At 51.2% G+C, this 57671-nt stretch carries 54 protein-coding genes and 1 tRNA gene (1 of these 55 running past the window's edge); 19 read left to right on the forward strand and 36 right to left on the reverse strand.

Features of this window, described 5'->3' with window-relative positions:
- From AC3WQT_RS27610 to AC3WQT_RS27625, 4 genes are all read right to left on the reverse strand, one after another.
- The coding region (locus AC3WQT_RS27610) for a DUF4347 domain-containing protein (RefSeq protein WP_492709037.1) at window positions 1-8321 on the reverse strand (8321 nt) is incomplete at its 3' end.
- Window positions 8322-8463: 142 nt separating this feature from the next.
- On the reverse strand, window positions 8464-9318 hold the full coding sequence (locus tag AC3WQT_RS27615; protein WP_492709039.1) for a sulfotransferase: 855 nt from the start codon (window positions 9316-9318) through the stop codon (window positions 8464-8466).
- On the reverse strand, window positions 9315-9887 hold the full coding sequence (cysC, locus tag AC3WQT_RS27620; protein WP_492709041.1) for an adenylyl-sulfate kinase: 573 nt from the start codon (window positions 9885-9887) through the stop codon (window positions 9315-9317). The genes AC3WQT_RS27615 and cysC overlap by 4 nt, the downstream gene beginning before the upstream one ends.
- 272 nt (window positions 9888-10159) lie before the next feature.
- On the reverse strand, window positions 10160-10489 hold the full coding sequence (locus tag AC3WQT_RS27625; RefSeq protein WP_492709043.1) for a DUF6916 family protein: 330 nt from the start codon (window positions 10487-10489) through the stop codon (window positions 10160-10162).
- A 91-nt stretch (window positions 10490-10580) separates the two neighbouring features.
- Between AC3WQT_RS27625 and AC3WQT_RS27630 the strand changes: the two genes are divergently transcribed.
- The 4 genes from AC3WQT_RS27630 to AC3WQT_RS27645 all read left to right on the forward strand — a co-directional run bounded on the left by AC3WQT_RS27630 (window position 10581) and on the right by AC3WQT_RS27645 (window position 13763).
- Window positions 10581-11099 carry a GNAT family N-acetyltransferase gene (locus AC3WQT_RS27630; RefSeq protein ID WP_492709045.1) on the forward strand — a complete coding sequence of 173 codons (519 nt, stop codon included), beginning with the start codon at window positions 10581-10583 and terminating at the stop codon, window positions 11097-11099.
- The gene (locus tag AC3WQT_RS27635) at window positions 11089-11799 is read left to right on the forward strand and encodes an aspartyl/asparaginyl beta-hydroxylase domain-containing protein (protein ID WP_492709047.1); all 711 of its coding nucleotides are present in this window, start codon (window positions 11089-11091) and stop codon (window positions 11797-11799) included. Before AC3WQT_RS27630 ends, AC3WQT_RS27635 begins: the two co-directional genes overlap by 11 nt.
- 58 nt (window positions 11800-11857) lie before the next feature.
- Window positions 11858-12889: a sulfotransferase gene (locus tag AC3WQT_RS27640; RefSeq protein WP_492709048.1), complete on the forward strand. Its 1032-nt coding sequence runs from the start codon at window positions 11858-11860 to the stop codon at window positions 12887-12889.
- 196 nt (window positions 12890-13085) lie between these two features.
- Window positions 13086-13763 carry a phage tail protein gene (locus AC3WQT_RS27645; RefSeq protein WP_492709050.1) on the forward strand — a complete coding sequence of 226 codons (678 nt, stop codon included), beginning with the start codon at window positions 13086-13088 and terminating at the stop codon, window positions 13761-13763.
- A 51-nt stretch (window positions 13764-13814) separates the two neighbouring features.
- Here AC3WQT_RS27645 and prmC read toward each other — a convergent pair whose 3' ends face one another.
- The 19 genes from prmC to AC3WQT_RS27740 all read right to left on the reverse strand — a co-directional run bounded on the left by prmC (window position 13815) and on the right by AC3WQT_RS27740 (window position 34281).
- Window positions 13815-14651, reverse strand: coding sequence for a peptide chain release factor N(5)-glutamine methyltransferase (prmC, locus tag AC3WQT_RS27650; RefSeq protein WP_492709052.1), 837 nt, complete (start codon window positions 14649-14651; stop codon window positions 13815-13817).
- Window positions 14651-15157 (reverse strand): disulfide bond formation protein B, encoded by a 507-nt coding sequence (locus tag AC3WQT_RS27655; protein WP_492709054.1) that lies wholly within the window; start codon window positions 15155-15157, stop codon window positions 14651-14653. The genes prmC and AC3WQT_RS27655 overlap by 1 nt, the downstream gene beginning before the upstream one ends.
- A 220-nt stretch (window positions 15158-15377) precedes the next feature.
- Window positions 15378-16457: a peptide chain release factor 1 gene (gene prfA, locus AC3WQT_RS27660; RefSeq protein WP_422979847.1), complete on the reverse strand. Its 1080-nt coding sequence runs from the start codon at window positions 16455-16457 to the stop codon at window positions 15378-15380.
- A 131-nt stretch (window positions 16458-16588) separates the two neighbouring features.
- Window positions 16589-17869 carry a glutamyl-tRNA reductase gene (gene hemA / locus AC3WQT_RS27665; RefSeq protein WP_492709056.1) on the reverse strand — a complete coding sequence of 427 codons (1281 nt, stop codon included), beginning with the start codon at window positions 17867-17869 and terminating at the stop codon, window positions 16589-16591.
- A gap of 184 nt (window positions 17870-18053) precedes the next feature.
- The gene (locus tag AC3WQT_RS27670) at window positions 18054-20459 is read right to left on the reverse strand and encodes a CHASE2 domain-containing protein (protein WP_492709058.1); all 2406 of its coding nucleotides are present in this window, start codon (window positions 20457-20459) and stop codon (window positions 18054-18056) included.
- A gap of 55 nt (window positions 20460-20514) precedes the next feature.
- Window positions 20515-22242 carry a FecR family protein gene (locus tag AC3WQT_RS27675; RefSeq protein ID WP_492709060.1) on the reverse strand — a complete coding sequence of 576 codons (1728 nt, stop codon included), beginning with the start codon at window positions 22240-22242 and terminating at the stop codon, window positions 20515-20517.
- A 57-nt stretch (window positions 22243-22299) separates the two neighbouring features.
- The gene (locus tag AC3WQT_RS27680) at window positions 22300-22992 is read right to left on the reverse strand and encodes a response regulator transcription factor (RefSeq protein WP_162043428.1); all 693 of its coding nucleotides are present in this window, start codon (window positions 22990-22992) and stop codon (window positions 22300-22302) included.
- Between the two features lie 240 nt (window positions 22993-23232).
- Window positions 23233-23496: a cell division topological specificity factor MinE gene (minE, locus tag AC3WQT_RS27685; RefSeq protein WP_186955666.1), complete on the reverse strand. Its 264-nt coding sequence runs from the start codon at window positions 23494-23496 to the stop codon at window positions 23233-23235.
- A 1-nt stretch (window position 23497) separates the two neighbouring features.
- The gene (gene minD / locus AC3WQT_RS27690) at window positions 23498-24313 is read right to left on the reverse strand and encodes a septum site-determining protein MinD (RefSeq protein WP_492709062.1); all 816 of its coding nucleotides are present in this window, start codon (window positions 24311-24313) and stop codon (window positions 23498-23500) included.
- Window positions 24314-24382: 69 nt separating this feature from the next.
- Window positions 24383-25174 carry a septum site-determining protein MinC gene (minC, locus tag AC3WQT_RS27695; protein WP_492709064.1) on the reverse strand — a complete coding sequence of 264 codons (792 nt, stop codon included), beginning with the start codon at window positions 25172-25174 and terminating at the stop codon, window positions 24383-24385.
- A 379-nt stretch (window positions 25175-25553) separates the two neighbouring features.
- Window positions 25554-26324: an ABC transporter ATP-binding protein gene (locus tag AC3WQT_RS27700; RefSeq protein WP_492709066.1), complete on the reverse strand. Its 771-nt coding sequence runs from the start codon at window positions 26322-26324 to the stop codon at window positions 25554-25556.
- Window position 26325: 1 nt separating this feature from the next.
- Complete coding sequence (locus tag AC3WQT_RS27705; RefSeq protein WP_492709068.1) at window positions 26326-27165, reverse strand: ABC transporter permease; 840 nt, start codon at window positions 27163-27165, stop codon at window positions 26326-26328.
- Between the two features lie 22 nt (window positions 27166-27187).
- A complete protein-coding gene (locus AC3WQT_RS27710; protein ID WP_492709070.1) occupies window positions 27188-28174 on the reverse strand; it encodes an aliphatic sulfonate ABC transporter substrate-binding protein in 987 nt (328 codons plus the stop codon).
- Between the two features lie 11 nt (window positions 28175-28185).
- Complete coding sequence (locus tag AC3WQT_RS27715; protein ID WP_492709072.1) at window positions 28186-29574, reverse strand: LLM class flavin-dependent oxidoreductase; 1389 nt, start codon at window positions 29572-29574, stop codon at window positions 28186-28188.
- 10 nt (window positions 29575-29584) lie between these two features.
- Window positions 29585-30415 (reverse strand): MetQ/NlpA family ABC transporter substrate-binding protein, encoded by an 831-nt coding sequence (locus tag AC3WQT_RS27720; protein ID WP_492709074.1) that lies wholly within the window; start codon window positions 30413-30415, stop codon window positions 29585-29587.
- Between the two features lie 27 nt (window positions 30416-30442).
- Window positions 30443-31105, reverse strand: coding sequence for a methionine ABC transporter permease (locus AC3WQT_RS27725; protein ID WP_492709076.1), 663 nt, complete (start codon window positions 31103-31105; stop codon window positions 30443-30445).
- Window positions 31098-31880, reverse strand: coding sequence for a methionine ABC transporter ATP-binding protein (locus AC3WQT_RS27730; protein WP_492709139.1), 783 nt, complete (start codon window positions 31878-31880; stop codon window positions 31098-31100). Before AC3WQT_RS27730 ends, AC3WQT_RS27725 begins: the two co-directional genes overlap by 8 nt.
- 27 nt (window positions 31881-31907) lie before the next feature.
- Window positions 31908-33119, reverse strand: a complete 1212-nt coding sequence (locus AC3WQT_RS27735) for an acyl-CoA dehydrogenase family protein (protein ID WP_492709078.1) — start codon at window positions 33117-33119, stop codon at window positions 31908-31910.
- A 259-nt stretch (window positions 33120-33378) separates the two neighbouring features.
- Window positions 33379-34281 carry a LysR family transcriptional regulator gene (locus tag AC3WQT_RS27740; RefSeq protein ID WP_492709080.1) on the reverse strand — a complete coding sequence of 301 codons (903 nt, stop codon included), beginning with the start codon at window positions 34279-34281 and terminating at the stop codon, window positions 33379-33381.
- Window positions 34282-34400: 119 nt separating this feature from the next.
- Between AC3WQT_RS27740 and AC3WQT_RS27745 the strand changes: the two genes are divergently transcribed.
- From AC3WQT_RS27745 to AC3WQT_RS27755, 3 genes are all read left to right on the forward strand, one after another.
- Entirely contained in the window at window positions 34401-35333 is a 933-nt protein-coding gene (locus AC3WQT_RS27745) for a DMT family transporter (protein WP_492709082.1), read from the forward strand.
- 151 nt (window positions 35334-35484) lie between these two features.
- Window positions 35485-35967: a cyclic nucleotide-binding domain-containing protein gene (locus tag AC3WQT_RS27750; RefSeq protein WP_492709084.1), complete on the forward strand. Its 483-nt coding sequence runs from the start codon at window positions 35485-35487 to the stop codon at window positions 35965-35967.
- On the forward strand, window positions 35964-37079 hold the full coding sequence (locus tag AC3WQT_RS27755; protein WP_492709086.1) for an AI-2E family transporter: 1116 nt from the start codon (window positions 35964-35966) through the stop codon (window positions 37077-37079). The genes AC3WQT_RS27750 and AC3WQT_RS27755 overlap by 4 nt, the downstream gene beginning before the upstream one ends.
- A gap of 42 nt (window positions 37080-37121) precedes the next feature.
- On the opposite strand, the gene AC3WQT_RS27760 is transcribed toward AC3WQT_RS27755, so the two are convergent.
- Window positions 37122-39533, reverse strand: coding sequence for a penicillin acylase family protein (locus AC3WQT_RS27760; RefSeq protein ID WP_492709088.1), 2412 nt, complete (start codon window positions 39531-39533; stop codon window positions 37122-37124).
- 181 nt (window positions 39534-39714) lie between these two features.
- Here AC3WQT_RS27760 and AC3WQT_RS27765 point away from each other — a divergent pair, with 181 nt between their 5' ends.
- Window positions 39715-40203, forward strand: a complete 489-nt coding sequence (locus AC3WQT_RS27765) for a MerR family transcriptional regulator (protein WP_492709090.1) — start codon at window positions 39715-39717, stop codon at window positions 40201-40203.
- Here AC3WQT_RS27765 and prfH read toward each other — a convergent pair.
- The 3 genes from prfH to AC3WQT_RS27780 form a co-directional block, all read right to left on the reverse strand.
- Window positions 40200-40832, reverse strand: a complete 633-nt coding sequence (prfH, locus tag AC3WQT_RS27770) for a peptide chain release factor H (protein ID WP_492709091.1) — start codon at window positions 40830-40832, stop codon at window positions 40200-40202. The genes AC3WQT_RS27765 and prfH overlap by 4 nt on opposite strands.
- A complete protein-coding gene (locus tag AC3WQT_RS27775) occupies window positions 40832-42025 on the reverse strand; it encodes an RNA ligase RtcB family protein (RefSeq protein WP_492709093.1) in 1194 nt (397 codons plus the stop codon). Before AC3WQT_RS27775 ends, prfH begins: the two co-directional genes overlap by 1 nt.
- 399 nt (window positions 42026-42424) lie before the next feature.
- Window positions 42425-42586 (reverse strand): hypothetical protein, encoded by a 162-nt coding sequence (locus tag AC3WQT_RS27780; protein ID WP_492709095.1) that lies wholly within the window; start codon window positions 42584-42586, stop codon window positions 42425-42427.
- Window positions 42587-42801: 215 nt separating this feature from the next.
- Between AC3WQT_RS27780 and AC3WQT_RS27785 the strand changes: the two genes are divergently transcribed.
- Window positions 42802-44001 carry a serine aminopeptidase domain-containing protein gene (locus AC3WQT_RS27785; RefSeq protein ID WP_492709097.1) on the forward strand — a complete coding sequence of 400 codons (1200 nt, stop codon included), beginning with the start codon at window positions 42802-42804 and terminating at the stop codon, window positions 43999-44001.
- 65 nt (window positions 44002-44066) lie between these two features.
- On the opposite strand, the gene AC3WQT_RS27790 is transcribed toward AC3WQT_RS27785, so the two are convergent.
- Window positions 44067-45260, reverse strand: coding sequence for a glycerophosphodiester phosphodiesterase (locus AC3WQT_RS27790; RefSeq protein WP_492709098.1), 1194 nt, complete (start codon window positions 45258-45260; stop codon window positions 44067-44069).
- A 185-nt stretch (window positions 45261-45445) separates the two neighbouring features.
- On the opposite strand from AC3WQT_RS27790, the gene AC3WQT_RS27795 reads away from it, so the two are divergent.
- On the forward strand, window positions 45446-46429 hold the full coding sequence (locus AC3WQT_RS27795; protein WP_492709100.1) for an endonuclease/exonuclease/phosphatase family protein: 984 nt from the start codon (window positions 45446-45448) through the stop codon (window positions 46427-46429).
- Window positions 46430-46448: 19 nt separating this feature from the next.
- Here the strand turns inward: AC3WQT_RS27795 and AC3WQT_RS27800 are convergent, their stop codons facing one another.
- Window positions 46449-46997 (reverse strand): hypothetical protein, encoded by a 549-nt coding sequence (locus AC3WQT_RS27800; protein ID WP_492709102.1) that lies wholly within the window; start codon window positions 46995-46997, stop codon window positions 46449-46451.
- 318 nt (window positions 46998-47315) lie between these two features.
- On the opposite strand from AC3WQT_RS27800, the gene AC3WQT_RS27805 reads away from it, so the two are divergent.
- The 3 genes from AC3WQT_RS27805 to gst all read left to right on the forward strand — a co-directional run bounded on the left by AC3WQT_RS27805 (window position 47316) and on the right by gst (window position 49587).
- A complete protein-coding gene (locus tag AC3WQT_RS27805; protein WP_492709141.1) occupies window positions 47316-47795 on the forward strand; it encodes a DUF3455 domain-containing protein in 480 nt (159 codons plus the stop codon).
- Window positions 47796-48031: 236 nt separating this feature from the next.
- The gene (locus AC3WQT_RS27810; RefSeq protein ID WP_492709104.1) at window positions 48032-48766 is read left to right on the forward strand and encodes a DNA-formamidopyrimidine glycosylase family protein; all 735 of its coding nucleotides are present in this window, start codon (window positions 48032-48034) and stop codon (window positions 48764-48766) included.
- 104 nt (window positions 48767-48870) lie between these two features.
- Window positions 48871-49587, forward strand: a complete 717-nt coding sequence (gene gst / locus AC3WQT_RS27815; protein WP_492709105.1) for a glutathione transferase, Atu5508 family — start codon at window positions 48871-48873, stop codon at window positions 49585-49587.
- Between the two features lie 171 nt (window positions 49588-49758).
- Here gst and AC3WQT_RS27820 read toward each other — a convergent pair whose 3' ends face one another.
- The 3 genes from AC3WQT_RS27820 to AC3WQT_RS27830 are packed head-to-tail and all read right to left on the reverse strand — an operon-like array spanning window position 49759 to window position 50884.
- The gene (locus tag AC3WQT_RS27820) at window positions 49759-49980 is read right to left on the reverse strand and encodes a hypothetical protein (protein ID WP_492709107.1); all 222 of its coding nucleotides are present in this window, start codon (window positions 49978-49980) and stop codon (window positions 49759-49761) included.
- On the reverse strand, window positions 49977-50408 hold the full coding sequence (locus tag AC3WQT_RS27825) for a VOC family protein (protein WP_492709109.1): 432 nt from the start codon (window positions 50406-50408) through the stop codon (window positions 49977-49979). The genes AC3WQT_RS27820 and AC3WQT_RS27825 overlap by 4 nt, the downstream gene beginning before the upstream one ends.
- Window positions 50405-50884, reverse strand: coding sequence for a helix-turn-helix transcriptional regulator (locus AC3WQT_RS27830; protein WP_492709111.1), 480 nt, complete (start codon window positions 50882-50884; stop codon window positions 50405-50407). Before AC3WQT_RS27830 ends, AC3WQT_RS27825 begins: the two co-directional genes overlap by 4 nt.
- 44 nt (window positions 50885-50928) lie before the next feature.
- On the opposite strand from AC3WQT_RS27830, the gene AC3WQT_RS27835 reads away from it, so the two are divergent.
- On the forward strand, window positions 50929-51105 hold the full coding sequence (locus AC3WQT_RS27835; RefSeq protein WP_492709113.1) for a hypothetical protein: 177 nt from the start codon (window positions 50929-50931) through the stop codon (window positions 51103-51105).
- A gap of 86 nt (window positions 51106-51191) precedes the next feature.
- Here AC3WQT_RS27835 and AC3WQT_RS27840 read toward each other — a convergent pair whose 3' ends face one another.
- From AC3WQT_RS27840 to AC3WQT_RS27855, 4 genes are all read right to left on the reverse strand, one after another.
- The gene (locus tag AC3WQT_RS27840) at window positions 51192-51539 is read right to left on the reverse strand and encodes a hypothetical protein (protein WP_492709114.1); all 348 of its coding nucleotides are present in this window, start codon (window positions 51537-51539) and stop codon (window positions 51192-51194) included.
- A complete protein-coding gene (locus AC3WQT_RS27845) occupies window positions 51536-51889 on the reverse strand; it encodes a hypothetical protein (protein ID WP_492709116.1) in 354 nt (117 codons plus the stop codon). Before AC3WQT_RS27845 ends, AC3WQT_RS27840 begins: the two co-directional genes overlap by 4 nt.
- Before the next feature lie 68 nt (window positions 51890-51957).
- Complete coding sequence (locus tag AC3WQT_RS27850; RefSeq protein ID WP_492709118.1) at window positions 51958-53334, reverse strand: DUF8370 family protein; 1377 nt, start codon at window positions 53332-53334, stop codon at window positions 51958-51960.
- 271 nt (window positions 53335-53605) lie between these two features.
- Window positions 53606-53681: transfer RNA gene (locus tag AC3WQT_RS27855), tRNA-Phe, on the reverse strand.
- Window positions 53682-53836: 155 nt separating this feature from the next.
- Between AC3WQT_RS27855 and AC3WQT_RS27860 the strand changes: the two genes are divergently transcribed.
- The 5 genes from AC3WQT_RS27860 to AC3WQT_RS27880 all read left to right on the forward strand — a co-directional run.
- Window positions 53837-55063, forward strand: a complete 1227-nt coding sequence (locus tag AC3WQT_RS27860) for a UbiH/UbiF family hydroxylase (RefSeq protein ID WP_492709120.1) — start codon at window positions 53837-53839, stop codon at window positions 55061-55063.
- Between the two features lie 144 nt (window positions 55064-55207).
- Window positions 55208-55948: a DsbC family protein gene (locus AC3WQT_RS27865; RefSeq protein WP_492709121.1), complete on the forward strand. Its 741-nt coding sequence runs from the start codon at window positions 55208-55210 to the stop codon at window positions 55946-55948.
- 10 nt (window positions 55949-55958) lie between these two features.
- Window positions 55959-56573 carry a nucleotidyltransferase family protein gene (locus tag AC3WQT_RS27870; protein WP_492709123.1) on the forward strand — a complete coding sequence of 205 codons (615 nt, stop codon included), beginning with the start codon at window positions 55959-55961 and terminating at the stop codon, window positions 56571-56573.
- Between the two features lie 222 nt (window positions 56574-56795).
- Window positions 56796-57260 (forward strand): DUF3429 domain-containing protein, encoded by a 465-nt coding sequence (locus AC3WQT_RS27875; RefSeq protein ID WP_492709125.1) that lies wholly within the window; start codon window positions 56796-56798, stop codon window positions 57258-57260.
- Between the two features lie 54 nt (window positions 57261-57314).
- Window positions 57315-57671: the start of a M61 family metallopeptidase gene (locus AC3WQT_RS27880; protein WP_492709127.1), read on the forward strand. Its footprint extends 1512 nt past the window's final position; the window shows 357 of its 1869 coding nt (coding positions 1-357); it begins with the start codon at window positions 57315-57317; the stop codon falls past the right edge of the window.

Below are 57671 nucleotides of genomic sequence, written 5' to 3' on the forward strand. Positions count from 1 at the left end.
GTTTCTGAAGCACCCACATCAGGATCGGTGATAGTCACGCCTGCGAAAGGTGAAACCGTGGTGGTTTCTGTCACGGTCTGGCCAGCAACAACACCACCGATAACGGGGGCAACATTATTACCGGTAACGGTAATGCCATTGCCAAACAAATCAGCGATGACCACCGCCGTGGCAGCACCGGTATTCCAGTCTTCCAGCATGCCCAGGTTGTAGGTGGTGGTGTCGGTGGACGAAGTACCGTCCTTGTTCATTCTCAACGCCAGAGCCGCCTTGTCGGTGGCACTCATGGTGATGGTGAAGCTGGTATTGGAGGTGATATCGACGTTGGAGGTGTCAGTCAGGGTGTAGTTGAAAGCACCTTGTCCCAGCAAACGGATACGGTTGGCGGTGATGTCATTGGCCGCACCTGTCAATGTCAGGAAGTTGTTACCAGTGACGACCAGTACACCGGTGGCGACATTGTAAGTCGCCGAGGTGACGGTAGGTGCCACCACGTTGGTGACGGTAATGCCATTGCCGGTCAGGTCGGCAATGACAACCGCTGCATCGGCACCGGCATTCCAGTCTTCGGCAGCGATCAGGTTATAGGTATTGACACTGGTGGAACTGGTGCCATTCTTGTTCATGATGAGATTGGCACCCAGGCGGTCTGCGGCACTGAGGGTCAGGGTGAACGAGGTAGCCGAGGTGATCTCGACATTGCTGGTGGTGGTCAGGGTATAGCTGGCGCCACCTTCGCCTTGCAGGCTGAATTTGTTGGCGACGATGTCATTGGTCGCGCCTGTCAGGGCACTCAGACCAGTACCTGTCACTACCAGTACACCAGTCACGGCATCATAGGTGGAGGAGGTAATGGTCGGGACAGGGATATTGCTGACGGTAATAGGTGAGGTCGTTACAGCGATGTTGCCACCAGTAATGACACTGTCCCAGTCATCGGCTGCGGCCAGGTTGTAAGTGGTGCCACCAGTCGATGTGGTGCCGTTCTTGTTGAACAGGGCTTCGACGGCAGCCTGGTCAGCACCGGCCAGTGTCACTGCAAAGCTGGTGGCGGAAGTAACTTCGACATTGCCAGTCGTAGACAGCGTACGGGTGACCGCACCTTCACCTTTGATGGTCAGGGCTGAGACGGTAATGTCATTGGTGGCACCCAGGGTGCTGACCAGGTTGGTGCCGGTGACGGTCAGTACATGGGTCGTGACATCGTAGGTTGCTGAGGTGATTGTCGGTGCATTGACGTTGGACACAGTGACGGCATTGCCAGTCAGGTCAGCACTGGATGTGGTGGTGACGTCCCAGGATGCAGCAGCAGCCAGATTGAAGGTGGTGGTATCAACGGCGGTGGTGCCAGTCTTGTTCAAAAGGCCGTTGACGGCCACTTTGTCGGCAGCATTGAGGGTGACTGCAAAGGCGGTGCTGCTGCTGGCGGTGACATTGGCGGTGGTCAGGGTATAAGAACCACCGCCCTGACCAACAACAGAGAGTTTGGATACGTCAATGGTGTCGCCACCAACGATATTGACAGCAGAGACACTCAGGATGCCAGTAGCTGCATCGTAAGTGGAACTGAGTATGCTAGGTGCAGCATTGGACACAGTGATGCCATTGCCAGTCAGGTCCTGGATATTGCCGCCAGTGATGACGCTGTTCCAGTCGTCGGCAACAGCCAGATTATAAGTCGTAGCGCTGCCGGCAGAAGAGGTGCCGTTTTTATTCAGAATCGCATCTACCGCTGCAATATCGGCACCAGCGAGGGTGAAGGTAAAGCTGGTAGCGGATGTGACTTCGACATTGCCAGTGGTGGACAGGGTGCGGGTTGCGCCACCTTCACCGGTAATCGTTAATGTAGAAATGGTGACGTCATTGGTGGCACCTATCGTTTTAACGAGATTGGTGCCGGTGACGGTGAAGACATGGGTGGTGCCGTCGTAAGTTGCAGAGGTGATCGTTGGTGCGGTGACGTTGGAGACGGTCACGGCATTACCGGTCAGGTCGGCACTGGAGGTGGTGGTGGCGTCCCAGGAAGCAGCAGCGGCCAGGTTGAAGGTGGTGGTATCAACCGCTGTGGTGCCGTTGTTGTTCAATATGCCGTTGATGGCGAGCTTGTCGGCAGCATTCAGGGTGACGGAGAAAGCGGTACTGCTGCTGGCAGTCACGTTGGCGGTAGTCAGGGTGTAGGAACCAGCCTGGCCAGTGATGGTCAATTTCGATACATCAATGGTGTCGCCGCCAACGATGTTGACGGCTGACACACTCAGGACGCCAGTAGCCGCATCATAGGTAGAACTGAGTATGCTAGGTGCTGCATTCGAAACGGTGATGCCGTTGCCAGTCAGGTCCTGGATATTGCCGCCAGTGATGACGCTATTCCAGTCATCGGCTGCAGCAAGATTGTAGGTGGTAGCACTGCTGGCGGAGGAGGTGCCGTTCTTGTTGAGCAAGCCATCGATTGCCGTGATATCAGCACCAGCCAGGGTGAAGGTAAAGCTGGTGGCGGAAGTAACTTCGACATTGCCAGTCGTGGATAACGTACGCGTTGCACCGCCTTCGCCAGTAATGGTAAGCGTGGATATCGTGACGTCATTGGTGGCACCGATGGTCTTGACCAGATTGGTACCAGTGATGGTGAAGACATGTGTCGTACCATCATAGGTTGCAGACGTGATCGTTGGGGCTGTGACATTTGAGACGGTCACGGCATTGCCGGTCAAATCCGCACTGGACGTTGTGGTCTGATCCCAGTTGGCAGCAGCGGCGAGGTTGAAAGTCGTCGTATCAACTGCTGTGGTGCCATTGTTGTTCAAAATCCCGTTAATGGCCAGTTTGTCGGCAGCGTTGAGGGTGACTGCAAAAGCGGTCGAGCTGCTGGCTGTGACGTTGGCAGTGGTGAGGGTGTAGGAGCCGCCCTGACCTGTGATTGACAACTTGGATACATCAATGGTGTCACCACCGACGATATTGACAGCTGACACACTGAGGACGCCGGTTGCGGCATCGTAGGTCGAACTAAGTATGCTTGGTGCAGCATTTGAAACGGTGATGCCATTGCCGGTCAAATCCTGGATATTGCCGCCAGTGATAACACTATCCCAGTCATCGGCAGCAGCCAGATTATAGGTAGTTGCGCTGCTGGCAGAAGAGGTGCCATTCTTATTGAGTAAAGCATCAACGGCGGCGATGTCGGCACCGGCGAGTGTGAAAGTAAAGCTGGTCGCCGACGTCACTTCTACATTGCCAGTAGTACTCAGAGTACGTGTCGCACCGCCTTCTCCGATAATCGTCAGCTTGGATATGGTGATGTCGTTGGTGGCACCGATGGTCTTGACCAGGTTGGTGCCTGTAATGGTGAAGACATGGGTAGTACCATCGTAGGTTGCTGAAGTAATCGTCGGAGCAGTGACGTTCGAGACAGTCACTGCATTGCCGGTCAGATCTGCGCTGGACGTTGTCGTCTGATCCCAGTTGGCAGCTGCGGCCAGGTTAAACGTCGTTGTATCGACCGCAGTCGTACCGTTGTTGTTCAATATGCCGTTGATTGCCAGTTTGTCGGCAGCATTCAGCGTGACGGAGAAAGCGGTGCTGCTGCTGGCAGTGACATTGGCGGTGGTCAGGGTATAAGAACCAGCCTGGCCGGTGATCGACAGTTTGGAGACATCGATGGTGTCGCCACCTACGATATTGACCGCAGATACCGACAGGATGCCAGTAGCAGCATCGTAGGTGGAACTCAAAATACTTGGTGCTGCATTCGAAACGGTGATGCCGTTGCCAGTCAGGTCCTGGATATTGCCACCAGTGATGACGCTGTTCCAGTCATCGGCTGCAGCCAGGTTGTAGGTAGTGGTGCTGACAGAGGATGTGCCATTTTTATTTAACAATGCATCAACAGCTGCAATGTCAGCACCAGCCAGAGTGAAGGTAAAGCTGGTCGCAGATGTGACTTCGACATTGCCAGTGGTGGATAACGTACGCGTTGCACCGCCTTCGCCAGTAATGGTAAGTGTGGATACCGTGACATCATTGGTCGCGCCTATGGTCTTGACCAGATTGGTACCAGTGATGGTGAAGACATGGGTAGTACCATCGTAGGTTGCTGAAGTAATCGTCGGAGCAGTGACGTTCGACACTGTCACTGCATTGCCGGTCAGATCTGCACTGGACGTGGTAGTCTGGTCCCAGTTGGCAGCAGCGGCCAGATTGAACGTGGTGGTGTCAACGGCAGTCGTGCCGTTGTTGTTCAAAATCCCGTTAATGGCCAGCTTGTCGGCAGCGTTCAGCGTGACTGAAAAAGCAGTCGAGCTGCTGGCTGTGACGTTGGCGGTGGTCAGGGTATAAGAACCAGCCTGACCGGTGATGGACAATTTCGATACATCAATGGTGTCGCCGCCAACGATGTTGACAGCAGACACACTCAGGATGCCAGTCGCTGCGTCGTAAGTGGAACTCAAAATACTTGGTGCGGCATTCGATACGGTGATGCCATTACCTGTCAGGTCGGCGATATTGCCGCCGGTAATGACACTGTCCCAGTCATCGGCTGCTGCGATGTTATACGTTGTGGCGCTGGTGACTGAGGAGGTGCCATTCTTGTTGAGCAAGGCATCGACCGCTGCAATGTCTGCGCCAGCGAGTGTGAACGTGAAGCTGGTGGCACTGGTAACTTCTACATTGCCAGTGGTGGTCAAAGTACGGGTGGCACCACCTTCGCCGGTGATGGTCAGTTTGGAAATCGTGATGTCATTGGTGGCACCTATGGTCTTGACCAGATTGGTGCCTGTAATGGTGAAGACATGGGTAGTGCCGTCATAAGTTGCTGACGTGATTGTTGGTGCTGTGACGTTCGAGACGGTGACGGCATTGCCAGTCAAATCCGCACTGGACGTTGTGGTCTGATCCCAACTGGCGGCAGCGGCCAGGTTGAAAGTAGTGGTATCAACTGCAGTCGTACCATTGTTGTTCAATATGCCGTTGATCGCCAGTTTGTCGGCGGCATTGAGAGTAACTGAAAAAGCAGTCGAACTGCTGGCGGTGACATTGGCGGTGGTCAGCGTGTATGAACCAGCCTGACCGGTGATCGACAGTTTGGATACATCAATGGTGTCACCACCGACAATATTGATGGCGGACACACTCAGGATGCCTGTTGCCGCATCATAGGTAGAACTGAGTATGCTAGGTGCAGCATTGGAAACGGTGATGCCATTGCCAGTCAGGTCGGCGATATTGCCGCCAGTGATGACGCTATTCCAGTCGTCGGCTGCAGCGAGATTATAAGTGGTGGAACTGCTGGCGGAGGACGTGCCGTTTTTATTTAAAAGAGCGTCTACCGCTGCAATATCGGCACCGGCGAGCGTAAAGGTGAAACTGGTGGCAGAAGTGATTTCTACATTGCCCGTTGTAGACAAAGTACGGGTCGCACCACCTTCGCCTGTAATCGTCAGTGTAGAAATCGTGACGTCATTGGTCGCACCAACGGTCTTGACCAGATTGGTGCCGGTGATCGTGAAAACGTGCGTCGTGCCATCATAGGTTGCCGATGTAATCGTCGGGGTGGTGACGTTAGATACTGTCACTGCATTACCAGTCAGGTCAGCACTTGCTGAAGCCGTGACATCCCAGTTGGCTGATGCAGCCAGGTTGAAGACAGTGGTATCGACAGCCGTAGTACCGTTTTGATTCAATATACCATTGACGGCAATTTTATCGGCAGCATTGAGTGTTACAGAGAATGCCGTCGTGCTGCTGGCAGTGACATTGGCGGTAGTCAGGGTATAAGACCCAGCCTGGCCTGTCACTGCCAGTTTGCTGACGTCTATCGTACCACCATTGGTGATATTGATGCCAGTGACAGCCAGGATGCCGGTACTTGCATCGTAAGTGGCACTGGTGATGACTGCAGGGGCATTGGATACCGTGATCGCATTGGTGGCGTCGGCAATATTGCCGCCAGTAATCACGCTGTCCCAGTCATCACCCGCTGCCAGATTGTAAGTGGTGCCGCCACTGGAGGTCGTGCCATTGTTGTTCAGCAATGCATCTACCGCAGCAATATCGGCACCGGCCAACGTGAACGAGAAAGTGGTTGCACTGCTTATCTCGACATTGCTGGTTGTGGACAAGGTGCGTGTTGCACCGCCCTGGCCAGTAATGGTCAGGGTAGAAATGGTGATGTCATTCGTTGCGCCGACAGTCTTTACAAGATTCGTACCGGTAACTGTAAAGACGTGAGTGCTGCCATTGTAAGTCGCTGACGTGATGGTTGGTGCCGCGACATTCGATACGGTGACAGCATTGCTGGTCAGGTCTGCGACTGCATTGGCAGACCAGCTTGCAGCAGCTGCCAGATTAAACACTGTGGTATCAACAGCCGACGTGCCATTGTTATTGAGTATGCCGTTGATGGCTATTTTATCTGCCGCGTTCAGGGTAATCGAGAACGATGTCGTGGTACTGGTGGTACTGGCGACCGTCGTCAGTGTGTAAGACCCGCCCTGGCCTGTCAGTGAGAGCTTGGTTTCATCAATGGCACCACCATTGATCATGTCCAGGCCAGTGACAACCAAAACCCCCGTGCTGGCGTTATAAGTGGCACTGGTGATGGTGGCAGGGTTATAGTTGACGTCTAAAGTACCGCCATTATTGTAGATTTTGGCGACCCCTGCCGGAGAGGACCCGACTATGGTGGCCCCATTCACTACGGTTCCTACTGCACCGCTGACACCAGAGTTTCCCGTCATTGCAGTGTAGTTGGCACTGGTTACCTTGACGGTGCCACCCTGGTTCCAGATCGCGCCGACACCCTTGCCGCCCAGACCCTGGCTATTGCCAGCGCCACCACCGCCACCGCCACCGCCACCTGCACCTATATTGTTGGTGACTGCTGAAGTACCTATGATGAACATGGTGCCGGTGTTATAAATTGCGCCGGCGGCTGCGCCACCTGCGCCACCAGTGGCGTCCCAGCCGGAGCCACCGCCACCGCCACCTATGGTGACGCTATTCGCTGTGCCAGTTGCACCTGCGCCGCCGTTGCTGTAGCCACTGGAGCCCACACCACCTGCACCCCCACCGGCATTGGTACCACCGAGACCACCCATATTGGCTGGATGACCGAAGCCGCCGCCATTACCACCGCTGCCACTACCGCCAGCATCGCCGTTATATGCACCACCGCCGTTGCCGGCATTACCGCCGTTGCCGCCACCAATGCCGCCAGCGCCACCACCACCACCACCACCACCACCAACAGAAGGATTGGCCGCACCACCACCACCGCCACCACCAGTCGCAAAGTTACCTGTGACCGTGCTATTTTTTAGCGTCAGGGTGCCAGCGTTCAGGATCGCGCCACCATTACTGGAACCACCGGCAGTCACAGTGTAACTGGTACCGCCATTGCCGGAAACGAGGCCATGCGTGATGGTTATCCCATCCAGGACAACAGTCTTGCCAGACGCTATACTGATCGCACGACTACTATAATTGGCATCGACTACGACATCGGGTGTACCGTTGTCGTCAAGATCGAAGTCTATGGTCAGGTTCTGACTGATGGTTAACTGGCCAGAACTTAGTGTGACTGTCCGGCTGGCATTCGAGGTAATTGTGTCACCAGGACCGGTTGCATTATCAATGGCATTGCGAAGGGAACCGGCACCCGTGTCATTGCCATTGGTAATCGTGACCGTTGCCAGCGAATGATCATAGTGACTTTCGGCATCTTTGGATAAAACCGATGTGGCTTCTATCTTGCCGGTAGTGACTTCCAGGTCCCAGTCGCCACCAACGCCAGTGCGGTTGCTGGAAGCAGCAACGTCAGCTCCGGTCAGTGTCGCCAGATTGGCGACAAAACTTGCACCATCATCGCCCGCAGCCAGATTACATGAATACACCAGGATGTCACCGCCAGGTACCAGCGCTTTACCAATACTGGCCAGGGCATCGCTGTGAGTATTGAGGGTAGTGTTATCGAGAAAAGTTTTACCTAACCACAACTGGCCTTCAAAGCCATGCGCAACGATCTGTACCGAATTGACCTGGTGTCCAGCCAGGTAGTCAGCCATTTGTTGCAGGCCGTCTCCGGCTTTATCCAGAAATACCACTTCTGTATTTGCTGCCAGACCCTTCAGCAGACTTGCGCTGTCAGTTACCCGGCTATCAATGAACACCACATTGTGCGGTGCAGCATTTCCTGCATTAGCAGTGGTATTGAATGGGGCAGGTGCTGGCAAGCCAGGGCTGCTTATCTGAATTTCATGTGCCTGCACATGATCGTTGTCAGACTGGCTATCTTGTGGGCGATTGATGTTGGACATGTTCATGATAATCAGGCCTGGCTAGGGAGTTGATGTGCACCGTAAGTAGACTTAACGGTCAGATAATTGAAAAATTGATCAGTGTATTGTAAAAGCGTAAGCGTTACGTAACAGTATGTGACGCGTGATAGCAGATGCACGGCTGATGTCATGATGCCGTCTCCTGTTTGCTGTCAGGTTCTTTTGAAGTAATGACATTGGCCCGGCTATTGCGGCTATCTTTCCAGAATGAAAGTGACTCGAATTTCTCAAACAAGTCAGGCGGCAAGATAGTCGGACGTTTTTCGAAGCTCACATACTTGCGCACCTTGTGCAGACCGTGCATGCCCAAAGGCGCATCGAATTCCGGCGCGTCATAGCTGACATTGGTGTAATCATGGGTAAATTCAGGCTCACCCAGAAATTGATAAATCAGAGGCATGACTTTTTCTGGTACTTGCGCCAGAAAATCATAATCAACGACCAGTAAAGAGTCCGCATGCTCGCCGTAAAAGGCTTCCTTCAGCGCTGTCCACGGGTAACCGACGAGGCGATTGGCCTGGGCCAGGGTTTCCACACGGCTATAGACGGTATTACGTTCTACGTCATCGTTAAACAGGCGGGTGATTTCATAAGGGTTGGCGCGGTAGCGGCGCTCAAGGCTATCCATGACCCAGGCGACATTGCGCACACAGGCAATGACTTTGGAGTCGGGAAATTGATCCATTAACACGGGCATGTGGGCACTCCACATGCGGTTGGTGTCAAAAATAACTTCCTTGTCATCATGGTCGGCATAATAGGATGCAAAGATGCCATGGGTAAGCCTGCGCCTTTGCGCTTTGCTGACCACAGTACCAAATTCACTGCCGGCACCGAGTTGATTCAGCATGCCGCGAAACAGGCTGCCAACCGGGCTGGTCATGCCGGCATGAAAGCGCGGGTTTTGCAACAGCAGGGCGGCTAGCAAGGTGGAACCCGAGCGCGGTAGTCCAGAAATGAAGTGATATTTGGCCTGACTCATGGGGATCTATGATTTTCCAAAAAAATAAACAACTGATCAACTGCATCAGACAGGCTGATCTGGCTGGTGTCGATGATGCACTCGGGGTTGATGGGGGCTTCGTAAGGGGCTGAAACGCCGGTCAATTGCAAGGCCGGGTTCATTTTTGCCTTGGCATACCAGCCTTTTGGGTCACGCTGCTGGCAAATATGTAGCGGAGTGGCTACGTGGGTTTCAATAAAGTGATCATTACCTATGATCTGACGGGCATTTGCCCTGCCGCTGGCACTGGGGGAAACCAGGGCGACGATGACACAGATACCGTTGCTGTTGAGTATTTTCGCCACTTCTGCCGTGCGGCGACTTTGTTCTTCGCGTTCCGCAGTACTGAAGCCCAGATCTTTTGAGAGGCCAAGACGAAGTTCATCACCGTCAAGAACACAAACGGGTAAGCCCTGCCATCGCAAATGCGCCGCCAGTGCCTGCGCTATCGTGGTTTTGCCAGCTCCAGGGAAGCCGCTCAGCCACCAGGTTCTGATTGCCCTGGCGGCATCATTGAACGATGTTACTGTTAAATTCGAATCAAGCATTCGCCAACCACCGATAATGTTACACAAGACATCGGGAGTTACTGAAGCCCGATACGTCATCCGCTACCAGGGCGTCATTCATTTATTGTTGCTGCCAGGAACTTGTTCAGGCTTGACGGTATTTACAATAAGAAAGACACAGAATAGTGGATTTTTATTTAACAAATAATACTAAAAAAATAACTGCAACTTTAGCATTTAATTGTTACAACACGCTGATTTAACAATATTTTGCTTATTTCTTGAGCATTGATTGTGCCACAGAAATTCTGTCAATTGAACAAGACCTGATAGAAAACTGTGTAACTACCATCAGCCTGGCGATTGGCATGTTGACCGCGTTCGGGTGCTGGCATCGTGGGGACAAAGGTCCAGACCTGGCTTCCAAGGACAGGATGCTCAAACGGGAAATTCCCCTGCGTAAGTTCAAACTGGCTGGGGCCAGAAAATATCAGGCTCAATGGGGTGCGGAACTGTTCCGGCAAACCACGTCTTGGGCGCTCTTCGGCTTCGACGAGCTTGAGTTCGACGATACCTGCAGTAGTCTGGAGGCCAAAATGTTCACCCACCAGGGCTTGCGCCTGTTCAAAAGTAATAGTCATGCTTTTTCAAGTGTAAAAAGTCGGGCTTGCAGAAAATGCCAAAAATAGGCAGGATGATAAGAATGTCATTCTAACCATCTTGGGAGTGCGTGTGTACAAATTACCGGGGACTTTACATTTGCGTGTTGTTAATGACGATGACAGGGACTTTCTGGATGCGCTGTACTTCAGCCGTCGTACTGATCTGCAGCAAATTCCGGGAGATCCTCAATTTGTGCAGCAGCTCATCAAAATGCAGCAGCAGATGCAGGCTATTGGTATACAGAACAATTTTCCGCAGGCACAGCATTTGCTGCTTGAAGATGGTGGCGTGCGCGTAGGCCGGGTAGTGCTAGATGCTGGTCAGAGCGATGTACGCCTCGTTGATATTGCCTTGTTGCCGGAAGTACAGGGCCGGGGCATAGGCAAGGCGGTTTTGCTGGCCGTACAGGGATATGCGTCAGATCAGGGACTGGGGATGAGTCTGGCGGTGGAAAAAGTGAATGCAAGGGCGAGGGCGCTTTATCTGTCCGCAGGTTTTCATGTGCATGGCGAGGACAGCATGTTTGAGCAACTGCACTGGCATCCCCAATCCAGCAGTCAGCCAGGCGGAGAGCAACATGCAACCTAGCACTTACCTGAAACTACCTTTTTCTTTTGAGCTCGCGCGTCTGCAGGCAGAATTGAAGGCGCTCGAAAATTCTGCATGGATCAGTCACTTCAATACCCGTGCCTATGAGAATAACTGGTCATGCCTGCCTTTGCGCTCTGTCGGTGGGCGCATGGACCATATCATTCCGGTCAATGAAGGGCAGTTTGAAGATACTGTCTTACTCAGGCACAGTCCTTACTTCAAGGAGGTCATCGATTTTTTTCAGTGTGACAAAACCTCGGTGCGCCTGATGTCACTGGAGTCAGGCGGGATTATCAGGGAGCACAGGGATGAAGGTACCTCACTCGAAGATGGTATTACACGTCTGCACATCCCCATTACCACGACGCCAGAAGTGCTGTTTCGCATAGAAGGTGAGGATGTGCATTTCTCTGCAGGTGATACCTGGTATCTCAATGCCAGTTGTCTGCATGGAGTGATCAATCCCGGGCCACAGGCGCGTGTCCACCTCATGCTCGACTGTGTCAGTAATGCTTGGCTGCAGCAGGCATTTACCGATGCCGGGTGGATAGCCAGGCCTGCGCCAAAGTACGGCGATAAAGCCATTCATGATGGCAATGTGGATGAGGTAATTGCGCAACTGCGCTCAACCGGGCAGTCTGCCGCACTGGAAATGGCGAACCGTCTTGAAGCTATCAGCAACAAGGTGCCAGCCTGATTTTTTCAGCACATCGATGCTAAGTCCGGCAATCTGCCGGCACCCCAACAAGGATTTCATGAACACCAAACAGGGATTTGCTGCAGAAGAGCGCGCCATGCTGCGTGGAAGCAGGATCGATGCCCGGACACTGGCATCGTTTGCCAACTGGTATCCGGTCGCAATCGCTGCCGATAGTCAGGAAGTCTGGTGGCGCAATATGCATAAGCAGGTCTTTGTCGAGGCTTTTTTCCAGGATAGCCTTGCCACGCAAGACCGCGATGCAAGACAGGTTTGCAGTACGCCTCTTGCTACACTGAATGAGATTGCCGGGTGTGTTGACAGTGTCAAACCTACCGCTTTTATTTTTCATGTTTCCCGTTGTGGCTCGACTCTGCTTACGCAGATGCTGGCTGGCCTGGAGCAATGTATTGTGCTCTCTGAGCCGCCGGTCATTGATGCATTTTTCCGGCTCTATCATGAGAACCCGGACTTGCCTGATGCGCAGGCATTATTCCGGCAACTGGTGGCGGTGCTGGGACAGCGACGTGCTCATGCCGCACGCAGGGAGGAGCATTTTTTTATCAAGTTCGATAGCTGGCATTTGCCCTGGCTGGACTTCATACGGCAAGCTTTTCCTGAGGTTGTTTTTATCTTCCTTTACCGTGAACCACAGGCAGTGCTGGCTTCACACCGCCGCCAGCGTGGGCCACAGATGATACCTGGCTTGGTCAACACCACAAGATTGCAAGCAGATTTGCAGGGACTGGATCTGGCCGATCATGATGGATATACGGCAGCCATGTTGCTGGCCATGCTCCATGCCGGACTTGAGCACGGAGAAAATGCAGAAGCCATACTCTTGAACTACAGCCAGTTACCAGGAGTCTTGTGGCAGCATTTGCTCCCTTTGTTTTCCATGCAATGTGAGGACAGTGAATTAAAGCGTATGGAACAGCGGTCTGGGCTGCATTCAAAAAACAGGTATCAGCCCTATACCGGCGATGCTTTAATTGAAAGCAAAAGCAGTGCAGCCTGTGAACATGCATTGTTACAAGCTTTGGCTTTGTACGAGTCATTGGAGAGGTGCAGACTCAATCAGGAGAGATGAGGTTTTGTTAAATGTTGTTAAGTTAATGAAAATATTATTGATATTGTATTTTTCCAGGAAGAATTGAAGTGTGTTTTTATGATAAGAATTGTAGAATTAGTTTGCTTTTTTTGAAAGCAGGGATTTACTAAGGCTTGGCCTTCAATTAGGCAATTTGCAGGTTTTTCTACAACTGAAACTGAGATTGGAGTTAGCGATGGAAGCATTTATCGGTACGGTTTTACCCGTGGCATTTAATTATCCACCACGTGGTTGGGCATTTTGTAATGGACAACTAATGTCTATTGCACAAAACTCTGCATTGTTTGCCCTGCTGGGCACCATGTACGGCGGTGACGGCATGAACACTTTTGGTTTGCCAGATTTGCGTGGCCGTACCGTAGTCGGCTCCCAAGGTGCTGGTCCAGGAATCACTCCGGTTCAGCAAGGTGAGAGAGCCGGTACGAATAATGTCACCGTCATCGGTTCTGGTACGACTTCTTTCACCCTGAGCGTCAATAACCTGCCTTCCCATACACATACAGGTACCGTTGATACCAGCGCTTTGCAGGTTGCAACTGCTGTGACGGTTGGCACCGGTACCAATGGTGGATTGGCAGCAGTTGCTACCAATGGTGGTCTGACAAGCACTGCTGGTGGTCCATCTGGCGCGGCAATTTTCTTGCCAGCGGCAACAGCACCTACAGCGCCAGTGAACCTGGGTGGTGTTACTTCGACTATTACTGGTAGTGCTGCTGTCAACAATGCCAACACCGGTAATGGTGCAGCAGTTGCCGCGCCGGTATCAACAACGGCCAACATCTCGATCATGCAGCCTTACCTTGGTCTGAATTACATCATCGCAACAGAAGGTATATTCCCATCCAGGAACTAAGCCTCTTTGTTTGTTTGTAAAAATGGCGCATGTGATGCGCCATTTTTTTATTCAGTTTTTTAAGCTGCCGCCGGTGACACGTTCTATGTCTGCCAGATCGCGCCAGCTTCGTACTTCAGTAAAGCCTGCCTGCATCAACAAGTCACGCACAGCCTCCGCCTGGTTATAGCCATGCTCAAGCAAGATCCAGCCATCTACATGCAAGTGTAAAGGTGCCTGGTTGATGATCTGGCGATAAGCCGATAAGCCATCGGCATGGTCGGTCAGGGCATTGATGGGTTCAAAGCGTAAATCACCTTGGTGCAGATGAGCATCATTGGCGATGATATAAGGCGGGTTGCTGACAATGGTGTGGAATTTTTTATTTGCCAGGGCGGCATACCAGTCGCTGCAGAGGAATTCTATTTTATTTGCGGGCAGATGGCGTAGTGCATTTTCCTGGGCTACTTCCAGGGCAGCAGGGCTGACATCGAGTGCAGTTACTTGCAAGTCGGAGCTTTGATGCGCAATTGCCACGGCAATCGCCCCGGAACCCGTGCCCATGTCCAGTAGCCTTGAATTGGCAGGCGCATATTGCAAAGCCAGTTCCACCAGCAACTCGGTGTCTGGCCTTGGGATCAGGACATCAGGCGTGACACGAAAATTCAAGCCAAAGAATTCCCGTTCTTGCAAGATGTAGGCAATGGGTTCACCCTGAAGGCGGCGGTTGAACAACTCGTCCAGGACGGCGAGTTGTTCAGTACTTAATATCAGTTCAGATTGCGTGATCAGTTGTATGCGCGTCAGACCCAGGCCATGCATGAGCAGCAGGCGAGTGTCTATGCGATCCAGCGGACTGGCGTTTTCACAAGCAGCCAGGGTGATGCCGGGCTGTAGCCAGTCCAGCATTAGCGTGAGGGGCCAAACATGCCGCGCTTGGTTTTTTGGTTGCGGATCAGCAGTATCAGCAAGGTCAGGCTAAACAATATAAAGAATATCCCAGCCCATGCTGGCAGTGACAAACCCAGGGTAGGTGGATAGGGTGTTTCACACAGGCCGTCAGCCCTGAACATGGCTGGCCACCATTGCGCCAGGAAGAAACTGTTCAAGCCGGTTTCCAGCGGATCGATACCGCAGGACAGGGCAGGGTGCTCAAGTATCCAGAAATGCTTGCCGGCAGCACCCAGGCCAATCAGGCCAGATAACAGGGCCATGCCGGTAGTGATGCGGTGCATGATGCCATCAGTCGCAACTGCAATCAGACAAAAAACCGCGATCAGGGCAAAGGCGTAGCGCTGGAATACGCAATACGGGCAAGGCAGCATTTTTTCCACGATTTGCAAATACAGGGCGGCTGCCAGCAAGCCTATGCAGGTAAGAGCAATCGACAGCAAAAGTTTTTTCGACAGATTCATGGTGAACGCGGTGAAAGAATTGTTATTGGATGCGATCCTGGCGTTTTAGTTCTGTATCACAGGACAGTGGCAGCGAGTATCCGACAGTTTCATGCAATTGCGCAATCAAATACTGTTGATTTTACGCGAAAGCTGGTTTTGCCTTATGGATATGCTTATTAGACACATCTATTCGCCACCCCTGTTTGCATTTCTATCGGTATCTCTAGTGGCCTTTCAATCAATCATCACCCAGTTCAGCCAGCAGTTCCGCCTGATGTTCTGCCACCAGCGCAGTCGTCAATTCCGTCAGCTCGCCATCCATGATGAAATCCAGCTTGTACAGCGTCAGGTTAATGCGGTGATCTGTCATGCGGCCTTGCGGGTAATTGTAAGTGCGTATGCGCTCACTGCGGTCACCGGAACCGATCAGGCTCTTGCGGGTCGCTGCTTCCTTGGCTTGCTTCTCGCGTAACTGGCCATCCATGATGCGGGTTGCCAGCACACGCATGGCTTGCGCCTTGTTTTGATGCTGGCTGCGGCCATCCTGGCATTCGACCACAATACCGGTAGGTATATGCGTCAGGCGCACGGCGGAGTCAGTCTTGTTGATATGCTGACCACCGGCACCGCTGGCGCGGAAGGTATCTATGCGCAGGTCTGCATTGTTGATGACCACGTCCGCCAGTTCATCGGCTTCAGGCATGACGGCCACGGTACAGGCCGAGGTATGGATGCGGCCCTGGGTTTCTGTCGCGGGTACGCGCTGTACCCGGTGGCCACCTGATTCAAATTTGAGTTTGGAATACACACCCTGGCCAGCCAGACGCACGATAACTTCTTTGTAGCCGCCCAGCTCGGATGGTGACTCGGACATGATCTCGGTCTGCCAGCGATTGCGCTCGGCAAAACGCATATACATGCGCAGCAAGTCACCGGCAAACAGCGCAGCTTCATCACCACCGGTGCCTGCGCGAATTTCCATCAGGATGTTACGGTCATCATTCGGGTCTTTGGGCAGCAGCATCTTTTGCAAATCACTTTCCAGTGTTTGCATGGTGTTTTTGGCGGCTTCTATTTCATCCTGCGCAAAGGCTTTCATGTCCGGGTCACTGAGCATGAGTTCGGCTTCGGCGATATCTGCCTGGGCCTGCTTGTAGTTGTTGTACAGGGCGACCAGGGGATCAAGTTCGGCATGCTCGCGATTGAGTTTGCGATAGGCATCCATGTCATTGGTGGCACCTTCCTGCATGAGCAGGTGGCCGACTTCGTCAAGGCGTTCGGCAAGCTGGTCGAGCTTATGTAGCATTGATGGTTTCATGATGTACTCTTTTTGCTGTATAGCGATAGATGCAGATAAGGCTAATGATAGGGTGGATCAGTGTGACCCAGATGGGATGTGCCAGTATATAGCCCGCGCTTACGCGGACAGACCAGCTGCGTAGCGAATCGCTAACGCTTGGTGCGGAATAATTGAGGTAACAGCGTTGCCAGACGGGCGCGTTCATCGCCGCTGGCCTGATGCAGTGCCTGTTGCGGGCCATGCAGGAATTTGGCGGTGATGCCCTTTGACAAGGCTTCGAGTACGGCGTCTATGTCTTCGCCACGTGCCAGCATCTTGCGTGCGCGTTCAAGTTCTATCAGGCGCAATTGCTCGCTGCTTTCATGCAAGTCCTGTATCACGGGTACAACAGCACGGCCATCTACCCAGTGCATGAAAGATTGCACGCGGGTTTCTATGATGGCCTCAGCCTGAGCAACAGCAGCCTGGCGATTTTCCAGCCCGGTTTGTACCACGGTGCCGAGGTCATCGACGGTATATAAAAACACGTCATCCAGCTTGGCGACTTCAGGTTCTATATCGCGCGGCACGGCCAGGTCTACCATGAAGATGGGGCGGTGCTTGCGCGCTTTGACGACACGTTCCACCAGGCCCAGACCGATGATGGGTAGCGAGGAAGCAGTGCAGGAAACGATAATATCGAATTGCGCCAGTTGCTGCGGCAAGTCTGCCAGGCGTATGGCCTTGCCGCTGAAACGATGGGCCAGTGCTTCGCCACGTTCCAGCGTGCGGTTGGCAATGGTGAGCGACTTGGGGTTTTGTGCCGCAAAATGAGTGGCGCACAGTTCTATCATTTCACCCGCACCGATGAACAGGACGTGTTGGTCAGCGATCTTGTCAAAAATACGTTGTGATAATCTGACAGCAGCCGCCGCCATCGAGACACTGTGCGCGCCTATCTCTGTGGTAGTGCGTACTTCTTTCGCGACCGCAAAGCTGCGCTGGAACATCTGGTGCAGATAAGTACCGAGACCACCGGCAGCTTCTGCCTGGCGTACTGCGTCTTTCATTTGCCCCAAAATTTGCGGCTCACCAATGACCATGGAATCCAGGCCAGAGGCAACACGAAAGGCATGTCTTACCGCATTGTCTTGCGGCAGGGTGTACAAATGCGGGCGTAAATCTGTGTAAGACAGCTTATGAAAATCCGCCAGAAAGTGGGCGGTAGAATCAATGGCATTGGCGCCTGTGCAGGCAGCGTACAGTTCTGTACGGTTGCAGGTTGACAGGATCGCGGCCTCATTGCCATGCCTTGCCACATTGTCATCGCGACCAAACCAGGCACGTGCGGCCACCACTGCCTGAGAAATTTGCTCAGGCGAGAAGGCGACCTTTTCGCGCAAGGACAGCGGCGCGGTCATGTGGTTGAGGCCAACGGCAGACAGTTGCATTGCAAATAAGTTGAAAATAAGCTGAGGAGGATCTAAGCCTACATTATAACGCGTTGCTCCGGCATTTTCCCGGACGCCAGTGTTTGATGCATATCAAGGCCTGCTACAGGGTGAAGTTATGCCTTTTTTGCAACAAAAAAATACTATGCTGCGCATATCCTTGTTCATAAGCAAGATCATTGCATCAATCCAGATCAGCGGGGATACGCACATTAAATGTCGTACCCTCATTCGGTACACTGGTGAAGTCTATTGTCGCCTGATGCCTGTCCAGCACAGCTTTCACGAAGACCATGCCCAGGCCTATGCCATCATTCTTGGGTTGTTCATTGGTCCTGAAGCGCTGAAAGCGCTGGAATAATCTGGCCTGGTCAGCATGGGTAATGCCATAACCCTGATCGCTGATGGAGCAGACAATGATGGAATCGGCCAGCCGCTGCTCACGCACCAGTGAGCAGGTAATGGTAGTGTCTTTGGGGCTGTATTTGATGGCATTTGACAGCAGGTTCGTGAGCACCCTGGTCATCAGCGAGTTGTCGACCAGCACAGGGAATTCTTCATCCTGGATTTTTGTTTGTATGCGGATATTCTTGCTGCGTGCCAGCGACCACATTTCTTCGGTTGCCACCAGCAGGATGTCCTGGAAGTCGGCTTCTTCATAGCGGTAATTCTGGGATTCTGCCTGGGCCAGTTGTACAAAATTGTCTGCCAGGCCCAGAGTGGCGCGCGATGCTCTTTCTATGCGTGCCATGAATTCTTCAGCAGGCAGGGCAGTGCTGCTGTCTTTTTGTAATTCCAGCAAAGCCAGTATCGACGCCTGCGGGGCGCGCATATCATGAGAAATGAAATGCAGGGTTTCATCACGGCTGCGTTCTGCTGCCCGCACGCTGGTGATGTCGATGAGACTGACTATCCAGCCCACCAGTTGCTTTTCACCGTTGTAACTCGGGGCGCTCTTGATCAGCAGGTCCTTGCCCTGCGGGTCTCGTACTTCTATGCCTTGCGACATGGTTTTGGTATGTTTGATGTCGAGCAAATCCCACCAGCTAAAGCTGGCATCTGGCCCTGCTTCGCCATTTTGTGGTGGCGACATCTTGGCAAACAGATAAGGTACAAGGGCATCATTCACCTTGGGCATGCCTATGCCGGCAAAATAATCCAGGGCAGGCTGGTTGGTCAGGAGCACATTGCCATCCGTGGTGGTAACCATGGTGGCGTCCGGCAGGCTGGCCAGGCTGTCGCTGACAAACTGGCGCAAGTCACGCACCCGGTCTACCGCTTCACGCATGGCATTGATACTTTGTTCCAGGGTGTCGGTCAGGGCGCGCACCGGTTGTTCGTCATCTTCATCAATAAACTCAGGCAAGAGATGCGGTTCCTTGTCGAGTATCCTGAATTCTTCTGCCAGGAAGCGGATTGCCGCTTCCAGCCGGCGCCAGCTCCACAAGGGGTAAGCGATGATCAAGCCGAATAGTGCAGCAGTCGGGGCAGCCCAATAACCGGCATAACGCAGCATCGCCCAGCTACCCAGCATGGTGACCACAGCCACTACTGCAGTTGCCATCAGGGCTTTGCGCGGCGACAGCATTTGGTAGGCTGTCAGTGCTACTGCCACTGCCAACAGGTTGAGCAGGTACAAATATGCCTTGGGGGCCGCATGTATGCTGCGCTGATCCAGCAGGGCGGCGAGGATGTTGGCATTGATCTCTACACCAGAAATCATGCCCTCGTTGCCCGATACCGGGGTAGGGAAAGAGTCAGCCATGGCACTGGCCGTGGGGCCTACCAGTACATACTTGTTCTTGAAAAAATCAGCAGGTACTTCACCACGCAAGACACTGACATAGGGCACAGAACGGAAATGCCCGCTACTGCCAGCGAAGGGTATATGCATGAGATAGTCGCGCTGCCAGATGCCAGGCTCAGGTGCGGCATTGCGCATAGCGGCGGACAGGCGTTCACCTGGCAAATTTGTTTCAGTGCCGGGGGCAATCTTGCCCGCGACATCGGCCATTGCCAGTGCAAAATGTGGCCACCATTCACCGTTCATGCCTTCACGCAGGAAGACGCTGCGCACCACGCCATCCTTGTCCAGTTCCAGATTGATGTGGGCCAGTTGACGCGCAGCACTCGCCAGCAAAGGAATGGGGCGCACCGTCGTCAGGCCCTTACCTGCATTTTCTGAAATCAGCGGCAAGACCACGTTATTGCTGCGCACCAGCGCTTCGGCCAGTTGCTGGTCACCATTTTGTGCCTGGTCATTACGCTCTTCGGCTTCAGTGAATACAAAGTCCATGCCAATTGCTACAGGCTGGGCCGCGCTGATTTGCTTGATGAGTTCAGCATGGCGCAAGCGTGGCCACGGCCATTTGCCGAGTTCACTGAGGCTGTGGCTGTCTATGCCAACGATGATGATGTCATCCCGCGCCGGACGGGAATTGAGTTGCATCAGCCTGTCGTACAAGACCAGGTCAGTCCGTTCCAGGGTCTTGTAGTACAGCAGGCCAGCGGTGAAGAAGAGGATGAGGATACTGAGAACCAGCCACTCCCGTAGTGCAATGCGTTCTACCTGCAAGTGGCTGTTTTTCATATTGTGCTGCTATCTTTTTCTGAGCTTATCGTGATCTTTTCTTAATGTGATTGTATCAATAATTAGTGCCAACAGGGCCGCTGCCACTCTGTATGGCTGAGCCATCACCACTGGTCCAGCGCTGTTGCAGTGTGATTTTCTGGGTGGACGAGAAGGGGCTGACATAGCCATCCGGGTCACTGGAACGTACACGGATGAAATAGGTACCCGCGTCAGGCCGATTGATCTTCAGTTCAGCCTTGTCGAGCTCCTTGCTCAGGAACAGCTTCTTGAAGTCAGCATCCGTACTGATCTGTATCAGGAATTTTTGTCCTGGTTCAGAAGCCCAGCTAAATGACAGTTGATTACCATTGCCTTCATCTGGTGGTGCCAGACTGGTGACTGGCAAGACCAGGAACTTCTGGGCATCACTGTAAGGACCATGATCTGGCTTGCCATCTTTTTGCGCTATCGTGGCGACATGCCAGAAATACTCGCCTTCGGCAGGGCGGTCTGCGCTGAACTGCACTTCTTTCAGGTCAGGCTTATCAATGAGCAGGTTTTTGAATTCTGCATCTTTGGCAACTTGCAAGTGATAAGTCTGGGCATTGCTGGCTTCCGTCCAGGCGAAATCCAGGCGTTCAGCTCTAGTTTTGTTTTTAGGTTGAACCGTGAAAGGTGGTTCCGGACGTGCTTTTAAAGTCACCGCTTTTACCAATGGCAGACCTTCCAGCCCCAGTTTGTCGATGGCAGTAATGCGTACAAAATAATTGCCATCAGCGAAGCCATCAAACTTGAAGCGGTTGTCCCGGGCGTCTTTATAGCGGTTTTCTGCCAGTACATTGATGATGTCTTTGTCCTGGGCAATTTGCACACGATAGCCTGCGGCTTCAGGGCTGGCTTCGACCTGGAATTGCAGGGTAGGACGCTCTTGCAGCAAGTAGCTGTCATTCAATTTGGGTGGTGGCAGCAAATCCACGGCCTTGCCTATGCCTGAAGCTGAAATAATATTGCCTTTGCCAGCAGTCAACACAAGCTCATCCGTCTTTTTGGCAGTAGTATTATTGACCGCTACGCCGCCTTCCAGCACTTCATTGGCAATCCCGTCTTCGTTGACGCCAACGCGGAAGTTGGTCCCACGTACACCCGCCACTGCCAGATTGGTGCGTACTTCAAAGCGCCCCTTGTTACCGGCCAGTGAAGATACACGTGACTCTACTTTGCCCTGCAATAAGGTGACTTCAGTACGCGGGCTCGCCGTGTACCTGGTCTTGCGTAGCTTGCTCAGGCTGACATTGCTGTTCGAAGGAATGGATATGCGTGATTCATCCGGCAAGGCCATGGTCAGGAAACCATTTTTATCGGTACTGATCTGCGCGCCTTCTTTCAAGACGCTACCTAGTGCCAGCGTGCCAACTGTGCCATCTGCAGCCTTATAGACCGGGTTGCCGGTCATGGCAATCACCTTGGCTTCACTCGGCTCTTCCGGTAACAGTTCCAGCGGTATCAGTATCGCTGTACCTATGGGGATAGTCCTGTCATTACCTATCTTGTTACGCTTGCCCAGTATGGGCCAGTTGGTGGTTTTGTCAGTGTAGCGCTTGGCTATCGATGTCAAAGTATCGCCTTGCAGGGCGAAGTAAGTCATGTCTGGCGGGGTATTGATGAGACTGCCTGGTGTACCTGATGTGCCTGCGTTAGTTGGCGTTGGACTAGCAAAAACACTGATGGGTGTTGCAAGTGCCAGGCCCAATAACATGCAGTATGGTATTTGTCGCAAGAGTGTGGGGGCGCTTAGTCTCATGCGGGACTCCTCGTTGGGAAAAGCTTTCCGGGGCAGCCTTGGCTGCCCCGGAGGTATTTATTCTGGTGTCATCTGTTCCAGGCGGTAACCGTAACTATAGACGGGTGCCAGGCGGTAGCCGTTTTCCGGTCGCAATTCCAGCTTGCTGCGTACACGAGAAATATGCGTATCCATGGTACGCGAAGGGATGTCCACGTCACGTGACCACACTGCTTCCAGTATGTAGGCGCGCGATAGCGGGCGACCGAGGTTGCGGAACAACAGCAGGGCCAGATCAAACTCTTTCTGCGTCATTTCCACAGGCACATCATTGACACTGACGCGGCCAGCACGGGTCTCAAACTTGTAGATGCCAAATTGCAAATGTTCAGATGCCGCCTGGGTAGGGTAGGCACGGCGCAACAAGGCCTGTACGCGCGCCACCATTTCACTGCGGCGTATCGGTTTGATCATGTAATCATCGGCACCTGCTGCCAGGCCAGCCACGATATCGTCTTCACCAGAGCGGCTGGTCATGAACAGAACCGGCAGTGTAGGCGAGAGCTTTTCGCGTACCCAGTGCAAGATCTCGGTGCCGCTCAGGTCTGGCACTTGCCAGTCGAGTATCAGCATGTCGTAACTCTCCCTGCGCAATTGATGCAGCATCTCTTTCCCGCTAAGGAAAGGGTGAGTCGTATGACCGGCTGCATTCAATATGGTGCAGACCAATTCGAGCAAGTTATTGTCGTCGTCAAGTACAGCGATTCTCATGGGATGTTACCGTTGATGTTCGGCAAATAAAGTGGAATATCTTCCATTATATCGAAAGCAAGTGAAAAAATAAGTAATTGTGAAAAAATGTGAATAAAACACAAATTACTTCTTGTTACAAACTTCCGGTAATGGAAAGCGACAATTGCTGATTTTGTTGATCTTTTAATAAACTCCCTGTCTATATCGCCTGCATCCGCAAGACCATGCAGTCTCTATCCCTACTATATTGGTATAGACCTAACTACGTAACTCAAGTTCCGGTAAAACAACATTCACGTCCAGCACTTCCAGATTACCCTGTTTATCCAGGGACACTTTAATGTCTTCCGGATTGACCTTGGTGTATTTGGAAATCACGGCGATCAGTTCTTCACGCAATGCCGGCAAGAAATCATAACCATCACGGCCCGTGCGCTCGCGTGCAATGATGATTTGCAGGCGTTCCTTCGCCATATTGGCGGTTTTGGGTTTGGTATTAAATAAAAATGAAAGCAGAGCCATATTATTTGCCTCCGAAAATGCGTTGCAGCAGCCCCGGTTTTTCGTAAGTGATGAAACGCAAGGGAACTTCTGTGCCCAGGAAGCGTGAAACTACGTCTTCATAAGCGTCCGACACATCACTACCCTTCATATGAATAGCCGGATTACCCTGATTGGAAGCATGTAATACTGCTTCCGATTCAGGAATAACACCAATCAGCGGGATGCGCAAGATTTCCTGTACGTCCGTATGGGATAACATTTCGCCCGCTTCCACCCGTTTTGGTGAATAGCGGGTGATCAGCAGATGTTCCTTGACCGGTTCACCACCTGCCTGGGCACGCTTGGACTTGGCCTGGATGATGCCGAGGATACGGTCAGAATCCCTGACGGATGAGACTTCAGGGTTGGTCACGACGATGGCTTCATCGGCAAAAGTCAGTGCCATGACGGCACCGCGCTCTATACCGGCGGGCGAATCGCAGACAATGAATTCAAAATCCATCTTGATCAGGTCATTCAGTACGCGTTCCACGCCTTCTTCAGTCAGGGCGTCTTTATCGCGGGTTTGTGATGCTGGCAAAATATACAAATTATCGCAGTGCTTGTCCTTGATCAGGGCCTGGTTCAGTGTTGCTTCACCACTGATGACATTTACCAGGTCATACACGACACGGCGCTCGCAGCCCATGATGAGGTCAAGATTACGCAAACCCACGTCAAAATCCAGCACGGCTGTTTTATGCCCACGCATGGCCAGGCCAGAAGAAAAACTGGCACTGGAAGTGGTCTTGCCTACGCCGCCTTTACCGGATGTCACAACGATGATTCTTGCCACAAATAACTCCTTTTATCTATCCGAGGATACTGAAAATTGAGGCTGCTAATCTCCAGTACAAGCTGCAGATTAGCCTGCTGATTTCACTGATGATACTTCAATACTGTCACCATTCAGTTTAACTTGAACTGCATGGTGAGGCTGTAACGGTGGGAAACCGTTCTCAAAGGTACGGTAAATCCCGGCGATGGAAACCAGTTCAGGTTCCATGGTCAGGGCAAAAATCCTTGCTTGGGTGTTACCTGTCGCTCCGGCCAGGGCGCGGCCACGCAAAGGCGCGTAAATATGGATGCTGCCATCGGCAATCACTTCAGCCCCGTTATTTACCGAGGCAGTAATGATCAGGTCGGCCCCGCGTGCATAAATACGCTGGCCGGCTCGCACTGGCGTATCAATCACCATGGCAGGCATATTGCGGATGATGACTTGTGGCTCAACTGCAACGGGTGCCGGGGCAGGCGCAATTTCTACCGGTGCCGGAGCTGCTTGTTCAATTGGCGTTTCAACCGGAGGCTCAATCTTAAGTTCAGGCTCAGCCCTGGGTTTGCTGACCACATCTATGCTCAAACCATGTAAACGTATGGTGGCATGGTCTTCTTCACGCGCATGGCGCACGGCTACCGGGTTCAGGCCATGCGATTTGAACAGCGGGATCAGTGCATTCCAATCCAGTGTCTGTTCAGTAATGGCTTCCACATCAATGACGGCAAATTCGTCATCAAAAAAATCAGGTGAACCCGCAGTCATTTCCTTCAATGCTGCTTCCAGTACAGGAAAAGCAGAGTCATGCAGCAAAATTGCAACAGCAACAACAGTAGAAATCTTGATCTCGATGGGCTTGCGCGTCAGGCTGTTTTGCATGGCATCCAAAAAAAATAGTGGTAAATCTGCTTAAAACCTGTTTCCGATCTTAAGCGCGAGCGTGATCGGGGCTCATGTGCTGCTCAAAATGCTCATGTACTAGAGTACATTCCGCTTTTTGCGCTGCGTTTATATTACCCCGACCCCGCTGACGCACGCTCGCTACAGATCGTAAACAGGTCTTATTGCCCAAATACTTGCATGAGAGGAATAATTACATCCTCTTATGTCAGAATTATATCCATGTGCCAATTGCGGCAAGCATGAAAAGGACTAATCCTACCAATAGGCGGGCAGGATTGCAAAATTATGCACTTTTTATTTTGCAAAGCTACTAAACGAAGCTATAAAAATTAAGGATGACTACACGTAAATCCGCTTAAAAAGCATGTGCCTCATGCAAGCTCTCCAGTATATCGGCCTTCATTATCGATAAAGTTGCTTGCGCCCTGCTGCGTGGCCTTTCCTGCAATACAGTAAATTCCTGTCGTATGCTCGCTGCATGTTGATCTGCATGTTGCCCTCTATGTTGCTCCATTAGTACGACACGGTCACTCAAATACAGGGCTTCATCAATATCATGGCTGACCAGAATGATGGTCAACCCATGCTCGCTGGCGATATTGATTAGCAAATCCTGCAACTTCATGCGGGTGAAGGCATCCACCGCAGAAAAAGGCTCATCCAGTAACAGGATTTTTGGGCTGGAGAATAAGCCACGCGCAATTGCTACGCGTTGTGCCTGGCCACCAGATAATTGCTTGGGCAGAGCATTTTCATAGCCATGCATGCCGACTTCAGCCAAGAGTCTGGCAATTTTGGGCTGATCACGACTGGCATCATCACTGTCGAAAGCAATATTCTGTGCCACCGTCAGCCAGGGAAATAAGCGGGGCTCCTGGAAGATAAAACCTATATTGCGGCTGACACCCTGCAGTTTGTTGCCCTGCAGGCTGATTTGTCCTTCAAAATTGCGATCCAGCCCGGCAATGATGGATAGCAGGGTACTCTTGCCGCAACCGCTGGCACCGATCAGACTGAGGATTTCACCTTGTTGCACGCTCAGTTGCAGGTTCTTGAGTATCTGACGTGTGCCATATAACTTCCTGGCGACTTCGATTTGTAAAAACGGTGGTGAAAAAGCGCTCATCTCAAGCCCCGCTGCCATGCTGGTAAGTATCCCGCCAGGCCAGTAAATGCGTTTCCAGCTTTTGCATGAGCCAGTCGCTGCTCTTGCCGAGTAGCGCGAGTATGGCAATCGCCGCCAGGACGATATCGGCACGGCTGGTTTCGCGGCCATCGGTCAGAAGATACCCCAGGCCCTGGCTGGCAGCAATCAATTCAGCCGCTACCATGAACATCCAGGCCAGGCTGAGGCCATTGCGCAGACCGGTGATAATGGCCGGCAAGGCGGCGGGCAAAAGTATGCGCCTGATCATGGCGGCGGTGGACAAGTGATACAGCTTGCCCACTTCTATGAGACGCCGGTCCACCCCGCGTATGCCGGATACCACACCCATATATACAGGGAAGAAAGCACCAATGGCAATCAGCACAAGCTTGGGCGCCTCATCTATGCCCAGCCATAGCAAGAGCAAAGGCACCCAGGCCAGTGAAGGTATCGCACGTAGGGCCTGGAAACTGGGGTCCAGTATTGCTTCCAAGCGGGTACTCAGACCAACCAGCGAACCGGTCACAATAGCCAGGCTCGCCCCTGTAATAAAGCCAGCAGCCACCCTGGCGCTACTGATGCCTATGTGTGTCAGCAAGCCTTGCTGCGCCAGGTGAGCAATGGTATTGAAAATCTCACTGGGAGCAGGCAAATGATTGGCAGCGATCCAGCCACGACTGACACTGACTTCAGCCAGCAGGATCAAGGCGAAGGGCAGTATCAGGCCCAACAAGAAACGCGGCATGGCAGGGCGCTGCCTGCTGGTGATGACAGTCTTGGCAGGCGTGTCTGCAATAATGGTGGCGCTGGTGGATGGCATGATACTGGTTCGCTAGTCTGGATTACACCGTGATCAGCTTCTGGGCAAAGCGGGTATCAACAAGATCGCGTATGGTACGGCTCAGGTCAACGCCCGCTTTCACCAGACCTTCATCCTGCAGAATAGGCGCGGCGACCTGCAAGGCCTGTATATGCTCATTCGATGGCAAGGCATTGCTGAAGTCACTGCGCAATTTAATTTGCAACAAGGCCACTGGCAAACTGACCTTGGCTTCTTCCGACAAAATTTTTGCTGCTTCAGTCGGGTTAGTGCGTATCCATGCCCTGGCTTTTTCATAGGCCCGCAACACACGTGTCACTTCCGGGCCACGGTTATTGAGAAATTCTTCACGTACATTCAAAAAGCCATAAGTATTGAAAGCGACGTTGCGATAAATCAGGCGCGAGTTGGCCTCAAGTTCACTGGCTGCCATATGCGGATCAAGGCCTGCCCAGGCATCTACCTTGCCCTGTTCCAGTGCGGCGCGGCCATCTGCATGTTGCAGACTCACATGTTCAATGTCTGAACGTTTCAGACCCGCAGTTTTCAAGGCACGCAGCAAAAACAGATAAGGATCAGTGCCCTTGGTCGCCGCGACTTTCTTGCCTTTCAGATCGGCCAAAGTGTGTATCGCAGTATCCTTGCGCACCACCAGTGCCGTCCATTCCGGGCGTGAAAAAATATACGGTGTCTTGATAGGGTTGCCATTGGCCTTGGCCAGCAAGGCGGCCAGGCCAGCAGTGGAACCTATGTCCAGGCTATTTGCATTCAGGTATTCCAGTGCGCGGTTACTGCCCGCACTGAGCACCCATTTGATATTCGTACCGTCTGCCTTGAATTCTTCTTCGAGCCAGCCAAAGCGGCGCAATACCAGACTGGTCGGTGAGTAGTAGGCATAGTCCAGCCGCAATTCCTTGAGGGCGGATGCGGCATGGGCAACTGATGGCAAGCTGGTGATACCTGCTGTTGCGGCGACAGTAGTCAGTTGTAGAAAATGGCGGCGTTTCATGACATTCCTTCTTAAGCGGCGTCAGCCAGTGTGTTGTGAATATGTGTATTCCTGCCTATGTGGTTGTCTGGCAGTCGTGAGCCGCGCTGGAATAATTGCTGGCGCAAAGTGCCATCGCTATAACTGGTTTTATAACGTCCACGCGTTTGTAATTCCGGTACGATGAAATTCACCACATCCCTGATGGTTTCATGCGCGAGAGCGAAGGTCAGGTTGAAGCCATCGATACCGGTTTCATCCAGCCATGCTTCCAGTTGATCAGCCACTTCCCTTGCATCGCCAACAAGCACAGGGCCACGGCCACCGAGGGCGATAAATTCTGCGGCTTCGCGCACTGTCCATTTTTTTCCTGGGTCAGCAGAACTGAATGAGGCCAGCGCGGAGCGGCCTGCTTCAGATTCTATGTAATCGATAGTTGCATCCAGCGGCAACTTCGAGAAATCGACACCTGTCCAGCCAGACAATAAAGCCAGTGAAGCATCAATGTCGATGTACTGCCGATATTCCTGGTATTTGGCTTTTGCAGCCTCGCTGCTTTCTGCCGTAATGATCAATGCCTGTGCATAGATATACACATCTCCAGCTTCGCGCCCGGCAGTTTTCAATGCCGCGCGGGTGTCATCGACATAGCGCTTGACCACTTGTTTGCTGGGGCCGCTGACAAAAGTGCATTCTGCATGCTGCGCCGCAAAGGCAGTGCCGCGTGCGGAATTACCTGCCTGGAATAACAGAGGTGTTCTTTGCGGTGAAGGCTCGGACAAATGTATGCCGGGCACGCTGTAATATTTCCCATGATGATTAATGGCATGCACAAGCGCCGGGTCGGTATAAATACCACGCTCCTTATCGCGCACCACAGCCTGATCATCCCAGCTTTTTTCCCATAACTTATAAACCACTTCCATGTACTCATCAGCGAGGTCATAGCGTTCATCATGGCTCAGTTGTTTTTGCAGGCCCAGGTTGCGCGCTGCGCTATCCAGGTAACCGGTCACGATATTCCAGCCTATGCGTCCTTGTGTCAGATGATCCAGCGTAGAGATGCGTCGCGCAAAGGTATAAGGGTGTTCATAAGTCAGTGCGCAAGTCACACCAAAACCAAGGTGCGTGGTGACGCTGGCCATCAGTGGCACCAGTGCCAGCGGATCATTCAGCGGCACTTGTATCGCATGGCGCAATGCGGCATCTGTATCACCCGCATATACGTCATACACCCCCAGCACATCTGCCAGGAATATGGCATCAAAAAAGCCTTCTTCCAGCAGTCGTGCCAGCTCTGTCCAGTGATTTGCACTGGTGTAGCGATGGCTGTTATCTTTGGAATGACGCCACATGCCGGGCGACTGATGCCCGACCGTGTTCATCTGGAATGCATTGAAGCGGATAAGCTTTTTGCTCATAAAAATATTTTTACTTGGCTGCGACTTCAAGGGCCTGCTGATAATCAGGCTTGGAGAAACCGGCGAAATGCTTATTCGTCACTTCCAGGAATTCTTTTGAGCGGTAAGCTGCTTCCAGGTCTTTTACCCAGGGTTTGCTCTTGTCATCAGTGCGTATGGCAACCAGGTTTTGATAATTGGCCGAGATTTTTTCACGCGCCAGTGCCTCATTGAGTTTCAGTCCAGATGCCAGTGCGAAATTGCCATTCACGAAAGAGAAATCTGTATCTTCGAGAGAGCGTGGCAGTTGTGCTGCTTCCAGCGGTATCAGTTTGATTTTCTTGAGGTTGTCCGCCACATCTTTTTCAGATGCACGGATAGGGTCAATATTTGCTTTCAGCTTGATCCAGCCCAGTTGATCCAGCAAGACCAGCGCCCGCGCCTGGTTGGTTGGGTCATTTGGCAAGGCGACTGTCGTTCCCTCTTTGACTTCGCTCAGGGACTTATGCTTCTTGCTGTAGATCGCAATCGGTGCAGTCGGTACCTTGATCAATTCTGACAGTGCCAGTTTATTGTCTGTCGAGAATTTCTTGAGGTAGATAATGTGCTGGAAGGCATTCGCATCCAGCGAGCCTTCTGCCAGTGCAAAATTGGGCTGGATGTAGTCATTGAATTCAACCACCTTGACCTTGTAGCCCTGTTTTTCCAATATGGGTTTGATACCCAGTTTGACTTGGTCAGCATAGGGGCCAGCACTGGTGCCTATCACCAGTTCTTTGGGGTCTTTGGCAAATGCCGAGCCAGTCAACGTAGTGGCGAGGGCAAGAGTGAGTGTAGCTAGCAGGAATGGGCGACGATACATGATGATGTCCTTTTGAAAATTAAAGAGTTAGCGTTTATCGATATGGCGGGCAATGCGGTTGCCCGTGAACTGTATGATCTGTACCAGTGCTATCAGCAGGGCACCCGTGATGAACATGACGTCGGTCTGGAAGCGGTAGTAGCCATAACGTATTGCCAGGTCACCTATACCACCGCCACCAACCACGCCAGCAACAGCGGAGTAAGATAGGAAACTGATCGCCAGTACTGTCAAGGCCAGCACCAGGCCACTGCGCGCTTCCACCAGCAAGACACGAAGAATGATTTGCAATTCAGATGCACCCATGGCATGTGCAGCTTCAATCACGCCGCGCGGTACTTCACGAAAACTTTGCTCTACCAGGCGGGCGAAATAGGGGATTGCTGCAATCGACAAAGGTACGGCAGCCGCCAGTGGCCCTATCGAAGTACCGACTATAAAGCGTGTGAACGGCACCAGCGCCACCAGCAAAATGATGAAGGGGAATGAGCGTATGGTATTCACCAGCCAGCCCAGGAAAACCGCCAATGGAAGGTTTTGCAGCGACTGACCGTCGCCCACCAGGAAAAGCAAAACACCCAGCGGGCCACCTATCAACACCGCAGCACTCAGGCCTATGGCCAGCATGGTGAAAGTCTGTAATGCGGCTGTACCCAACTCAGGCAATAATGAAATCAGGTTTTCAAACATGGCTTAATTCCTTCCACTGTGCATTGCTGCCGTTCTCCTGTCCATGAAAAGCCAGCTCACGGCCCAGTGCCGTCTTGCGCAAGATGCCCGTATCAGCCAATGAAAAACTCTCGGCAATTTCACCATCTTCTATGACGGCTACCTTACTGCAGATAGTGCTGAGCACCGATAACTCATGGCTGACGATGACGATAGTGACGCCCAGGCGCTGATTGATATCACGCAGGGTATCCAGCACTTCACGTGTGGTTTCTGCATCCAGTGCCGAGGTCGGTTCATCGCACAAGACCACATTGGGTTTGCTGGCCAGCGCACGGGCAATTGCCACGCGCTGTTTTTGTCCGCCAGACAATTGGGCTGGATAACTGTCTGACTTATTGGAAAGACCAACGATGTCCAGGCATTCAGCAACACGCGCGGCGATTTCATGCCTGCTTTGTTTCGTGTGTATTCTCAATGGGAAGGCGACATTTTCAAATACGCTGGCGTTTTGCAGCAGATTGAATTGCTGGAAAATCATGCCTATGTTTTGTCTGGCGACGCGCAGTTCTTTTTTACCCAGCTTGGTCAGTTCCTGCCCGGCGACCGTGACTGTGCCGCTGTCCGGACGTTCGAGCAAATTGATCAGACGTAGCAATGTCGACTTACCAGCGCCGCTCTTGCCTATCAGACCAAAGATATCGCCCTGTTCAATGTCGAGGCTGACAGATTTGACGGCATGAAAAGTCTTGCCACCCGGCAGAGGAAAAGCCTTGCTGACAGACTGTATTTGCATAATAGGAGTGCTCACGTTTATTACCGATCAAGAATATGCAGTAGGTTCAGGAAGGCTGCCATTCAACACATAGCGGCCCAGGTCGCGCAATTTGTAATCGATAGGATCATGCAGGGTATGTACCCTGACATTGCGCCAGAACCTGTCATAGCCATAACGTGCCGAAGTGGAGCGGGCACCCGTTAGTTCAAACATTTGTGAGCTGACTTCTATGCCTGCACGGTGCGCAAGGCATTTTGCCTCTGCCACGGCAATCGCCAGTTCACCCCGGGTTTCTGCTGCGACCAGCGGCCCCTGGCGAAAAGCTTTTTCCAGGCTGGCTGCTGCCTGGTCTGCCAGGGCAACTGCCGGGCGCAATAGCAACCAGAGTTCGCCATAGCGATGTTGTATGAAAGGGTCGTCCGTGGCTTTCTCCACGCCTGAAGCAAACCATGCCCTGGCGTGTTCTTGCGTGTACTGGCGGGCAGCATCAAAGGCACCCAGGCCTATGCCCAGATACAAATTCGTCATGATGAGCTGGGCAACTTGCGAGCGCAGTGTTGCCTGCGCAGTGGGTAGTGTTGCTGGCGCTTGCAACACCAGATCGGCAGGCAGGAAGACATTTTCAAAATGCACATTGCCACTGTCCGTCTGTTTTTGACCAAAGGCATCCCAGTCGGCTTGTACCGAGATACCTTTTTGCGTTGTTGGTATTGCGGCGATCAGGGCACTTTGAGTCTGTTCATCCCAGGCAGAGATCGTCAGCCATTCTGCACCCACAGAGCCAGAAGAAAAACTCTTGATGCCATTCAGGATATAACCGCCATCCGTCCTTGTTGCCGTGGTGCGTTTGTCCAGAGGGTTAAGGGCATTACCCCAGAAAAGTCTTTGTTCTACCGTCGCTGCCAGCAAGCGGCGCTGTTGCTGTGCATTGCCATACAACTGTATGCCAGCGAGTTGCAAATGATGGAAAGCGAAGACATGGGCAAGCGCGCTGTCTGCTTTGGCCAGCAGGCGTATCACCTGGAAAACCAGTGACCAGTCCGCACCCTGGCCACCAAATTCAACCGGGATGGAGAGTGTCAATAAGCCAGAGGCGCGTATCCATTCGCGCTCTTGCTGTGCATGTCCGCCTGCGCGGTCACGTGCTACGGCGGTGCTGGCCAGTTGATCAGCCAAAGCACTGGCGATAGCCAGAGCGTCTTCTTGCTGATCTGAGGAGGAAGTAGGTATAACGCGACTGTGCAGGGAAAAGGGCATAGTAAACCTGATATTTCCAGGACTTACGCAAATCCGCCCCAGCTGCGTTGCAGCTCCTAGCCGTGCTAAAGCACTGTCTTCGTCGCTGACGCCTTGCTGGGACAATTTTGCGTAAGTCCTGATTAAAAAACGCAATTTGGAAAATCAGTATTACATTGCTCCTTATGCGCGTACACGAACAAATCCAGCTTACCTTATACGTTATTGACCTATGAAGAAAATCAAGATTGGATAGTTGAAATGTGCATGATGACTTTGCTTATGATGCCGATGAGTTTTGTGCCTGTAGTAAATAATCGATGAAGACCCTGATCTTCAAGGCCAGATGTTTACCGGGTGTGTAAACAGCATAGATATTGCCTGTATAAGGTGCGCAAAATTCCCAATCAGGTAAAACAATTTCCACCTGTTTCGCGGCGATGGCAGCGCGCGCAGTAAAGTCCGGGACCAGGCCTATGCCACCACCAGCCAGGGTGGCCGCGAGTATGGCAGAACTATTATTGATGGTCAGCCGCGCCGGGATTTGCACATTGCAATGCTGCTTGCCCTTTTGCATGGTCCAGTGATCACCAAAGCTGCCATAGCCCAGATAGATACAACGATGTGCAGTTAACTCATCAGGCTCTGCGGGATAGCCAGACTGTTGCAGATAATCTGGGGTAGCCACCAGTACATAGCGCATCTTGCCCAGTGGCCGGGCCGCAAGTCCAGGTGCCAGGTCGCGCGAAATGCGTATCGCCAGATCCACGCCTTCATCAATGAGGTCCAGGGTGTTGTCTATCAGCGAGAGGCGCACAGACACATCGGGATAGGCATCCAGAAAGCCAGGCAGCAAGGGTGCCAGCCAGACTTCACCAAATACCACAGGGGCAGTCACACGTATCACGCCGCTGGGATGCTGGCTGTAAGTACCTGCCAGCGCATGGGTTTCACGTGCTGCCTGCAAGATACGCATGCTGCCTGTCAGCACCTCCTGCCCGAGTTCGGTCAGGGCAAATGAACGCGTGGTTCTTTGCATTAATCTGCCACCCATATGCGCTTCCAGCCTGGTGATATGGCGGCTGATGGCCGAGGTATTCACACCCAATTGTCGGGCAGCCGCCGAAAAACTGCCGTTTTCCACGACCTGGGCAAAGATCGCCATTTCATTGAGCATTTCCATCGTACATATCCTTTTACTTTTGCCCACTAGGCAATAATTATTTGTATTTTATGCGTATTGTTGAAGAGTGTCAGCCTGTCGATAATGGAGGCAACTTAAATCAGAAGCAGGCGAATACGATGAATAGCAGCACTTCGGGTAACTCCGGCAAATGGCAAATGGTGGTGGCAATGAGCTTGTCAGGCACCATAGGCATGTTCGTGTTGGCCAGCGGCCAGCCAGCAATGACTGTGGTTTTATTGCGCTGCCTGATCGGCGGCCTCAGCCTGCTGGCCTTGCTGTACTGGCAAGGCGGCTGGCAAAACCTGAATGCTAACCAAGTGAAGTGGCTATTGTTGGGAGCCGCAGCCCTCATCATCAACTGGCTATGCCTGTTTTCTGCATACAGGCTCAGCAGTATTTCGATTGCCACGGTGGTCTATCACGTGCAACCTTTCTTCTTGCTGATCTTGCTGGCCATGACGCAAAGAGATGGGCAGATTTGGCGCAAGCTGCCTTTCCTGTTGCTGGCTTTTGCTGGCGTGGTATTTAGCTCGGGCCTGGATATCCAGCATGATTTCCTGCGCAGTGCTGACGGACATTTTAGTCATGCCCTGGCAGGTGCCGGGCTGGCGCTGCTGGCCGCATTGTTGTACGCCTTCGCCACGCTGGCGACGCGCAAGTTGCAAGGCATAGCCCCGGCGCAGATCGCTGGTTTGCAATTGCAGACGGGGGCCTTGGTATTGGCACCGATGGCAGATTTATCAGGCTGGAGCTGGAGCTGGCAAAGCTGGGGCAGTTTATTGCTGCTGGGTTTTGTCCATACCGGCTTGATGTACAAACTCATGTACGATGCTTTTCAAAAGCTGCCAGCAACGAGTATTGCTACGCTGTCCTTTATTTACCCCTTGGTGGCTCTGCTGGTCGATGTGCTATTTTTTGCAACTATCCTGAGTACTTGGCAATTGCTGGGCATGTTCATGATCTTGCTGGCTGTACTCGGCAATCAGCGCGGTTGGCAGCTTGCTATTCCAAAGCGTGCAGTAAATGCGGAGGCAGGCAACGGAAAATAAATGTGAGGGTGCTTTTGCAGGATTTGTGGTGATAATATCTACGTTTTCATTGTGCCGTATGGATACGATGCATGAGATTTTCATGGGCAAGTGTCGTCCGGTACAGCATAATTGTAGATCGCTCTGTTACCAATAATAAAAAAGGATACACATGACACTCACCTGGATAAGACAACCGCCCAATTCTTATCGCCTGCAGCGCTTGTCAGGTATGTCCCTGTTCGCCACCCTGAGTCCGCGTGAGCTAAAGATTATCGATGGCATGCTGCACAACAGGCATTATCTGGCCAATGAAATCATCTTTGATGAAGGTGAGGAGGGGCAAGCCTTATACATCATCCTGTCCGGTATGGTCAGTATTAACCGCAGACGTGAGCATGGCGATGAAATGATTGCTGAACTGGGCGCAGGAAATTTTTTTGGTGACGTGGCCTTGCTTGATAATTCTCCCCGTAGTGCCCAGGTCAAGGCAATAGAAAATTGTGAGGTGGCGGTATTCTTCCGCGCCGACTTCAGCTCTTTGTTGGAAACCAATGCTGTCATCGGTTACAAAATTTCGCTGGAACTGGCACGCCTGAACAGCCGTCGCCTGCGCGATTCCCTGGATGCCAATTCGCGTAGTGAGGCCTTGTGAATCAGCGTCAATCCGGCCCCATAGTCTGGCTGTGCGTATTATTTTCCACTTGCCTGCTACTGTTCTTGCTGCCCAGGATATTGTGGCTGCTGGTTCCCTTTCTGTTCGCGATGATACTGTATTACATCCTCGTGCCTGCAGTTGCGCGTTTGAGTTTGCTGGGGTTGCCGCGTGAGCTGGCCGCGACGCTGGTGGGCGGCCTCTTCTTTATTTTACTGGCTCTGGTGCTGGCCTATGCAATCAATAAAATTACCCTGCGTGCAGGCTCGCTGCAAGAGATGCTGGCGCATTATGTGGATGGCGGCGTACGTTTCGTGCGCAATAGCATGCAAGCGATGGAAGAAAATTTTCCCATCTTGCACAAGGCCCATGCCAGTGAATCGGTGAATGCCTGGATGGCCAGCAATACTGACAATTTTGCCCAGCAATATGTGGCAAACATCCTGGTGTCCATGGCAGGGGTATTGCCGGCGGTATTTCTGACCCCTTTCCTGACTTTCTTTTTCTTGCGTGATGGCCGCAAGTTCAAGCAATTTCTGGCGAACGCGGTACCAAATGCATTTTTTGAAGAAACCCTGTTCCTCATGCATGAAGTTGACCAGACTGCCCGTCGCTACTTTCAGGGGCTGTTGAAACTGACACTGATAGACACTCTCATTCTCGCTCTCGGCCTGTGGTCCATAGGTATCTCGGCACCGTTCACGCTGGCACTGATATCTGCCATGCTGGCGTGGGTGCCTTTTGTTGGCTCTGTGCTGGGTTGCATCATGGTAGTGCTGGTGGCCGCCACTGATGCGCCTGATACTCCCTTGCTGGCCTATGGTGCCATCACGGTGTTTATCACCGTGCGCTTGCTGGATGATTTCATCTTCATGCCGCTGACTTTGGGACGCAGCCTGCACATGCATCCACTGATTTCTGTGCTGATGATTTTTGTAGGTGGAGAACTGGCCGGAGTACCAGGCCTGATGCTGGTGTTGCCTATACTGGGTATCGCCATGGTGGTGGGCGAGACGCTGGGACGCGTGATTACCAATCCCCGCTTGCGGGCGCGGCATCGCCATGCCAAGGCTCTGCGTGAACGACAGGTAAGTGTGGACTTGATAGGTTAAAAAAACAAAAGGGGCAGCGATCAGGCTGCCCCTTTTTACATGCTAAGGTTTCAGGGTTTGTCTGTGCCTGGCATTAGCTTCTACTTTATCGGGCGCAAACCACCAGGGGCGGCGCTCATCTTTGGCCCATAATTTGGCCATGTCATTCTGGTGTTCCTGGAAATGTCTTTCACTGACACCGCCCGCCATGGCCGCTTCTATCTTTTCATTATCGCCAAAATCCATGATGACTTGCATGGAAGCGAAGAAATTGGATTCATAAGGTTTCTGGAAATCATAGACACCGCGGCTGACAGTCTCACCACTGCCTGAACGCTCAACGCTAAAACCACCCAATAATTCCTGCCCTGTGCCATTGCGGCGCAAGGGGCTGACAAAGCGCACGGTATGCGATTTGCCCCAGCGCCATTGTGCCGCATCCTTACCTTGCAAGGCTTCTATCTCTGCCCGGGCACGTGGTGCTGCTGCGCGTATCACGTCAGCCAGGGTTTCGCGCTTGTCCTTGGTGCGCACATCATCAAACCAGGTAGAATCTGGCTTGGCCAGCAAGCTATCAAAACGCTGCTGCCAGAAATACCAGGTAGACAGCATGTCCTTGGCAACATCGTCACCCAGTTCATCATTGAAAGTACCAATCACAGTTTCGCGGTATAGCGCCTGATACAGCAACGGTGCCGCGAGGGTGGCATTGTCTGTGCCATCCCAGTTCTTGAGTATGGCTGCCAGGTCTTTTTGTGCTGGATCATTTTCCAGTGCAGCAATGAGGGCCGGGCGCAAGGCATCTGACTGCAGGTTACGGCTGTCATGCATGAGTTTCCAGTGATCTTCCACCGTCATCTTTTGTGCCGTACCGAGCACCTGTCCTATACGGGTATAGCGATAATTTGGTGAGACGTAATTGGTGTAATACCAGGGGAAATCTTCAGGCCGCGTATCATGGTTGGCCGTGCCCACCCAGGCGCGTGCAGGGTTAGCCATGCCGGGCATCTTGTCCTTGGGAATAAAGCCCGTCCAGTCATCACTGCCATCTGCTGGTGGAAGGCGCGGGAAGCCGCCATCAGCACCTGCCCTGATGGGTACTGCGCCTGTGGCTCTGTGGGCTATCGCTCCCTGGTCATCACCAAAGACAAAATTGAACATCATCAAATCTATCTTTTGCACTTGCTTGTCAAAGTCAGCAGCATTGGTAGCAGTCAGCATGCCTTCTATGCCGATTTGAGGTGTCAATACTTCGGCATCGGTAGAGCGCAAGACCAGCAGCTTGTCACCTTTGGGGCCAAGGCCAGGGTGGTCGGTAATCACCGGCCCGCGCTTGGTGTAGCGTATGACCAGTGGTTGATCCCGGTAGCCGCCTGCGGCGCTCTTGTCCTTGATGCGTATGTTTTCATTGATGACCGTGAATGGCACGCTGCGGCCGCCATCCATGTAATGCTCTTTATTGGCTGGGTCCAGGCTTTCCACATACAAGTCCTGCACATCACCATAGGCATTCGTGACACCAAAAGCCACATGCTTGTTACGCCCTACCATGATGCCAGGCATGCCGGGTATGGCGGCACCTACCGCCTGTATCTCAGGTGTAAACAAACCTACCGGGTGCCAGGTGCCTGGCAAGATGCGGTTGTCCAGATGCGGGTCGTTGGCGACGATGGCCTTGCCTGATTGTGAGCGCGACGGGCCAACCGCCCAGTTGTTTGAACCCAATCCCTGATGATTCAAAGTCTCTGGTACGATATTCAAATCACTCCAGGCCAGGTTCAATTGCGCGGATTGACTTTGTGTGGTCTGGGCCGTAGGCGCATTCTTCCAGTCAGGATTGATCGTCAACGGGAAAATCTCGCGCGCTTTTTCCATACCCAGATGATCAATCAATTTTTGCGCGATGACTTCCGCCTTGAAATTGGTTGAGTGGGTGTAATGGATGTAATGCACGAGCGACACCAGATCAGCTACTGTCCAGGCTTGCGGCACCAGGCCTACTGCCTTGAGCTCTATGGGATGTTCACCAGGATAAGACTTGATATAGGCATTGATGCCATCGACATAATGCTGGAAGAAAGCCCGTGATTCAGGGCTGAGTTTTTCTGCATGGCGCTCACCATTGCGACGTATACCGAGTACCCGCATGCGTATGTCGCTGGGCACGGTCTCAGCCCCCAGTATGGCCGACAATTCACCGCGCCAGGTGGCGCGGAATAATTCCATTTGCATCAAACGGTTTTGCGCAGTCACAAAACCTTGCGCGCGTAACAGGTCAGGCGTATTGCTGGCAAAAATATAGGGTATCCCCAATTCGTCACGTAAGACTTTGACTGGTGCAGTCAAACCAGTCAACTGCATTTCGCCATCGATTTGCGGGTGGCCGGAACTGCGTAACTTCAGGTATCCAGCCGTAGCGCCCAAGGCCAGTACGATCGCCAGACCTACGGTCGTGCGTTTCAACATTTTACTCATCTTGTCTCCATCTGGGTCAGGCTCTGGCCTACCCATTGTTGTATTTGTTTGCCTTTTTAAGCAAGGCTCTCATCATTTCGCAAGCAGCTAACGCAGTCAAGCAATAATCACTGCGCACAGATTTTGTTGCAAAGCGAAATTATTTAATCTTGTACCCAGCCTAAAGCCTGGACTACACTCCATGGTCAAGAAAAATTTCAATCTGGAGCAGTCTATGAACATCAGCCAGTTTGCGGGGGCCTGCGAAGTTTCCACCGACACGGTGCGTTACTATGAAAAGCAGGGCATCATCAAGCCTGCACCACGTCAGGGTAATGGCTACCGCAAGTATGGTGATGCTGATGTACAAACCCTGCGCTTCGTGCGAGGTGCACAGGCGCTGGGATTTTCTCTGGCAGAAATACAAGCCATCCTGCCGCGCCTGGCAGAGGGCAAGTTTGGTCGCGCCGATATCGAACAGCAATTATTGAACAAGATGGCACAGATAGACGCGCACATGCGTCAGTTGAAAACCCTAAAAAAAGAACTGCAGGCGACCTTTGCCTTGCTGACTTGCAAACCTGAATTACCAGTCACCACCACACAAAGCACCGCTACCGATAGTGGCAGCGGTGCAGGTGCGGTAATGATAAAGAAGGCTTTCAAGAAACCTGTTACAAAAAAGCTTTAAGCTTTTTGTTCCTTGAAATCCATGCCCACAAAAACACGTTTGGCATTTCCCCTTTCTGTATCGTGATGTTGCATGCGCCTTTCTGCCTTGCTGTCGCGTTCTTTGGCGGCATGCAATTCTTCCAGTTTGCTGCTCAGCAGTTGCGCGGCCAGGCGCTTGTTGGCGTGCTGGCTACGTTCAGTCTGTACCTTGACTGAAATGCCGGTCGCAATATGGGTGGCGCGGATGGCACTGTCAGTCTTGTTGACATGCTGGCCGCCGGGGCCGGATGCACGTGTGGCTTCATAACGTATTTCACTTTCAGGCATAGTGCTGCCAGTCTGAAATACTTTGCAGCCCAAGAACCAGTTCTTGCGTTTATGGCCCAGCCGGTAAGGACTATTGCATATCCACAGCAGGCTACCTTCCCATGCCTGCGCCAGATTTTGTACGGCATCCTCACTTTTATCGGTCGTCAATTCCAGCAAGGCAGAGCGCAGGCTGCCAGCATACGGGCCATCCAGCTGTTCAATGATGCGGGCAGTGACGCCCGCTTTTGCCGCTTCCTTGTTAAATAACTGCAAGGCCTTGGCAACAGCCAGGCAACATTCTGCCGGGCCGGTATTTGCGGTGATTTGTAGATACAGCATCAGCAGCACTCCCCGCGTGTTTTGTAGGTCAGTAGCGGTTTGCTGCGGGCGATGACTGTGACCAGATCGGCACCCAGCAAGCAGTCGAGCACGCTGTCCAGATTTTTATAGGCTTGCGGCGCTTCTTCATAAATCAGGGCACGGTCTGCACAGATGACACGGCTACCAAATTCCGTGCGGCTCAGTTGATCTGGTGTAGCCAGTTTGAACAGCCTGTCTTTGCAATCTGTGCGTTGCCATTTACGGCCCGCACCATGCGCCAGTGAATACAAACTGGCTGCGCCGTTTTCAGCTTTTGGTTGCAGCAGATAGCTATAGTCACCACGTGAACCCGGCAACATTACCAGACCCTGATCACTAGGACTTGCACCTTTGCGATGCAACCACAAATTCTTGCCATCCACATGTGCAGACGTGACGAGATTATGATGTACATCAAGAACCAGTTCACCATTGCAACGCAGGCGGCGCAAGATACGTGCTGCGATCATGGCGCGGTTAAGTGCGGCATAAGCCAGCGCTGCATCATGCTTGCGCAAGTAATCTGTCGCTGCTTCGCTATCACTTGCGAGGCCAGCATGGCTATGCGCATCTACATGCTGACGCAAGATAAATTGCCCGAGACCACGCGAGCCACTGTGCACCAGTAATTGCACGCGTTTGACATGCAAGCTGGCTGCTTCATAGTTGTTTACATCATCGACCCTGTCAGTGATTTGCAGTTCGGCAAAATGATTGCCACCACCTATGGTGCCGAGTGAACGCATTTGCAGTAAATCCAGTCCTGCTGCCAGCAAGCCATCAGCGACGGCCTGTTTTTTTACTGCCAGTGCAGGATCAAGACTGAGCAATTGCTGCCACTCATCTTCATCGACAGGCTCATCAAGATTGCCGATTTGCTTGTCGAGTTTATCCAGCTTGACCTTGTTGATTGCCAGGTCAGTCTGGTACAGGCTCATGCCGCAACCTATATCATTTCCAACGAGGGCAGGGTAGAAATGGTCTTGCGATAAAAATGCTGCGCCCACAGGGTAGCCACGCCCCGGGTGCAGATCAGGCAGGCCAACTACGCTTACCATATGTGTTAATTGTGCTGTGGTCTTGAGTTGCTGTATTGCACTGTCTTCAAGCCACAAGCGGTCTGAGGCGATCACGGATACGCGCTCAGACAATTGCTGAATAAAATTGCCCATGTAGGAATTCCAAATAATATTTTTTGAGGAATTGGGCGCTGGCATGCTGATATAGACGCATCACTTCATCGGCAATTACCGATAAGATGAAGAGTAAGATGAAATGCTTGCAGACGTGTACGCCGTATCAACGGCGCGATGAATTACGAATTAATGCAGGCAGCAGAAAACCAGACCCAATGAAGGAGAGAGGTTTTGTAGTAGTCGCATGTTGATCTCCTTTCAGATTAAGTTGGTTGAGGTGAGGGCTTGATAGTAGCCGATGGATTTTGGTTTTGGCAAGAAATTTTTTCATCTCGCTATAGCATTCTTAAATTGTGCTCCTGAGCCGCACTCTTAAATGTCAGACACTAAAACCAATGTCTGTTACGTCAATGGCGTAACATATTGCAACTTCAATTATTCTTTCCACATCGAAGGACTAAAATAAAAAATGGGAAATTTTGAATCCCCTTTTTTTTTGTCATGGCAGGCATTGAAAGTGATTCCTGCCCAAAGCATAAATAAAATAAGCGCTGACATGAGCAGCACTGGAGCAAATAAGCTTGATTCTTGGGCCATGCCTGTCATCCAATTCATTGCTCTGCCGTTATAGGTAGATTCAGGCCACGTTTTGCAGGGGCTGGATGTTTTTACTCTCAGACCCTATTGCGCGAGGGTATTTCGCAATTTGTCATGTACACATTGAACGTAATTTTCCCCATGATGTCAAAATGTATACAGTATTTGGCATGGTAACAAAGGATGAGATATCGTCCGCATTGATGGGAATAAGTATGAAACACAATTTTCTAAGTTTTGTTACCGCATGTAAGGCAGCCAGTCTGGTCGCCTGCTTGAGTGTAGCTGCATGCGGCGGTGGCTCTTCGTCCAGCCCGGTGACTACACCCGTTGTCACTACCCCGGATGTCGCCAATCCCCCTGGCCCTGGTCATTTCGAGGCGGCCACCTTCATCAAAACCATCAGCGCCGCTGAAGTGACTGCAGCCTTGCCCAAAGAAGTAACGGCTGTCGTCAAACCCCTGTACGCAGTTGACACTTATAAGATCACCTACACCACGACTGATGCCAGCGGGCGCAGCGTGACTGCGTCTGGTCTTGCGGCCATCCCGCGCAAGACAGGCAGTCTTGCCAGCCCGGTACTCAGTTACCAGCACGCAACCATCAAAACCAATGCCGAGGCACCAAGCAACCATGCCACTGCAGATGAACCAGCTGTCTTGTTTGCCTCCATGGGTTATCTGGTCAGTGCCACTGATTATGTAGGGTATGGCACTACCAAGGGGCTGCCACATCCCTATTTGCTGGCGACGCCGACTGCACTTTCGGTTGCAGACTTTATGACGGCCAATTCACGCTGGCGGCAAATGAAATCGATTGCCGAGAATGGTCAGGTGTTTTTGACCGGCTATTCTGAAGGTGCGTATGCGACCATGGCAACCTTGCGCTATCTGACGCAAAACCGGACTGGCGCTTTGCCCGTCAGTACCTTCATTGGTGCCGGTCCCTACGATGTGGTGTTGACGCTGAATGCCATGCTGGATGCAGTGCGTAAAGAGAACCCCATTGTCGGTGCACTCATCAGTCCCGGCTTCTTGAAAAAACTGGGTGCGAATGACAGGGCCAATGTACGTAATCTTTTATTGTCGTCTGCACTGGGCAACAATAGCGATATCAGCTTTGACTCCACCTTCCTCGACAACTTCCTCAACGATGATGATGCTGCCATCACAGCTCAAAGCAATGTCAATGACTGGACGCCGCAATCACCTATCTCATTCTTCCATGGTCGTGATGATACTACCGTGCCATATGGGAATACTGATTCAGCCTTCCAGGCCATGAGCAGGCGCGGTGCCGGGACGTTGATAGACCGTATGGATTGCCCCGTCAAACCGGCAGAGCACATCCCCTGTGTACCGGCTTTCCTGATCAATGATATTACCCGTCTGGGCGCCTTGGCCAAAGGGCTTTGATCTGGATATCATGCGTGAAGTGAAGGCACTTCACGCATGAATAGGCAAGATGCTGATGAGATAAATCAGCGACCAGTTTCTTTCAAATAATCTGCGCGTGCAGCCAGTGCCGTATCGGCAAAGTCAGAGAACATGCCGTCAATGCCGAGACGGAAGAATTGCAGATATTCTGCCTTGGGGTCGCCATTGTAGTTGGCTGCCAGACGACGTTTCTCATTACGGAAAGTATAAGGGTGGACCAGCAAGCCAGCCTTGTGGGCATCGCTGATCAGGCTGGTCGCTGGTAAAGTTGTTGTATCAGTTTCATTGACCTTGCCATCACCATTCACATCCACCACTTTGCCATCGGCACCAACCGTACCCTTGACGCTGACGATATACCGCTTCCACGGGCCTATGCCATCGGCATAAGTCTTGATCTCAGCCAGGCCGGCAGGCGTCACCATGTCGCTGAACAGGCGTTTGTCACCAACCAGTGCCCAGTCATAAGGTCTGTCGTAAGGGGCTGCAAAAGTCAGCGCACCGGTTTTCAGATCAACGTCATCCGCATCTATCAATTGCACCAGTCTGACGTTCAAACCCTTCTTGCGCAATTCTTTCAGGCTGCCTGGTTCAAATGACTGCACGAAGATAGGTGCAGTCTTATCATTCCAGCCCGCCTTGGTGATGATGTCGATGAGCTTGTCTTCCAGCGGCAAGCCAAGTGCACGGTGGTAGCTGGGGTTTTTTGTCTCTGGGTAAACCGCAATCGTGCGGCCAGTTTCTTTGCTCTTGGCTTTGACCAGGTCAATAATCTCCTGGAAGCTGACGATTTTGTACAAGCCATTGTATTGTTGTGGACGCTCAGCATCCGTGGATATGCCTCCCAGGGTCTTGATCTCTGCGAACGTAAAATCGCTGGCAAACCAACCAGTTTGCGTTTCACCATCGACGGCTATGGTTTTCTTCCTGGATGCAAATTCAGGATGCTTGTCGACATCCGTGCTGTATGCCAGGTTAGGATCATGACGCGCAATCAGCACACCATCCTTGGTGGAAATCAGATCTGGTTCTATCGCGTCTGCACCCAGATCAATTGCTTTCACGTAGGCTTCATTGGTTTCTTCAGGCAGATAACCAGATGCGCCACGATGGGCAACGACCAAAGGTTTCTCCCCATTCAAGGTAGGTAGAGGCTGCAGGCTATTGCCGCCGCAGGCGCTGAGCAAGACCAGCAGGGAGGATGCCAATAAATATTCAGGGGTGCGTGTAGGTAGCATGAACGTCTCTCGATAAAAAGAGCGACGATATAAGCTGAGTGTGACGATGTGATGACAGGATAACTATTTTTATCCGCACGTAAAAAATATTATTGCGTGATTTTGCGATGCTATGATAAGCGCCAATACGACTATTTTTGTTGTCGATTCCAGTTGAAAATACTCACGCTTTCAAAGGAGTAATCATGCATCACGGCAAGGTATCCCCAGAAATTGCAGCAGGTTTGTTGGTCTTAAAACAGAGTATCAAGGAGGCTGGAATACCCTCATCCAAGCTCGATGAAACGATCAATATCGCCACCTGGAATATTCGCGAATTCGGCAAGAAATCACGCAATGAAGCGTCGATACATTACATCGCAGAAATTTTGGGCCAATTTGACCTGATTGCCATTGTTGAGCTGCGCAATAACCTTGAAGACCTTGGCAAGGTCATGACCTACCTGGGTGACTCGTGGCGTGTGGTCTATTCTGACTGGTCTGATGACCGTGGCGGCAATGATGAACGCACTGCTTTTCTATATGACAGGAGGGCTGTGACGCATACAGGCCTGGCTGCCGAAGTTGACGCACAGCGCGTCAAGGAAGGAACTGAATGGGTCACCAAAGAATCTTACTGGCGTGCCCCTTACCTGTGTTCATTCAGGGCTGGCAACTTTGATTTTCTGGCACTGGCACTGCATGCCAGGTGGGGTGACAGCGAAGATGCGCGCCGCGATGAATTGCAGCGCTTCAGCAACTGGATCAAGCGCCGCTTTGAAAGTAAATATGTCGAAGACAATGACCTGATTGTTTTTGGCGACTTCAATACCCCCACCATCAAGGACGAGATTTTCGCAGCTCTGGTTGATTGCGGTTTGCAGATACCCAAACCGCTGGTGCAATTAAAAGCAGGCAAGCGCACTATCGGCGGCTCCAATCTGGGACGCAATGCGCGCTATGACCAGATACTGCATTTGCCGACTGTGCCAGAGAATTTCACCAATGCAGGTGGTGCTGTCGATTTCTTTGTAGATGAAGCCAATATAGCCAAACTCTATCCGGGCAAGAACTACACGGTGCAACAATTCAGCTACCAGATGTCAGACCATTTTCCTGTCTGGATACAAGTCAAAACCGACATCGAAGGTTTTCGTCTGAATCAAATTATTCAGGCAAAATCAAAATAGCCAGCATAAACAAAATACATCAGTTCACATCCCAGACTCCCCACCAGTTTTGCTGCACATCTGGTGCGGGGTGTTTGTTTGTGAGCAGGTAAGTCGTTTCTTCCAGGCTGATATTGACTTCGGCTGGCACTTTACCTTGCAGAACCTGATATGCAGTTTCGTTACCCAGTTTCTCAAGCACAGTCGCGATGCCCGCTGGTGACCAGCAATAATGTGACCAGGTATCTTCCGGCAAAATACCTGTAGCAACGTCCATGTCAAACTTGTAGCACAGGCGCAGCCGCAAACGCAGGGCAGGTTGCGGCTCTGAGCGAGTCTTGTCTGAGGGCAAGCAAAACAGACGAACTATCCCTATTTCAAAACGTGTTCCGCGCCCGCGATTGGTAATGTCGTCATACACCACCAGGCCATCTCCATCAACAGGAATAACACCGTAGTCGTTCACATCCCGGTAATAAGTACTCATCAGGCTAAAAGCCTGCGGCAACATCATGCCCTTGAGTGTTTGTTTATTCGCCCTGATCAGGGCGCGCAAATCTTTTTCGGCCTGTGCCGGATTTCTGTTCATACGATGCTTTTCTGTTTGGATTACAGGTACCGCACTCATTTTGCAAGTGGCGGTATATTCTGGACAATTTTACAGCTAAATAAATTCAGGCTGAGGAAAACTGGCTTGATGAGACAATGTGAGCCAATAGTCGATTTAATGTAAAAATCTTGAATCTGATCGTGCATCTGATACGTATCTGACATATTGGTCTCAAAGACTGATACCTCAACCACTATTCAGGAGCCTTAAATGAAAGCCTTCACTCTGATTACCGCGTCCCGCGTTGCTGGCATTTCCACCGTACTGGCCAGTGCATTATTGGCAGGCTGTACTTCCATGAGCCCCATGGCAGCCACCTACTCGCAAGACAGCTTGCCAGATGCAGTCAAGGTGCCCGCAGGAAATAAGGTCGCCATGCAGACCGTAGGCGCAGGGCTGATCACCTATGAATGCCGCGCCAAAAAAGACATGGCTGGCCAGTTTGAATGGGCCTTCGTCGGCCCTGATGCAACACTGAGCGAGCGCAGCGGCACCAAGGTCGGCAAATACTATGGCCCACCGGCGACATGGGAAAACCTGGATGGCTCCAAAGTCACTGCCACCCAGGTCGCTGTCGCACCGGCAGGCGCGGGTAATATCCCGTATCAACTGGTCAAAGCCAATCCAGCGACTGGTAGCGGCGCAATGACAGGTGTCACTTACATCCAGCGCGTGGCGACCAAGGGAGGTGTGGCACCATCAAGCATTTGCGATGCCGGTAGCGTGGGCAGCAAACAAATGGTGAATTACCAGGCTGATTATATTTTTTGGAAATGATGTGACGGCGATGTAGTTGCGATCCGATTATTGGCCGGTGCAGCAAATTCTTGCTGCACCGTCATTCACAGCAATTACTTTTTTTGACATTTCTGAACAGTGCTTGTATCAAACCTAGGGATAGCATTCCACATCCAATAGATGTCCTACATCTTTCTCAGAGTTTTCCTATAGCTCATCTCCCTTATCTACAGCAAACTCCTTGCTCACAAACAAAACCTTGCTAAGGGGCAGCCATGCCTGAAGGTCCATCCATACGCATTTTGCAGGAAGCCGCCAGCGGCTTTTCAGGCAAGACCGTGAAGAAAGCACATGCCAATGCGAAGATAGATATGTCGCGCATGGCAAATCAAAAGATCAAGGCCCTGTGCACCTGGGGCAAGCACTTCCTGATTGTCTTTGAGGATTTTACGGTACGCATACATCTTCTGATGTTTGGCAGTTATCGTATCACTGAGCAAAAAGACGCAGTGCCGCGCCTCTCTCTGTCATTTCAGGACGGTGAAGAACTCAATTTTTATACATGCTCAATCAAATATCTCGAAGGTGATATCAATACCCATTATGACTGGACCGCCGATGTCATGTCAGACAACTGGGATGCCGCAGCCGCACGCGAGAAATTACGAGCTAATGCTTTCATGTTCGTCTGCGACGCCATGCTGGAGCAGGACATCTTTTCTGGTGTCGGCAATATCATCAAGAATGAAGTTCTGTTCAGAATCCGCCTGCATCCTCTTTCGCTTGTCGGCTGTTTATCAAGTGCAAAATTGTCGGAACTGGTCACACAGGCAAGGCAATACAGTTTTGAATTTCTCGAATGGAAAAAAGCTTTCGTCCTGAAACAGCACTGGCTTGCGCATACCAGGAAGATTTGTCCGCGTTGCCATATTCCGTTTCTGAAAGGTCACCTCGGACATAAAAAGCGACGGGCTTTTTATTGTGAGAAGTGTCAGAAGAAATATAGCTAGAAAGAGACTATGATTGAAGGCGGTATACAGTGACAAGATTTTTCTTGTTGCCCAGATGAGTGCATTGAATATGAATTGCAAATTATTGAGAGAGGGATAGGGCCATGAGTATCTCAATTGTCCCTGATTATGAGTTGTACTATTGGTCAGTACCGTTTCGTGGTCAATTTGTACGGGCGATTCTGGCATGTGCCGGGAAAACCTGGGTGGAGGCCGACGATGCGTCTATCTTGAAGCTCATGAACGGACCGATAAAGGATATGCCGGTGCCATTCATGGGGCCGCCTGTACTCGTCGACAAAAAAACCAGGTTCGCCATCGCCGAAATGCCAGCCATCGTGCTGTATCTTGGCGAAACACTGGACCTCATGCCAGCAACGCCGGAACTCCGCGCCATGACCATGAAAATAGTCAACGATGCTAATGACGTTATCGACGAGATCACCCTGGATGGTGGGCGTCAGATGTGGACCGAAAAACGCTGGAAGGAATTCATTCCAAGATTGCAAAAGTGGATGTTGCTATGGGAAGAGACTGGTAAGCGCCACGGCTTGCAGGCAAACAGTGGATTTGTATTAGGCGGCGAGGCACCTGGCATTGCTGACATCGTAACAGCCACTTTGTGGTCGACTTTAGCCGGGCACTTTCCCAAAATCAAAAAGCTACTTGAGAAGACTGCGCCCATGACGGCCAACCTGTCACTACGCGTCAGTTCACTACCTCCCCTGGTCAAGCTGGCAGTCAAAGCAAGCGAAGATTACGGTGATGCCTATTGCGGCGGCAAGATCGGGGCATCAATGAAAAAGATAATAGGTGCTTAGGTAAATAAGGGATTCCTACGGTCATGCCGTGAGTCTCCCCAAGCTTGAGCCGCCACCACAAGGATTTTCAATAGTCGCGTTGTAGCGCAACAAGCGTTTTATACGAGTTACGCTTTCAGTGATGGCATTGTTCGAAATTAACGCGTTTGCTTTTGGCTCAAGCGGCACTTCTTATGTACGCTGCCTGGTGCGCCCTTTGGATGTATAAGGCAGCACAAACATGTACAGACCGGAAAACAACTGCAGAAACAGCGGAGGCAGTGGCGCGTATGTTATCCACGGCGGTGGTTCAGCCGGGCTGATTGCCCTTGCCACGAAGTTGGCTAATACCGTCAGCGTGAAAACGATGGACAGCCAGCGGTGACTTTGTCGTATCCATTCGCTCAAGTTCATGATGATTTCCCCGGTTGTGGTTTGGACGCGGCCTCTATCATTTTCCAGCCATTGCCAGACGGGTCGCGAAAACCTGCATCCACGGTGCCGTAACGATCCACGGGCTCCTGCGTGAATTCAACACCGCACTTGCTCAAACGCTCATAGGCAGCACGGCAGTTATCTACCAGTAGCACGTTTGGTGGCATGGCCCCTTTCGCTACTATCTCTTGCAAAGTACGTGCCGTTGCCGCGTCATGCAGAGGCGGGCCAGGCACAGACAAACCGAGCTGGAAAGAGGGCTGGTCTGGATGCTGAACTGTCAGCCAGCGATAATTGCCGTTACGAACATCGGTGTGGACGATGAATCCCAACTTGCCGACGTAGAATGCCAGCGCTTCGTCCTGATCATGCACATATAGACCTGCCACATTAACACCTTGAGTCATATATCCTCCTGATTTGATTGAGGCTCCAGTTTGCCAGCGGCTTCTATTCGCCGCTTCTCCAAAACTGCTGTATTGAGGTCGGGACGTGCTGCATTGCGCATGACGCACTCAGGGATATGCACGCCTGCATGCGGAAGCGAGCGTTCGCGCTCCCGTAGTTCTCCCGGGCTTTCACCAGTGATATCACGGAAGATGCGGCCAAAGGTGCCAAGACTGGTCCAGCCAGTTTGAAGTGCGATCTCGGTAACCGGCAGATCTGTATCGCGCAATAGGGTTTTGGCCCGTTCGATGCGGCGCGTAAGCAGGTAACGATGGGGAGGCAGGCCGAAAGCCTTCTTGAATTCGCGCGCGAAGTGTGCCGCCGATACTGCGCTCACTTCAGCCAGCTTGTGGACAGGCCATTCCTCATGGGCGGCCCCATCCATCCGGTCTTTCGCTCGCAGCAAGCGTCGCAATAATTGGGGACTCTGAGGCATCTTATCCTTGCGGGGGAAAACGCTATTCTGAAGGGTTGGCGCTGATGATGAAAAAGATTCTTGGTGGCCCGGGCGGAATCGAACCACCGACACAAGGATTTTCAAGCTTTGTCATTTTTAAGAAAAATCAAAGGCTTACAAGAAATTTGTTTTACAAAAGCTGCGTGGATGATGCCGTGAAAGCCTTTGCACGTGAAGCGCTATTTCGATTTGTAGAATAGATTTAATGTTTTAAGGTTTAAGTCGTTGGATAGAATAACTTTATATAAAGATATCGTGTTGAGGGTTGATCATCCCATAAAAGGTCTTATTCAATGAACCACGTATTTTCTGTACCGTTATATCCCCAATACTTAGCGCGAAAAGCGCTCATGGCCGCAACATATTGAGACATGATTAACGTCACGTCGCTTGCTTGTGGTACGTCGTCTTCATCCAGTAGATCCAAGAACGAAATAGTTTTTTCATCTTTAAGCGTTTTTCTTACTTCCGATAGCAGGCGGTTTGCAATTTTTATTTTGCTTTTACTTACAGCAGCATCGGGTTTCTTTTTCGATAAATCCTGAAATTCAATATACATTGCGCTCATTAGAGCGATAGTGGTTTCATATGTTTCCACTTTCTCTTTTGACGTCCGATCTTTTTGTATTTTCATTTGTGTTCCAATAATTTTTTCGGCTTTACTGTTCGAATAAATATCATTCCATCCGGGTCTGTGATTTCTGGTTTTTCTCCACGGACTTTCCAATGCCAAACCCCATTTTTTGAAATGACATTGTCAGAGCGAAGTTTTTCAAAACACTCTATATATTGAGCGAGTATAAATACGACATCGCTATTTTGAGGCACGTCATCCTCGTTAAATAGTTCGAAGTCGTCAAAGGGTTTATATTTCTTTGACAGAAAATCGTTGCTGTCATTGACTAATGAATTAATAAATTTGAGCTTAAATTTATTGACTGCGTCTCCAGGAGTTTTTTTTTGAAAGCATTGAGATTTCCTCATAAACACTTATAAGTTGACCTGATAATTTTTCAAACTTATCAGCACTATCTCTATTCATGGTTTTTCCCCTAAGATGGACAGCTTCGTCGAAATTCAATATATTTTTTCTTCAGTACTTCAATCGGGGCGCGTTGTTTGCTTTCAAAGACTTCAACCATTAACTTTAGATCTTCATCTGTTATTGAGATTATGCACTTTCTTTGAGATGACCAAAGATCAATTGTATTTGAGAACATCGCTTTATCTAGCGGATTTCGAGTTAAAAAGACCCCAAATCGTCCAATGCCACTTTGTAAGTATCGGTTCAATTGATTTATATGGTCTCGTTCGATTTTCCTGACATTTTTCATTTCGATAACGAGTTGTCGATTGTCATATTCAGTAAATATTTCATCTAAAAAATCGACATCTCTATTGTTATAGAAAATCAGATCTCTGATATGCCTGCCAGAATCTGTCCTGCTTTGCGTCTGCGCAAAATCAAGATGCGGATAAAACAATGAGGCCAATAATTCTGTGGCAAGGTCTTCGTACAACTTGTCCGCACCATCGTCCTTGCCTGACGGTAATTTTAAAATTTCATTTAATTTTCGTTTCGCGGATAGGACAGGAATTTGCGTGAAAAGTGGATCATTCTTACAGTCGTCTGACGTTTTACTTTTAGTTTTAATATATTCTTCAACCGTCCCATAGTTATCGCGGTTGAACGTCAGTACCTTTACCCTATCCTCGGGCTCGTTCGGATTGAATATTTCATCTCTTGGGCAATGATTTTTGAAATAGTCTTCATAATTTAACCATGGCGTAAAACGTAACCACCTTTTTGGAGTGAAGATGATCGGATCTTTGGTTACGGGATTGACTGGCAAATATAGTTTTTGGTTAGTATCTAAAGAGTTAGTTTTGTAATTGTAAATTGAGTCAACAATTACTCCCTCCATTGGAATTTTATGTGTTTCACATTGCTCAATTGTGAAATCTATTAGGAAGGATTTAATATAGTTGCATGCGATATCGCTCACTCGATCTTTAGATATTCCAGATACATAAAGTTGAATGATTTCAAAATGCGTAAAACCAAACTGGCTATACTCTGGAATTTTATTAAAGAGCTCCAGAATGCTATGGGCTTGATCCTTACCAATGCGGACGCCTCTGCGCGTTTTCGATGTGCCCAAACCCACTTCTTTGCATTCGGAAATTGTCGTTAAAATTTCCATCGCCTCTGGTTCGCGTCTTTTTTTTACGAGAAAATTCAGATGGTTAAAAGAATTGGTAATAGCAGTATGTAGCGCTTGATCTTGTAATGAGGGCGACTTCCATAACAAGAATGGGTCGACGTAAAGAGGGATGTCTTCATCCAAAAATTGAATTGCAAAATCCAATTCGGACTGACTCTTATAGATTCCATGGTGATCGGTTACCCTAGGTCTAATTAGATCCATACTGCCCAAATAAAGTTAAGTTAGAGTTTTTGTGAGTTTTGGATCACAAACTAAAATGTAGATTAAGCGTAGCAACTTAAAAATGCCAATAAGGAAACTATGTTAATGTATATTCGTATAACTAGAAGAACTAAATTTTGTTGGAGAATCTGGTTCTTTAATAGGTAATTGTTCAGAGGAATTGTAGAACAACAATGAGAATTGTAGAGCGAGCCACGAATAAAAAAAGGGCTTACATCGCTGTAAGCCCTTCTTTTTACTAAATATTCCTTGGTGGCCCGGGGCGGAATCGAACCACCGACACAAGGATTTTCAATCCTCTGCTCTACCGACTGAGCTACCAGGCCAAGACCAAGAATTATAGACATGTTGGGCATGGTTTGCAAGCTTTTTCTGAAAAAACCTGTGCTTCTCTCTATGATGGGGCTTTGATCTGGCGCATCGGGCAGGTGGGTGGGCTTCCCGTATAATGGGGCATTATCTGGTTTTTAATGGGGGACGAATGTCTGCTCAGGTGCGGGATTGCGATATTTGTATTGTTGGTAATGGGGCAGTGGGCAAGGCGGCTGCTTTAGGCTTTGCCCAGGCGGGTTTGCGTGTGAATTTGTTGTGCGCGCCGGGTTCTGGTGCGCCTGCTGTTATTCCTGGTTCGGCTCCTGGTTCAGTGCCTGCCTCTGCTGACTGGGATGTGCGAGTGTATGCACTGAACCATGTGGCGCATGATTTGCTGACTTCGCTGAAAGTTTGGGATGCGCTGGATCAGGCGCGGGTGGCACCAGTATCGGCCATGCAGGTGCAGGGTGGTGGTGTGGATGCGGGTAAGCTGGGCTTTGATGCTTATGGCGCGCATGTGAATGAACTGGCCTGGATTATCGAAGACAAGAATCTGAACCGGGCGCTGGATACTGCCTTGCGGTTCGCGCAAAACCTGGCGTTGGTGCAGGGACGAGCGCAACAACTAGTAGTTGATGCAGATGCGGCTCAGGTGACGTTGGATGATGGCAGCATCATACGTGCGTCTTTGCTTGTCGGTGCTGATGGTGCACAGTCCTGGGTACGTGGTGCTTGCGATATCGGTCTGGATTACCGCTCTTATGATCAGCAGGGCGTGGTTACCAATTTTGAATGTGCCAAACCGCATCATGGTGTTGCCCACCAATGGTTTGTGCAAGAACAGGGGATTATTGCCTTGCTGCCTTTGCCGGGTAATCGTGTATCACTGGTATGGTCGGCACCGGATGCGCTGGCGCAGACTTTATTGCGTGAACCCTTGTCGGCATTGGTTGAGCGCTTGATGCCATATTGTGGCGAGGTGTTGGGCGCTTTGCAGCCGTTGTTGCCAGAAGCGATCAAGGCTTTCCCGCTGCGCCTGATGCGACCGCACAGTATGATCGCGCCACGCGTTGCGCTGGTGGGAGATGCCGCGCATGCTGTGCATCCACTGGCGGGGCATGGTATGAACCTGGGTTTTGCTGATGTCGTTGATTTGCTGAAAGTGATTAAAGAAAAAGAAGCGCATCGCGATTGCGGTGATGCCCGTTTGCTGGGCCGTTACCAGCGTGCACGCAAGGAAGAAGTGATGCTGATGCTGGCGACTACAGACGGTCTGGCGCGCCTGTTTGCATCTGATTTGACGCCTTTGCGTACAATACGTGATCTGGGATTGAACTTGCTGGACCGGTTGCCAGTCATAAAGAACAAATTGATCGCCCACGCCATGGGGAAATAAACCTGCCTTACGGTGTGCATGAAAGTGTGTAAGTAAGTGTGTAAGTAAGTGTGCATGTAAGTTTGTGGCAATGAGTGCGACCAAATGACATGATCAGGCTTGATGGTTTCGCACAAGTCTGACGAAAATGAAAGAAGATTGAAAATGAAAAAAACGATACAAGGCTTGATGATCATGGCACTGGCTTTGACCAGCAGTGTGTTTGCGGCTGAGACAGCGCAAGAAGCCAGTGTGCGCAAGCTGATACAGCCTACCTTTCGTGAAGGCGTAAAAATTGATTCCGTGAGCAAGACGCCCTACTCGGGTTTGTTTGAAGTACGCATAGGCTCAGACATTTTGTATACCGATGAAAAGGCGCAATTCCTGTTCACCGGCGAAGTCATCGATGCAAAAAACGGTACGAATTACACCAAGGCCAGGATAGATGATTTGAGCAAGGTAAAATTTTCTGATTTGCCGCTGGAATCCGCCTTGAAGATGGTCAAGGGTGATGGCAAGCGCGTCATCGCCGTATTTGAAGACCCGAACTGTGGTTACTGCAAACAGTTCCGCAAGACGCTCAATACTCTGGATAACATCACGGTGTATACCTTCATGTATAACATCCTCGCCGATGATTCCAAGGTCAAATCCAAAAACATCTGGTGTTCTGCCGATCGCAACAAGGCCTGGGATGACTGGATGTTGCATGGCAAGGCAGCGCCAGAAGCGCCAGCTAATTGCAATACACCGAATGACAAAATTTTTGCCCTTGGTCAAAAGATGCGGGTCACCGGTACACCGTCAGTCATCTTCACTGATGGTAGCCGTGCACCAGGCATGGTAGATGTGAAAATGCTGGAGAGCAGGATTGCTGCGGCTGCCAGCGGCAATAAAGCCAACTAAAACTTTTGCTATGACGTCTTCGCCACGCTGGACAGGTATTTTGCTGGCAGCGGGGCGCGGTCGCCGTTTCGATACCAGTGGCCAGCAAGACAAGCTCTTGCAAAAGCTGGCTGATGGTAGATCCGTGGCGCAGCATAGTGCGCAGAATCTGTTGAATGCCATGCCGCAAGTTGTTGCGGTGTCGAGGCCAGATAATGCTGTGTTATCAGATCAATTGCAGGCAATGGGTATTGTGTGCCTGGTCTGTCTTGATGCTGATGCCGGTATGGCCAATTCACTTAAGCATGCGCTGCGCGCCACCGCAGACAGTGCTGGCTGGCTGATCGCGCTGGCAGACATGCCTGCAGTAAAACCTTCTACCATGACATTGCTCTTTGATGCGCTGCAGGCTGGGGCAGAGATCGTTGTACCTGTCTATCAGGGGCGGCGGGGTAATCCGGTTGGGTTTGCGCATAAATACCTGCCGCAATTAATGGATTTGCAGGGCGATGTCGGTGCCCGCAATCTCTTGCAGAGTGATTTGGTGACGCAAATAATGGTAGATGACCCTGGTATTCATCAGGATATTGATACCCCGGATGCCTTGATCAGCCATCTGGGCATGGTGGATAAGCCGGGGACTTAGTCTGCTGTAATCGATGTTTTTGTGATGAAAATCCTGCAAATAAAACATGTTTTCACAGATGATGGTAAAAATGCCCATGGATTTCCCACAATTTTTCACTTTCCCTGCTGTTTTGTTACTTCTAAATAGCTTGTGGATATATCTATACAACTAAAATAACCATAGAATAGCGGTTTTCTTCCACCTGATTTAGAAGTGGCGGTATTGGTGCTGCCAAAATGTATGGATAATCTTAATCAAAAACTGGCAATACGGATAGGTTTTGCCGGGCTTGCACCATTTATCTTTTTGACGCTGGCTTGCTGGATCGTGCATCCAGACTGGTTGGGGGCTCTGATCAAGGCACAACTGCATTATGGCATTGTGATTTTGTCTTTTCTTGGTGGCCTGCATTGGGGCGTAGCTCTCATGGCAGGTGGCGGACATGAGAATGAAAACAAAAAAGTACTGATCTGGGGCGTGGTTCCCATTATTATTGCCTGGCTGTTTTTGAACCATATGCTCATCGGTTTTATCGTGCAGGTTGCCGGTTTTATCGCGACCTACAAGATAGACAAGCGTCTCTATCAATCTTATGGCGTGCCAGCATGGTTTATCAGTTTGCGTTTACAACTGACACGTGCAGTCGTAGGGGCGCAGCTCTTTACTTTTATTGCGGCCAATGTGCGTAATTACACCGCGTCATAAAATACTGCTCTCACTTCAGCACTCATTATTTAAGAAACAGAAAGATCGTTCAGAATGAAAAAAACGATAACAACAAAGAGACAAGTGACGAACGTGTCTGTATCAGCACATGCACTGGCATATACCATCGTCCCAAAGGACCTGGCCGGACATATGTACCAGGTCACGCTGGATATCGCAGCACCTGATGCCGATGGCCAGATCGTCAGCTTGCCTGCATGGATACCCGGCAGCTATATGGTGCGTGAATTTGCCCGCAATATCGTGCAGATCAAGGCTAGCTGTGAAGGCAAAAAAGTCACACTGAAAAAGCTCGACAAACATACCTGGCAGGCTGCGCCTTGCAAAGGCACTTTGCGTATCACTTATGAAGTCTATGCCTGGGATTTGTCAGTACGTGCAGCGCACCTT

This window comes from Undibacterium sp. FW305-107 (assembly GCF_058788535.1).

Coding starts and splice junctions, on each gene's coding strand:
- AC3WQT_RS27615 (WP_492709039.1), bottom strand. CDS start 9,318: ATGAGTCAGGCCAAATATCACTTCATTTCTGGACTACCGCGCTCGGGT.
- minE (WP_186955666.1), bottom strand. CDS start 23,496: ATGGCTCTGCTTTCATTTTTATTTAATACCAAACCCAAAACCGCCAAT.
- AC3WQT_RS27870 (WP_492709123.1), top strand. CDS start 55,959: ATGACGTCTTCGCCACGCTGGACAGGTATTTTGCTGGCAGCGGGGCGC.
- AC3WQT_RS27655 (WP_492709054.1), bottom strand. CDS start 15,157: ATGAATCTGTCGAAAAAACTTTTGCTGTCGATTGCTCTTACCTGCATA.
- AC3WQT_RS27805 (WP_492709141.1), top strand. CDS start 47,316: ATGAGCCCCATGGCAGCCACCTACTCGCAAGACAGCTTGCCAGATGCA.
- AC3WQT_RS27830 (WP_492709111.1), bottom strand. CDS start 50,884: ATGCCTCAGAGTCCCCAATTATTGCGACGCTTGCTGCGAGCGAAAGAC.
- AC3WQT_RS27635 (WP_492709047.1), top strand. CDS start 11,089: ATGCAACCTAGCACTTACCTGAAACTACCTTTTTCTTTTGAGCTCGCG.
- AC3WQT_RS27740 (WP_492709080.1), bottom strand. CDS start 34,281: ATGGAAATGCTCAATGAAATGGCGATCTTTGCCCAGGTCGTGGAAAAC.
- AC3WQT_RS27810 (WP_492709104.1), top strand. CDS start 48,032: ATGCCTGAAGGTCCATCCATACGCATTTTGCAGGAAGCCGCCAGCGGC.
- AC3WQT_RS27780 (WP_492709095.1), bottom strand. CDS start 42,586: ATGGCCCAAGAATCAAGCTTATTTGCTCCAGTGCTGCTCATGTCAGCG.
- AC3WQT_RS27775 (WP_492709093.1), bottom strand. CDS start 42,025: ATGGGCAATTTTATTCAGCAATTGTCTGAGCGCGTATCCGTGATCGCC.
- AC3WQT_RS27760 (WP_492709088.1), bottom strand. CDS start 39,533: ATGAGTAAAATGTTGAAACGCACGACCGTAGGTCTGGCGATCGTACTG.
- AC3WQT_RS27680 (WP_162043428.1), bottom strand. CDS start 22,992: ATGAGAATCGCTGTACTTGACGACGACAATAACTTGCTCGAATTGGTC.
- AC3WQT_RS27790 (WP_492709098.1), bottom strand. CDS start 45,260: ATGCTACCTACACGCACCCCTGAATATTTATTGGCATCCTCCCTGCTG.
- AC3WQT_RS27735 (WP_492709078.1), bottom strand. CDS start 33,119: ATGCCCTTTTCCCTGCACAGTCGCGTTATACCTACTTCCTCCTCAGAT.
- AC3WQT_RS27865 (WP_492709121.1), top strand. CDS start 55,208: ATGAAAAAAACGATACAAGGCTTGATGATCATGGCACTGGCTTTGACC.
- AC3WQT_RS27845 (WP_492709116.1), bottom strand. CDS start 51,889: ATGAGGAAATCTCAATGCTTTCAAAAAAAAACTCCTGGAGACGCAGTC.
- AC3WQT_RS27765 (WP_492709090.1), top strand. CDS start 39,715: ATGGTCAAGAAAAATTTCAATCTGGAGCAGTCTATGAACATCAGCCAG.
- AC3WQT_RS27715 (WP_492709072.1), bottom strand. CDS start 29,574: ATGAGCAAAAAGCTTATCCGCTTCAATGCATTCCAGATGAACACGGTC.
- prmC (WP_492709052.1), bottom strand. CDS start 14,651: ATGCTGGACTGGCTACAGCCCGGCATCACCCTGGCTGCTTGTGAAAAC.
- AC3WQT_RS27645 (WP_492709050.1), top strand. CDS start 13,086: ATGGAAGCATTTATCGGTACGGTTTTACCCGTGGCATTTAATTATCCA.
- cysC (WP_492709041.1), bottom strand. CDS start 9,887: ATGCTTGATTCGAATTTAACAGTAACATCGTTCAATGATGCCGCCAGG.
- AC3WQT_RS27840 (WP_492709114.1), bottom strand. CDS start 51,539: ATGAAAATACAAAAAGATCGGACGTCAAAAGAGAAAGTGGAAACATAT.
- AC3WQT_RS27860 (WP_492709120.1), top strand. CDS start 53,837: ATGTCTGCTCAGGTGCGGGATTGCGATATTTGTATTGTTGGTAATGGG.
- AC3WQT_RS27875 (WP_492709125.1), top strand. CDS start 56,796: ATGGATAATCTTAATCAAAAACTGGCAATACGGATAGGTTTTGCCGGG.
- AC3WQT_RS27670 (WP_492709058.1), bottom strand. CDS start 20,459: ATGAAAAACAGCCACTTGCAGGTAGAACGCATTGCACTACGGGAGTGG.
- AC3WQT_RS27730 (WP_492709139.1), bottom strand. CDS start 31,880: ATGCAAATACAGTCTGTCAGCAAGGCTTTTCCTCTGCCGGGTGGCAAG.
- AC3WQT_RS27850 (WP_492709118.1), bottom strand. CDS start 53,334: ATGGATCTAATTAGACCTAGGGTAACCGATCACCATGGAATCTATAAG.
- AC3WQT_RS27795 (WP_492709100.1), top strand. CDS start 45,446: ATGCATCACGGCAAGGTATCCCCAGAAATTGCAGCAGGTTTGTTGGTC.
- AC3WQT_RS27800 (WP_492709102.1), bottom strand. CDS start 46,997: ATGAACAGAAATCCGGCACAGGCCGAAAAAGATTTGCGCGCCCTGATC.
- prfA (WP_422979847.1), bottom strand. CDS start 16,457: ATGAAACCATCAATGCTACATAAGCTCGACCAGCTTGCCGAACGCCTT.
- AC3WQT_RS27825 (WP_492709109.1), bottom strand. CDS start 50,408: ATGACTCAAGGTGTTAATGTGGCAGGTCTATATGTGCATGATCAGGAC.
- AC3WQT_RS27640 (WP_492709048.1), top strand. CDS start 11,858: ATGAACACCAAACAGGGATTTGCTGCAGAAGAGCGCGCCATGCTGCGT.
- AC3WQT_RS27720 (WP_492709074.1), bottom strand. CDS start 30,415: ATGTATCGTCGCCCATTCCTGCTAGCTACACTCACTCTTGCCCTCGCC.
- minC (WP_492709064.1), bottom strand. CDS start 25,174: ATGCAAAACAGCCTGACGCGCAAGCCCATCGAGATCAAGATTTCTACT.
- AC3WQT_RS27675 (WP_492709060.1), bottom strand. CDS start 22,242: ATGAGACTAAGCGCCCCCACACTCTTGCGACAAATACCATACTGCATG.
- AC3WQT_RS27820 (WP_492709107.1), bottom strand. CDS start 49,980: ATGAACTTGAGCGAATGGATACGACAAAGTCACCGCTGGCTGTCCATC.
- AC3WQT_RS27625 (WP_492709043.1), bottom strand. CDS start 10,489: ATGACTATTACTTTTGAACAGGCGCAAGCCCTGGTGGGTGAACATTTT.
- AC3WQT_RS27705 (WP_492709068.1), bottom strand. CDS start 27,165: ATGCCATCCACCAGCGCCACCATTATTGCAGACACGCCTGCCAAGACT.
- AC3WQT_RS27700 (WP_492709066.1), bottom strand. CDS start 26,324: ATGAGCGCTTTTTCACCACCGTTTTTACAAATCGAAGTCGCCAGGAAG.
- AC3WQT_RS27785 (WP_492709097.1), top strand. CDS start 42,802: ATGAAACACAATTTTCTAAGTTTTGTTACCGCATGTAAGGCAGCCAGT.
- AC3WQT_RS27725 (WP_492709076.1), bottom strand. CDS start 31,105: ATGTTTGAAAACCTGATTTCATTATTGCCTGAGTTGGGTACAGCCGCA.
- AC3WQT_RS27750 (WP_492709084.1), top strand. CDS start 35,485: ATGACACTCACCTGGATAAGACAACCGCCCAATTCTTATCGCCTGCAG.
- AC3WQT_RS27835 (WP_492709113.1), top strand. CDS start 50,929: ATGATGAAAAAGATTCTTGGTGGCCCGGGCGGAATCGAACCACCGACA.
- prfH (WP_492709091.1), bottom strand. CDS start 40,832: ATGCTGTATCTACAAATCACCGCAAATACCGGCCCGGCAGAATGTTGC.
- AC3WQT_RS27710 (WP_492709070.1), bottom strand. CDS start 28,174: ATGAAACGCCGCCATTTTCTACAACTGACTACTGTCGCCGCAACAGCA.
- gst (WP_492709105.1), top strand. CDS start 48,871: ATGAGTATCTCAATTGTCCCTGATTATGAGTTGTACTATTGGTCAGTA.
- AC3WQT_RS27745 (WP_492709082.1), top strand. CDS start 34,401: ATGAATAGCAGCACTTCGGGTAACTCCGGCAAATGGCAAATGGTGGTG.
- hemA (WP_492709056.1), bottom strand. CDS start 17,869: ATGCAACTGTCTGCCGTTGGCCTCAACCACATGACCGCGCCGCTGTCC.